The organism is Rhizobium sp. Root482, from assembly GCF_001426565.1.
Lineage (GTDB): Bacteria > Pseudomonadota > Alphaproteobacteria > Rhizobiales > Rhizobiaceae > Pararhizobium.
Genome location: NZ_LMFA01000021.1, coordinates 111,918 through 167,045, shown reverse-complemented (window position 1 = coordinate 167,045; position 55,128 = coordinate 111,918). Strand labels below are relative to the sequence as shown.

The following is a 55,128-nucleotide window of genomic DNA, read 5'->3' as shown; positions in this document are numbered from 1 at the left end:
CGCATCGAAAAGCCTCGGTGATTCGGTCTTTGTGCGTGATGTCTATCAGACCGGAGGTTAAGCGGCGATGACGTCGAGCGCGGAGGCGAACAGACCGCGCCCGTCGGACCCGCCATGGGCCGCCTCGATGAGATTTTCCGGATGCGGCATCATGCCAAGGACATTGCCCTTGGCGTTGACGATCCCGGCAATGTCGTTGACCGAGCCATTCGGATTGGTGCCGCCGGCATAGCGGAAGACCACCTGGCCATTGTCCTCGATGCGTGCCAGCGTTTCGCTGTCGGCAAAGAAATTGCCATCGTGATGGGCGACAGGGCTGCGAATGATCTGGCCCTTTTCATAGGCGCGGCTGAAATCGGTGTCGGCGTTGACCACTTCCAGAAGCACTTCCTTGCAGACGAATTTGAGCGAGGCATTGCGCATCAGCGCGCCCGGCAGGAGACCTGCCTCGACAAGAATCTGGAAGCCGTTGCAGACGCCGAGCACCTTGACGCCGGCCTCGGCCTTCGCCTTGATCGCCTGCATCACCGGCATGCGCGCGGCGATCGCACCGCAGCGCAGATAATCGCCATAGGAAAAGCCACCGGGAATGACGATCAGATCGACATCAGGAATTTCCGTTTCGGTCTGCCAGATGGTGACCGGCGCCGTGCCGGAAATCTTGGTGAGCGCCGTAATCATGTCGCGGTCGCGATTAAGGCCTGGAAGCTGGACGACGGCTGATTTCATGGGTGCAGTTCAAACCTGGATTGGGCCTCGGCAAGCTCGCGCAGTTCGAGGCGGTTTTCGATACGGTCGAGGCGCATTTCATGTCTCGCGAGAACGCCGTAGATATTGTGAATGTCCTGCTGCATCGAAACCATTGTTCCGCGCATCGCATTCAATTCCAAGCGGATTTCCCGTTGACCTTCCTTCAAGCCGGCAACGTCAGTGTGAACGCGCTTCAGCAATTCATACATCAGATCGCTTGTGACTTCGGCCATCCAGCACCTCTTTCAACCATCAGGCGAGTGAGATAGTGTAATTCTCAATCACCGTGTTTGCCAGAAGTTTCTCGCACATCGCCTTTACCTCGGCCTCGGCCTTGGCGCGGTCGGCGGTCTCGATCTGCAGATCGAAAACCTTGCCCTGGCGGACATGGCCGATGCCGTCGAAGCCGAGGGCGCCGAGCGCGCCCTCGATGGCCTTGCCCTGTGGGTCGAGAACGCCGTTCTTCAGCGTCACAGTTACGCGTGCGTTGATCACTGTCGCTCTTCCTGCCTATTTCACCAATACGGGGCCTGAGCCACGCGGCGGTTCGTTCTCGTTCATGATGCCAAGCCGGCGGGCCACTTCCTGGTAAGCCTCGACGAGGCCGCCCATGTCGCGGCGGAACCGGTCCTTATCCATCTTTTCCTTGGTCTCGACATCCCAGAGGCGGCAGCTGTCCGGCGAAATCTCGTCGGCCAGGATAATGCGCATCATGTCGCCCTCGAACAGGCGTCCGCACTCGATCTTGAAATCGACGAGCTGGATGCCGACGCCGAGGAACAGGCCGGTAAGGAAGTCGTTGATGCGGATGGCGAGCGCCATGATGTCATCGAGTTCCTGCGGGCTTGCCCAGCCGAAGGCGGTGATATGCTCTTCGGAGACCATCGGGTCGTCGAGCGCATCGGCCTTGTAGTAGAATTCGATGATCGAGCGCGGCAGTACCACGCCTTCGTCGATGCCGAGGCGCTTGGCAAGCGAGCCGGCGGCCACATTGCGCACGACGATCTCGAGCGGGATGATTTCCACTTCCTTGATCAGCTGCTCGCGCATGTTGAGGCGGCGGATGAAGTGCGTGGGAATACCGATCTTGTTCAGATGCGTGAAGATATATTCCGAAATCCGGTTGTTCAGCACGCCCTTGCCGTCGATGACGTCGTGTTTCTTCTTGTTGAAGGCGGTGGCATCGTCCTTGAAGAACTGGATCAGCGTGCCCGGCTCAGGACCTTCGTAAAGGATCTTGGCCTTGCCTTCGTAGATACGGCGGCGACGGTTCATGAATATCGTCTCTATGGTTGTCGGCGCGCTTGGGCAGCGCCAGGGGTATTTTCTAATCGGGTCCTTAGCCCAAAAGAATTCATTTCACAATCGGCCTGTCACTTGATCCGGTGAATTAGCGAAAAGCCAGGCACCTGAAGCGGCCGCGCGGAAACATCGCATTGCACTTTTCACCGGCTTTTGGTTTAAGCGCGGCCAAGCCATTTAGAACTCCGTTTCAGGAGAGAGAGAGGATGACGACCAATATGCAGGACCGTGAAAAGGCGTTTGAAGCGAAGTTTGCGCTGGACGAGGAGCTGAAATTCAAGGCCGAGGCGCGGCGCAACAAGCTGCTCGGCCTGTGGGCCGCCGAACTTCTGGGCAAGAGCGATCCGGCCGCCTATGCGGCAGATGTCATTGCGGCCGATTTCGAGGAAGCCGGGCATGAGGACGTGGTGCGCAAGATCCGCGCCGACTTCGACGCGGCCGGCATCGCCCAGACCGACGAACAGATTCGCACGAAGATGCTTGAACTTCTCTCTGAGGCCGTCACTCAGGTCCAGAACGGCTGATTTGACGATGACTGCCCAAACCGCCCGCCCGCCGGGCGGTTTTTCTATGCCTTGAAGTCTCGCTTGATGAGATCGCGCAGTCTTTCCGCCGGCATTTCGGCAGGCAGCCAGCTGCGCGCGCGGATGAAGGCTTCCAGTTCCGGTTTCGGCATGGGCCTGGCGAAGGCATAGCCCTGCAGGATGTCGCAGCCGAGATCACGCAGCATATCGGCATGGAGGCGGGTTTCCACCCCTTCCGCCACCACGTCGATATTCAGCGAATGGCCGATATCGATGATCGACCCCACCAGCTTTCGTTGTTCGGGAGATTCGGTGATCGGCTTGATCAGGGCGCGGTCGATTTTCAGGCGGCTTGGATTAAGCTTCATCAGGCCGATGATCGACGCATGCCCCGTTCCGAAATCATCGATTTCGATCTCGATGCCGAGGGCTTTCAGGTCCGCAAGCGTTCTTGACGCAGCCTCGTCGAGATCATCGAGAAAAATCGATTCCAGCAGTTCGAACGAGAGTTTCCCGGAGGGTATGCGCAACTGCTCCAGGCTTTCGATCAGGCCTGCCTCGCGCAGCCGGGGCGAGGAGACGTTGACCGAAATGCGCGGAATGGACAGGCCCTGCGCTTCCCAATCGGCGAAATGTCGCAGCGCCAACTCAGCGATGTGGCGGTCGATGATCGTCAGCGCATTGATATCCTCGGCGATCTTCAGGAAATAATCCGGTGCAAGCAGGCCATTTCTCGGATGCATCCAGCGGGCAAGCGTCTCGACGCCCGCGATCTCCAGCGTGCGGGCATTGAATTGCGGCTGGTAGAACGGAACGAATTCGCCGTCTTCAAGCCCCTTGATGATGTCGTCCGCGGTGCGCTTGGCATGATGGATCTGCGTCTGTAGCTGCTTGGTGAAGAATTCGTACCTGTTGCGGCCGAGACTCTTTGCACGGTACAGGGCGATATCGGCATTCATCAGCATCTGTTTCGCATCGACCGCAACGTCCGGCGCCCAGGCAATGCCGACGCTGGCGCCGAAGCGGCAGAGATGCCCGTCATAGGGAACGGGCTGGCGCAGGGCGTCGATGATCCGATCGGTCAAGGCGATCACATCCTCGCGCGAATGCCGCGCATCGCACAGGATCAGGAACTCGTCGCCGCCGATGCGCGCGACGAAATCACAATTTCCGACGATAGAGGATAGCTTGCCTGCGGTATGCGCCAGCATGGCGTCGCCGGCCAAATGTCCCAGCGTGTCGTTGATCTGCTTGAAGCGATCGAGATCGATATGAAGAATGGCGCAATAGGCGACTTCGCCGGCAATCCAAGTGTCGATCTGCTGTTCGAGGTAGCGCCGGTTGGGCAAGCCGGTCAGGTGGTCGTGGAGTGCATTATACTCGATGCGAGTGCGGGCGGCTTCCAGCTCGTGATTGCGGGCTTCGGCCAATTGCATTGCCTGCTCGAGCTCCTGGCGCAGCAATACGTCCTCGGTGATGTCCCAATTGGCACCGATCAGTTTGCGTGCGCCTTCGGCGTCGATGAAGGTCACGGAACGCGATTGTACATAGCGGACCTCGCCGTCGGGGCGAACGATCCGGAAGGCGTTGGCGAAAGGTTCCTGGGAAGCAATTCCAAATTCTACCCTTGCAAGCGCCTGGGCACGATCGTCCGGATGGAGCCTCTCACTGAAAACTGTTTCCTGCGGTGTCGGGTTGGCAGGATCGAGGCCGTAGATGCGCAGCAGTCTGTCGTCCCGCACGACCGTGTCCGTATCGAGATTGGCTTCGAAGACGCCGACCTTCGAGACATCGAGGGCCAGACGGAGGCGGCGGGAAATTTCCTCGAGGCGTGCCTCCGCCTTCTTACGCTCGGTGATGTCGGTGTCGGTGCCAATGATGCGGGTCGGATTGCCGTCGCTGCCCCATTCGATGGAAGCGCCTCGGCTTTCGATCCAGACCCAGTGGCCATCGGCATGCCGCTCGCGATACTGGAACAGATTGAAGGAGGCATCGCCTTCTTCCTGATGGCGAATATGCTCGAGAACATGCTCTCTGTCGGCCGGATGGACATTTTTGATCCATGCCTCGAGGGAGCCGTCGACCGGCTGGTCGGCGGGCAGGCCGCGAAGTCGCTTCCAATGATCGGAATAGAACAGCTCATTGGTCTGGAAGTCGTGGTCCCAGACGCCCTGATGGGCGCTTTCCAGTGCGCATTTCCAGCGCCACTCGCTTTTTCGCAGCGCTTCCAGGACCCGCTTCGTTTCGTCCACCGGCTGGATCTGGACGGCGACCCACAAGGGCGCGCCCGGCAGGGCGGAGAGGGAGACCTTGGCCCATGAGGCCCGGTTGTCGGATTGCGTCAGGCGTATCTCGCAGGAAGAAGGTGCTGCCGCGTTCTCAAGCAGGGCGGTCAGCGCCTGACTGAACAGGTTTACATCGTCCCGAAGCACGAAATTGGAAAAGCTCGCGCCGGGCAGCGCGTCGGGCGGTTGTGACAGGACCCTTGCAAAGGCGGCATTGACCTGACCGATGCGGCCTTGGCGGTCGATGAGACAGAAGCCGACGGGCGAGGCGGCAAGAATCACATCGGCAACCGGAAGAGGGGCGGATGCGGCAGCCGGGATCAGCACATCTCTGGTTTTTCTCGTCGCTGTCACGTGGCTGTCATTCTCAAGTGATTTTGAGGCATGATGCCGAAGGACAGTGAAAGCCGTCTTAATGCCAAGATGCTAAAAAACAGGATGGTATCAGGGCCGCAGACGGTTGAGGAACTGGGCAAAGACCATAGTGCCTTCCGGCCAGGGACCATGGCCCGATTCGCTGTTGATATGGCCTGATTCGCCGGCATCGACCAGCAGGGAGCCCCAGGCATTGGCCATGTCGCCGGCATGCTCATAGGCACCGAAGGGATCGTTGCGACTCGCCACCACCAGGCTTGGAAAGGGAAGCGGCTCGCGCGGATAGGGGCCAAAGGTCATCAGGTGTTTCGGGCGGATTTTCGGGTTCGTCACCTCCGGCGGAGCAACGAGAAAGGCGCCGGCGATCTTCTTCTCCGCATGCGGGATCGCGTGGATGGCCGTGGCGACACCCAGTGAATGCGCCACGATGACAACCGGTCGGCTGGCCGAGTTGATGTCCTCGATCATGCGCTTGACCCAATCGTCACGAACAGGCTTTGCCCATTCGGTCTGCTCGACCCGGCGCGCCGAGGCGAGCTTGTTCTGCCAGCGGGTCTGCCAGTGATCCGGTCCCGAATTGGTATAGCCGGGAACGATGAGGATATCTGCTTCCGATGCTTTCATGGTAACGGCGATGTGAGGTCCGGCCGGTCCGAAGTCAAGTGAAAGAAAAGCAAATCCGGTATATGCTGTGCGCAGGGCTCCCTGAATCGAGCCGCTCCGCACCCTGCAGGATGGGCGCGGAAAAGCAGGTTCCACCAAAATGCGGGACCGCGCGCAGACCAGATTGAACTGTTCCCGAATGACCTGACAAGCGTGATTCCAGGAGGAGAATTGGTCATGACAGCATTCCATGTAATGGCAGGAGCCCATTCCGAGCTCGCGCGTCCCGCCATCGCCAGGATCGGCGTTGCGGAGGTTCTTGACGCGTTGCGTCTTGGTTGGGAGGATTTTCGCGCCAAGCCGTCGCACTATGTCTTTCTCGGCTTGATCTATCCGATCGCGGGCGTGGTGCTTGCGGCATGGAGTTCAGGCGCAAACATGCTGCCGCTGCTCTACCCGCTCGCCGCCGGCTTTGCGCTTCTCGGACCGGTGGCGGCCATCGGCCTCTACGAGATCAGCAGGAGACGGGAAGCCGGAATGAACGCATCGTGGCGGCATGCCTTCGATGTGCGTCGCTCGCCGGCTCTTGCCTCGATCATCGGTCTTGGATTGGCGCTGCTGGCCGTCTTCGTCACATGGCTGCTGGTCGCGCAGTTCCTCTACGTCCAGTTGCTCGGCGAGGCGCCGCCAGCATCACTGTCGGCCTTCCTTTCAGAAATTCTGGGGACTGAGGCGGGCTGGAGCCTGATCATCATCGGCAACGCCGTCGGCTTCGTTTTTGCCGCCGTCGTGTTGTCGTCGGTGGTGATCTCATTTCCGCTTCTGCTCGACAGGGATATCGGTGCGGTCGCCGCAATTCAGACCTCCATGCGCGCGACATTGGCCAATCCGGTTCCGGTCGCCCTCTGGGGTCTGATCGTCGCTGCCGGGCTGGTCGCCGGCTGCTTGACCGTCTTCGTCGGCCTTGCCGTCATCATGCCGATCCTCGGTCATGCGACCTGGCATCTCTACCGCAAGCTGGTGGTCGATCCGCAAGCGGGATGAGGCGGACAGCGGAAAAACGCCGCCGGCGATCGGTGGCGTTTTTGTAAAGAGATTCGTTTAACGGAAATATTTGAAATAGGAGGAAATCTGCGCGGCGGTCTTCGAGGACATATCCAGCCGGATGCCGATCTTGTCACCGCGATACCATTGCACTACGCCGGTGAGGTGGCCGAATTCATTGCTGTTGATCGTGACCTCTTGCCCGGTCCTGGCATTGATGTCGAAATAGAGCTGGAAACAAATTCCGGCTGCCGAGAGGTCCTTAACGATGCCGCGGCTCGTCCCGCCCTTGCAGGTGACCTCTCCGGTGAACTTTGTCGTCGTCCTTACGGCCTTGCGCTCGATCGTCTGCTGGTAGTGCATGTTTCACCAACTCCGCCTCTTTATTTCCCGCAATTTCGCAGAAAAGATCGACGGAAGTCTTGCGGGATTTCCTCAAAATTGAGCGAGATGGGCCGAAATCGGTCATTTGGCAGGGACGGACGAAAAGGGGAGCCGAGAGGCTCCCCGAAAGACGATCAACCGAAAACGCGGTTGAAGATCGTATCCACATGTTTGGTGTGATAGCCGAGATCGAATTTCTCGCGGATTTCGGCCTCGGGCAGGAAAGCCCTGACTTCGTCATCGGCCAGCAATTCCTCGAGGAAATCCTTGCCCTGTTCCCAAACCTTCATGGCATTGCGCTGGACAAGGCGATAGGCATCCTCGCGCGATGCGCCGGCCTGGGTCAGGGCAAGCAGCACGCGCTGCGAGTGAACAAGCCCGCGGAACTTGTTCATGTTCTTCATCATCGTCTCGGGATAGACGAGCAGCTTGTCGATGACGCCGGTCAGGCGGGCCAGCGCGAAATCGAGCGTCACCGTCGCATCGGGGCCGATCATGCGCTCGACCGAGGAGTGCGAAATATCCCGTTCATGCCAGAGAGCGACGTTTTCCATCGCCGGCAGGGCAAAGGCGCGCACCATGCGCGACAGGCCGGTCAGGTTTTCCGTCAGGACCGGATTGCGTTTGTGCGGCATGGCCGACGAACCCTTCTGGCCCGGCGAGAAATATTCCTCTGCTTCCAGGACTTCCGTGCGCTGCAGATGCCGGACTTCGGTCGCCAGGCGCTCGACGCAGGATGCGATGACGCCAAGGGTCGCGAAATACATGGCGTGACGGTCGCGCGGGATGACCTGGGTGGAGACCGGCTCGGCGGCCAGGCCCATTGCCTTGGCGACATGTTCCTCAACATAAGGGTCGATATTGGCAAAGGTGCCGACCGCGCCGGAGATGGCGCAGGTGGCAATTTCCTCGCGCGCGGCGATCAGGCGCTTCTTGCAGCGCTCGAATTCGGCATAGGCGAGCGCCAGCTTGATCCCGAAGGTGGTCGGCTCGGCGTGGATGCCGTGTGAACGGCCGATGGTGACGGTGTCCTTGTGCTCGAAGGCGCGGCGCTTCAAAGCCTCAAGCAGCTTGTCGAGATCGGCAAGCAGAAGATCGCTTGCCTTGACAAGTTGCACGTTGAAGCAGGTGTCGAGCACGTCCGACGAGGTCATGCCCTGATGGACGAAACGGGCGTCGGGGCCGACGATTTCGGCGAGATGGGTCAGGAAGGCGATGACGTCGTGCTTGGTGACGGCTTCGATCTCGTCGATCCGGGCGACGTCGAAACTGGCGGCTCCGCCTTTTTCCCAGATGGTTTTTGCTGCTTCCTTGGGGATGACCCCGAGTTCGGCGAGCGCGTCGCAGGCATGCGCCTCGATCTCGAACCAGATGCGGAATTTGGTCTCGGGCGACCAGATGGCCACCATTTCCTGCCGGGAATAACGGGGGATCATGGGATTTCAGCTTTCGTCACGAATGAGGGAGTTTGAGCGTCTAGCAAAGATGGCCGGCAATCTCAACGTCAGTAATCTCAACGCCAGTAAACTCAACGGTGATGATCGGCCATCCGGTTCGCCAGCCACAGGCTGGTCAGGCCGAGTGCCACGAAGCCGAGCGGTAGATAGAGCCGCAATCCCATGACGAGGAATTGGTAGACGGCGCCTGCGAGCGTGAAGACGAATTGGTAGGCCCATATGCGCGAGCCGAAAGGCGCGTGCCAGCGCGCATAGAAGAGCCGGTAGTCCAGGGCGAACAGAAAGGCGGTGGCGGCGATGGTAAAGACTGTGAGGCACAGGAAGAACGCCGCAAAGCGGGTTTCCCGGCGTCGGCCGAGCGCGCAGAACCGCCCAAGGAGCAGCGCGCAAGGCCAGGCGATAAGACCGCCGCAAAAGAATAGGAGAAGGATGCTGTGTAGATGCGCCGTCTCGGCGCCATTGCGCAGGATCAGCGCCACCAGCGACGAAAGCGCCATCACGAACCCCCAGAGCGGTGAGCCGAGCAGGATTTCTTGCAGGCTCGGTAGCGAGGCGGCGAGCCGGAGGCGGAGGTTGCGCATCCGCCCGCGGGCCGGTGCGCCGGCACTCTCGGATGGCATCACGGCGTTACGGGAGCGGGCACTGCGATCCAGTGGCCATCCCGTCCTTCGAAGCCGAAGCTCAACACCTGCACGAGGACGACATGGACCGGATCCTTGCCATCGGGATGATGAACCATGACCCCGCCGAGCCGGTAGCCGGTCGGACAATTGCGGCTTTCGGGAATCTTCTGGTCCGCGTGGAGAAGGCGCTGCGACGGTTGGCCATCCTCCATCTCGAAGGAAAGCCGAAAACCGATGGATTGCGGCGTGACATCCTTGCAAAGGGCGGATGGCGGCAGTGCGATCTCTTCCAGCGCCAGCGCGAACTTTCCGCCGACCGGTGGATCCATCGCATATTGCCGATAGGTCAGGCTATGGTCCGGGCTTTCGGTTTCCGTGACCGGATTGAAGGCGGCCATCAGCCCGGGGGCTGCGTCCATTGCGAATTTCTGGACAAGAGGGGCCGCTTGTGCGGCGGCTTTTGCGCGGGCGCTCGAAAGTCCGGCATTTTCATTGTTCATCCGGACGCGGATCGGCGTATCGGGAAGAAACGCATCCTTGCGGGTGTCGATGAAGAAGATGGAGGAATAGGGAAATCCGGACCCGTCCTGGATTCCATATTCCTCGAAGGCGAAGATGCCGCCATCGGGCGAAAAGCCGATCGGCCGGAAGGAGGCTATGTCACCGGCATTTGCAGCGCCCGCAATCAGGAGCGACGCAAATGCGGCGGCAGCGATCCGGCCCGGAAATCTCACCTTAGTCCCCCTTCGGCGTTGGTGCGCAGAGTGTCGATGGTTTTGCGATAGGCGTCAACATGGCCGCCGCCGAAGATCGCCGAGCCCGCGACGAAGACATTGGCGCCGGCCGAGGCCGGGAGTGCGATGGTCTCGAGCGCGATGCCGCCATCGACCTGCAGCTCGATCGGCCGGTCGCCGATCATCGCCTTGATGCGGCGGATTTTCTCTTCCATCGCCGGAATGAATTTCTGGCCGCCGAAACCGGGATTGACCGTCATCACCAGGATCAGGTCGAGCTTGTCGAGCAGATAGTCGAGTACGCTTTCCGGCGTTGCCGGATTGATCGAGACACCGGCTTTCTTCCCCAGTGCCCTGATTGCCTGGATGGAGCGGTCGAGGTGGGGGCCGGCTTCGGCATGGACGGTGATGCCGTCGCAACCGGCCTTGGCGAAGGCTTCCAGATAGGGGTCGGCGGGCGCGATCATCAGATGGCAGTCGAAAAACGCATCCGTATGCGGCCGCAGGGATTTGATCAGGTCGGGGCCAAACGAGATATTGGGAACGAAATGGCCGTCCATGATGTCGAGATGGATCCAGTCGGCGCCGGCGGAAACGACATCGCGCACCTCCTGACCGAGCTTGGCATAATCGGCGGCGAGGATGGAGGGGGCAATCCGGATCGGCAGGGGCATGAGAAGAGGCTCCATATGGTTTTCGCGGCAATAGCACCGCTTCTCGTCGCAAACAATATTCACCGCCGCGCTTTGAAGACCGTCCCAGGCTTATCGCAGTGAGGCCCAGGCGGGAAGAAGATCGTTTTCGGCGGGCGCCGCGTCATGCACGCCGCGGGCAATGGCGCGCGCCATCGTCGATGCCGCCACGGCGCCAAGGTCGATGAAATCGGCGAGATCGACGGTCTTTCCGCTCGTGCCCGTCGCCAGCGCGAAAACGAGATCGCCGTCGAGCGGCGTGTGGGTCGGCCAGAGGGCACGCGAGAAACCGTCATGGGCCGCGATTGCCAGGCGCTTCGCCTCGCTTTTGGTCAGCACCGCATCGGTGGCGATCACCGCGATCGTGGTATTCTGCGTTTCCCGGGCGCCGTCGCGCAGTTTCGTGCGGATGTCGCGGGCATCGCTTGGAAACGGGTGGGGCATTCCCAAGCCGCCGAATTCGGCGTCTTCCTCGAAGGGAGAAGCCCAGAAATGCCTGCTGGTGCCGATCGTCGCCGACCCCAGCGCATTGACCGCCACCAGTGCGCCGATGGTAATGCCGCTGTCGAGGCGCATGGATGCGGTGCCCAGACCGCCCTTGAGGCCGGCCGTCAAAGCGCCCGTGCCGGCGCCCGCCGTGCCGGTGGTAAAGTCGAGCGCAGCGGCTCTTGTCGCCTTGTAGCCAAGCTCGCGATAGGGCGGATAAAGCCCCCAATCCTTGTCGCCGCCATTGATCAGGTCGAAGAGGATGGCCGCCGGCACGATCGGGATTCGCATTTCGCCGACCGGAAAGCCACGGCCGATTTCGCGCAATGCCGCCTGGACGCCGGAGGCAGCATCGAGGCCGAAGGCGGAGCCGCCCGACAGTACCACCGCATCGACCGTCTGGACCGTATTGTGCGGCGCAAGCAGGTCGGTTTCGCGCGTTCCGGGCGCCCCGCCGAGAACCTGAACGGCCGCCACAGCCGGCTGATCGCAGAGAACGACAGAAACTCCGGATTTCAGACCGTCATCGCCCGCATTGCCGACCCTAAGCCCGCCGACATCGGTAATCGCGTTGCGCGGACCGGGGTGCATCATTCCGCTTCCAGCATTGCGGGGGCCGGCACGAAGCGGTCGTTCCGCCATTGCAGCAGCCGGTAGGGATTGGCGGCGAGTTCATGGTTCTGGCCGAAACCGACAGAACCGATCGCCGTCTGGTAGGGACCTTTCAAAAAAGCCTCAGCCAGCGAAATATTGTCGGCGCCCGCCTTGTCCTTTGCCTGCTCGACAAGCGACACGGCGGAAAATGCCGGCAAGACATAGCCTTCCGGCACCAGCTTTGCCGCGGTCATTGCATCGGCGACCGCCTTCGCCTCCGGCAATGCGGCATAGTCGGGCAGGGAGACGGCAAGGACGCCGTCGGCAAGCGCAACCGGCTGATCGGCCGCATCCAGCGCTTCACCGCCCATCAAGGTCAGCGCTATGCCTTCCGAGGCCGCGTCGCGCGCGATGATTGCCGTATCCGCCCGGTCGCCGCCGGTGAAGACATGCGTTGCGCCGCTCTTGGCCAGGCGGCGCACAAGGCTCACCTGTTGTTCCTGCGACGGGCGATAAGTGTCGGTAAAGACCGGCGTGAGGCCTGATTCGGCAAGCCGCGCCCGCACGGTTTCCACCAGTTCACGCCCGTGGATCGTCCCGTCCTCGATCAGTGCCAGCGGCTCGGCCTTCCAGCGCGACAGGATGATGTCGGTGACTGTCTCGGCCTCCATCCGGGCGCTTGGCACCAGCCGGAAGAACGGCCATTTCTTCTTCAGGGCATCTTCCATCAGGATATCCGAGCGCACGCTGAGCGTCAGCGCCGGGATCTGGGCTTGCGCAAGTGCGGGCAATGCCGCCTCCAGGCTTTCGGTGCACAGGAAGCCGATCACAGCCTCCGCGCCGCTCGCCAGAAGCGCCTTCGTCAGCGCTTCGCCATCCTTTTCCTCGCAGGTTTCGGGAATGGCGATGATCTGTGAACCTCTTTCCTCCGCCTGGAAACGTGCCCCCTCGACTATCTGCTGCCCGAGAAGCGCGAAAGGACCCTCAGCCGGCGCGACGACGGCAATTTTGGCGCCGGCCGCAAGGAGTGGCGAGGCCTGCAGCGATCCGGCGATGAAAAGAGTTGCGGCAAGGAGACGGAACATGGCTGCTTCCAGGAAAAACAAAGCGCATGTTTTAAGGATGTGCCGGCAAGCGTCAAAGGAAAAGATACACATCTCTGCGATCATGCGGTGTCTTTGCCGTGCTGGGCCAAGAAAAGCCGGCTGGCGGGTTTTAAATTTCGCGCCACCCTTTATGTGTAGCTGCGAACACCGATCTGGAGAATGCCGTGTTGGACAAGTCCCAACTCGACCCGAAATCCTACCGCGATGCCATGGCCCGGCTGGCCGGCCATGTCCACATCGTCACCGCCGCCCATGAGGGCGAGCGGCGCGGCGTGACGATTACCGCCGCCTGCTCGGTGTCGGATGCGCCGGCGACGCTGCTCGTCTGCCTCAACGGCACCAATCCGCGCAACGCCATCTTTTCACGCAGCGGCAGTTTCGCTCTCAATATGCTCGGAGCGGGCCAGATGGCGCTTGCCGACGTGTTTTCCGGCAGGAACCAGGTAGACCCCGAATTGCGGTTTGCGCATGGGACGTGGAAAAAATTGAAGACGGGAGCGCCTGTTCTTGCCGAGGCCGTCGCCGTGTTCGATTGCCGCTTGATCGATATCAAGACCGTGGCGACGCATGTGGTCCTGTTCGGCGAGGTCGTCGCCGTCTCGCTCGGCAAGCAGGCGCCGGCGCTCGTCTATCTGGACCGGGACTATCGCACGTTGTAGAATTTTTTCCGGAGGAGGGAGCAGGCATGACGGGATATGCGAACGGTGCATTGCCAACCTCCATCGCCGATACGGCGCAGATGCTGGAAACGGGCGACTACCTTGCCGGGACGGCACTGTCGACCGTGCTTTTCCTCGCCCTGAGGATGAAGCGGCCGCTGTTCCTGGAGGGCGAGGCGGGCGTCGGCAAGACCGAGATCGCCAAGGTGCTGGCGAGGGCGCTCGACCGGCCGCTGATCCGCCTGCAATGCTATGAGGGGCTGGACATCTCGTCCGCGGTCTATGAGTGGAACTATCCGGCGCAGATGCTGGAAATCCGGCTTTCCGAGGCTTCCGGCATCGCCGACCGCCAGAAGATCGAAGGCAATATCTTCTCCGAGAAATATCTGATCCGCCGCCCGGTCCTGCAGGCCATTTCGGCCGAGGCCGGTAAGGCGCCGGTCTTCCTGATCGACGAACTCGACCGCACCGACGAGGCCTTCGAGGCCTTTCTGCTCGAGGTCCTTTCGGATTTCCAGGTGACCATTCCCGAACTGGGCACGATCCACGCCAAGGAACCGCCGATCGTCATCATCACCACCAACCGCACACGCGAGATTCACGACGCGCTGAAGCGGCGCTGCCTCTATCACTGGGTCGATTATCCGCAGGCGGCGCAGGAACTGGAGATCATTCGGCGCAAGGTGCCGGGCTGCAATGAGCGTCTTTCGCGCGAGATCGTCGCCTATGTGCAGAGATTGCGCACAATCGACCTCTTCAAGAATCCGGGCGTTGCCGAAACGATCGACTGGGCGACGGCGCTGACCGAGCTCGACCGGCTAGCGCTCGATCCGCAGACCATTTCGGACACGCTCGGCACCTTGCTCAAATATCAGGACGACATCGCCCGGATCGAAGGCGGCGAGGGCCGCAGGGTCCTGGACGAGGTCAAGGCCGAACTCCTGGCGGTGGGCTGATCATGGCAACGGCTCTCCCGGGGGATGGCGCCGTGCTTCCGCCGCTTGCTCCGGGCGACGGCCGGCTGGCCGACAATATCGTCTTTTTCGCCCGCACCCTTCGCAAGGCAGGCCTGAAGATCGGACCCGGTGCCGTCGCCGATGCGATCGAGGCCGCGGCGCTGATCGGCATCGGTGCCAGGGAGGAATTCAAGGCGGCGCTGCAATCGGTCTTCGTCAAGCGCCGCGAGGATCAGGCCCTGTTCGACGAGGCTTTCCGGATTTTCTGGCGGTCGCGCGACCTGATCGGCAAGATGATCGCGATGCTTTCGCCGGTGGCACCTGACAATCGCGAGAAGCAGCCCCCGCGGGCAGCGGCAACGCGTGTCGGCGATGCGCTGTTTGCCGAGCGTGACCGGCCGAGCCCCGTCCGCGACAGGCCGGATATCGAGGTGGACGCCCGCTTCACCGCCTCGCAGCGTGAAATCCTGCGCCGCACGGATTTTGCCCAGATGTCGGCGGCCGAACTTGCCGAAGCAAGGAAGGCGCTTTCGGCATTGGTGCTTCCGATGGACCGGACACGAAGCCGGCGGTTCCGCTCCTCGCACCGGCCGCGACACATCGATCCGCGCGCCACCATGCGCGATGCGATGAGAACCGGCGGAGACCTGATCCTGCCGCGCTTTCGCGAGCACAGGACCATCCATCCGCCGCTGGTCGTGCTCGCGGACATTTCCGGTTCGATGAGCCAATATACCCGCATCTTCCTGCATTTCCTGCATGCGCTCACGGAAAAGCGCCGGCGCGTCCATGTCTTCCTTTTCGGCACGCGGTTGAGCAATGTCACACGGCAGATGAAGAACCGCGATCCAGACGAAGCGGTCAGTCAATGTCTGCGGATCGTCGACGACTGGTCGGGCGGTACCCGGATCGGCGAGGCGCTGGGGGATTTCAACCGCCTCTGGTCACGCCGGGTGCTGGGGCAGGGCGCCGTCGTGCTCCTGATCACCGACGGGCTGGAGCGGGACGACACGAGCGTGCTGGAAACGGCGATGGACCGCCTGCACCGGTCCTGTCGGCGGTTGATCTGGCTTAATCCGCTCCTGCGCTTCGAAGGGTTCGAGGCACGGGCGCGCGGCGTCCGGGCCATGTTGGCGCATGTTGACGAATTGCGCGCCGTGCATAATCTTGAGGCCGTAGCGGATCTGGCCGCGGCTTTGTCCGGTCGGGCCGTCGATGGCGGCGATCCGCGCCGCTTCCTCGGTGGCCGTTAGACCCCTGGAGAGCCTGTCATGTCCAGCCAACCGAATTTCACCGATCCGCTGACGACGGCCGAACACTGGTTGCGCGAGGGCCGCAGCGTCGCGATCGCCACGGTCGTCGAGACCTGGGGCTCGGCGCCAAGGCCGGCCGGCAGTCATCTGGTCATCGATGCCGATGGCAACTTCGAAGGTTCGGTCTCGGGCGGCTGCGTCGAGGGCGCGGTTGTGGGGGAAGCGGCCGAGGTCATCGCGACGGGCGCGCCGCGCCTGCTCGAATTCGGCGTTGCCGACGAGACCGCCTGGCGCGTCGGTCTTTCCTGCGGCGGCCGCATCCGCGTCTATGTCGAAAGGCTCGGATAGATCATGCTGCCTGAACAACTCTACAGGATCAATGTAGCACGCCAGGCGCGGCGTGCTGTCGCCACGGTGACCGAACTGGAGACCGGCCGGACCGAGGTCTTCATCGAGGGCGAAGCGATCACCGGCAGCGCCGCCGTTGCCGTCGAGGCCGCGTTTCGCAGCGGCAAGCCGGGGATACTGCAGGGCGGAGAGCAGCCGGTCTTCATCAACGTCTATCTTCCGCCGCCGCGTATCGTCGTCATCGGCGCGGTCCATATTTCCCAGGCGCTTGCCGGCCTGGCGCCGATCGCCGGGCTCGACCTGACGATTATCGATCCCCGCTCCGCCTTTGCGACGCCGGAGCGGTTCGGGCACACGAAATTGCTGGCGGAATGGCCGGACGAGGCGCTGGCCCACGTGCCGCTGGATGCTCATACGGCGCTGGTGGCGGTCACCCATGACCCGAAAATCGACGATGTCCCGTTGAAGGCGGCGCTGGATGCCGGCTGTTTCTATGTCGGCGCGTTGGGGAGCCGAAAAACCCATGCCGGTCGGGTGGAACGACTGTCCGCGCTTGGCGTCGATCAGGAGGCCATTGCCCGTATCCGCGCGCCGATCGGTCTCGATATCGGCGCGTCGAGCCCGGCCGAAATCGCCGTCGCCATTCTGGCCGAAATCATTCAGGCGCTGCGTCGGCGGGATGTGGCCGGCGATCGAAGGGGCGCGGCATGAAGTTTGGGCCGGTCGCAGTAGCCGAGGCAGAAGGCACGGTGCTCGCCCATGCGGCAAAGCTTGCCAGCGGACGCCTGCCGAAGGGCCGTCTCCTTACGTTGGAGGATATTGCCGCCCTGCAGACGGCTGGAATTACCGAAATCATCGTTGCCCGCCTGGAACCTGGCGACGTGCTGGAGGACGAGGCCGCAGCCCGCATTGCCGGCGCGATCGGGCGCGACCATTTGACATTTTCGCCGGCGAGCACCGGGCGGGTCAATATCTTCGCGGAAGCGGACGGGCTTTTCGTCGCGAACAGGTCGGTGGTCGATCGGCTCAACGGCGTCGATCCGGCCATCACGCTTGCCTGCCTTGCCGATCATGTGCCGGTGCGCTCCGGCGATATGGTGGCGACGATCAAGATCATACCGCTCGCCGTCGCTGAAAAATCCGTCGAGCGCGCCGTCGGCCTGCTCGGCGAAACCGCGGCTTTTGCCGTCAAACCCTTTGCGTCGCGCCGTATCGGTCTGATCGCGACGCTTTTGCCTTCCCTGAAGCCGAGCGTGCTCGACAAGACCCGTCGGAATCTGGAACAGCGACTGTCCCTGTCGCAAAGCCGGGTCGAGCATGAGGAGCGGATTGACCACGACGCTGAGGCCGTCGCTGCAGCGATCAGGAAGATGCGGCCGCTCTGCGATATGATTGTCATTTTCGGCGCCTCGGCTGTGGCAGACGAGGACGACGTGGTGCCGGCCGGCATCCGTCGGGCAGGGGGGGAGGTCGAGCATCTGGGCATGCCGGTCGATCCCGGCAATCTCCTGGTTCTCGGGCGGATCGGCGATCACCCGGTGATCGGCGCGCCGGGTTGCGCCCGCAGCCCGAAGGAAAACGGCTTCGACTGGGTCCTAAACCGGATTCTTGCCGGCGAATGGCCGACATCCCGGGACATAGCCGGCCTTGGCGTCGGCGGCCTGCTGATGGAGATACCGACCCGCCCTTCGCCGCGCGCACTGGCTGGCCAGCAGGCCCGGGAAACCTCCGTCGCAATCCTGCTGCTTGCGGCCGGTAAGGCGAGCCGCATGGGGCCGTCCGGGCATCACAAGCTGCTTGCCGAATTCGGGGGCGTCCCGATGATCCGTAGCAGCGCCGAAGCGGCACTTGGCGCGGGCGCTGACAGTGTCATTACCGTGACAGGTCACAGGAAGGCGGAGATTCGCACCGCTCTCGACGGGCTCGATATCGCTTTTGCCGACAATGACGACCATGCGTCCGGCATGGCTTCGTCGCTGATCGCCGGACTGGATGCCATCGGCCCGGCGGTCGACGGCGTTCTCGTCATGCTGGCGGACATGCCCTTCGTGACAACAGGCGAGCTCGCCGCGATGATATCCGCGTTCAGGACGCAAGGCGGGGCGGCCGTCATTCGCGCAGTCTCGAACGGCCGGCGCGGCAATCCGGTCATACTGCCACGCGCGGTCTTTTCCGAGGTCCGCAAGCTTGAGGGGGATGTCGGCGCCCGCCATATCATCGAAACCTGCGGATTGCCGGTGATCGACGTCGAAATCGGGCCCGCCGCCCATCTGGACCTCGACACGCCGGAGGCAATTCTTGCCGCGGGCGGCATATTGAAAGGCTGACACTGATGGACAATGCGGCGATCGAGGACATGTTTTCAGCGCTCGGCCCGGTGAAGGTCAAGCGCATGTTCGGCGGCAAGGGCATTTATTTTGACGGCCGCATCCTCGCCCTGGAGGTGGGCGGCGATATTCTGCTGAAGGCCGATGCGCAGACCGCGCCGCAATTCGAGGCGGCCGGCGCCACCCAATGGGCCTATGACGGAAAGGGGAAATCCGTGAAAATGCCGTATTGGTCGATCCCCGATCAGGCCTTCGACGATCCGGACGAGATGGCGGATTGGGTGCGGCTTGCCTGGCAGGCGGCGCTCAGGGCCAAGCCATAGCCTGCTGGCGCAGGGCATGGACCGCATCCATGGCGAAGCGTGACAGCGGTTGCGGCAAGTCGTCGAGCGAATACCAGCCGATGTCGGAAAGCTTGTCCGGCTCGGTCAACCATGGTTCGCCGGAAAAATCGTCGCTCACATAGATCAGCGACACCCAATGCTGACGGTCGGCATCGATCAATTGTTCGCTGAGACAAAGGAAGCGGGCCGAATGGATCGCCAGGCCGCTTTCTTCCTCGGCCTCGCGGCGAGCGGCATCGGCGGCGGGTTCCATATGATCCACCTTGCCGCCGACGATGTTCCAATGTCCTGATTCGGGCGCCTTCAGGCGCTTGCAAAGCAAAAGCTTGCCGTCTTTCACGACGGCAAGCCCGCAACCCACACCGGGGAAATCAACGCCTGGACGAGCCATGGCAGCCCTCGCGCCCGGCTCGGAGATCAGGCCTTGCCGGCAATCAGCATGAAGGCGGGAATATCCTCGCCAAAACCGATCGGCGTCGGGCCGTCGTCATGGTCGCGGCGATAGCGGTTACGACGATCACGATTGTCGTCATTGGCCGGATAAGGCTGAGGCGCAGGGCGGTTGCTGTTACGACCGGCGTTCTGCGGCTTCGTTTCTGCCTTGCGTTCTGCTCTCACAGGGTCTGCCTTTGCAATGATTGGTTCCGGTTGCGCTACTGTATCGTCTGATTTGATGTCCGATTTGTGACTGGACACCGGGCGGGGCGCGTGGTCACGATCCCGCTCATTACGCCGTCCGCCGCGTTTGCCGTCGCGTCCGCCACGTTCCGGCTTGCTGCTCTCATGGCTTTCCATGGGCGCGGGCAGGGCGGAAAGATCGCCGTTCTGCCATTCGATCTGCTTGTCGATCAGCTTTTCGATCGCATCGAGGAATTTCGTGTCGCGCTTGGAAACCAGCGTGAAGGCAGCGCCGGAACGGCCGGCACGACCGGTGCGGCCGATGCGGTGGACATAATCCTCCGCATGGATCGGCACGTCGAAATTGAACACGTGGCTGACATCGGGGATGTCGAGGCCGCGGGCGGCGACGTCAGAGGCGACCAGCAACTGGATCTGGCCGTCCTTGAAGCTCGCCAGCGTCTTGGTGCGCGAACTCTGATCCATGTCGCCATGCAGCGCGCCAACCGAAAAACCATGGCGGCTGAGCGAACGGAACAGGTCGGCCACGTCAAGCTTGCGATTGCAGAAGATGATGGCGTTCTTCAGTTCTTCCTGCTTCTGGATCAGGTCGCGCAGTACGGCGCGCTTCTCATAGTCCTTGCCATGGGTCGCAACCAGGCGCTGCGTCACCGTCAGGGCGGTGGAGGAGCGTACGGAAACCTCGACACGCTCCGGATTCTGCAGGAAGCGGTCAGCCAGCTTCTGAATTTCCGGCGGCATGGTGGCCGAGAAGAACAGGGTCTGGCGGGTGAACGGAATGAGCTTGGCGATGCGCTCGATATCCGGAATGAAGCCCATGTCGAGCATCCGGTCGGCTTCGTCGATGACGAGGATCTCGACGCCGGTCATCAGAAGCTTGCCGCGTTCGCAATGATCGAGCAGGCGGCCGGGCGTGCAGATCAGCACGTCGGCGCCGCGCTCCAGCTTGCGGTCCTGCTCGTCGAAGGACACGCCGCCGATCAGAAGCGCGATATTGAGCTTGTGGTTCTTGCCGTATTTCTCGAAATTCTCGGCGACCTGGGCTGCCAGTTCGCGGGTCGGCTCCAGGATCAGCGTGCGCGGCATACGCGCGCGGGCGCGGCCCTTTTCAAGAAGGGTCAGCATCGGCAGCACGAAGGAGGCCGTCTTGCCGGTCCCGGTCTGGGCGATGCCCAGAATGTCACGCCGCTGCAGGGCTGGCGGAATGGCGCCGGCCTGGATCGGGGTCGGGATGGTGTAGCCCGCGTCCGTGACAGCGGAAAGAACTTTTTGGCTCAGGCCAAGGTCTGAAAAAGTGGTCAAAGGGAAATCTGTTTCCGTTCCGGTTCGATCGAACACTGGTCAATCGGCACATGCTTTGAGCGCCGTCGCAGGGCTCTTAGTCCCATAGACGGACAAAGTCAAGAAAACCGGCAATCGGAGCGGCGAAGAGCACCAAAAATGGCCGAACGACAATGGGATAGCGCAAATCTCCGCCCGTAACGAATGTCAATTGATGTAATTGTCGAGCTTCCGGCCTGCGGTCAAAAAGCGCATGGGATCGACGGCCTTGCCGTTCAGCCGAACCTCATAATGCAGGTGCGGCCCGGTCGAACGACCGGTGCTCCCGGAGCGGGCAACGGCGTCACCCTTCTCGACCCGGTCGCCGGTATTGACGAGAATGCTCGACAGATGGGCATAGCGGGTGGTGATGCTGTTGCCATGATCGATCTCGACCATATTGCCGTATCCGCCGGATTTTCCTGCTGTGATGACCGTTCCGGGAGCTGTGGCGACGACCCGGGTTCCCGTCGGTGCGCGAAAATCGATGCCGGCGTGCAGCGCGAGACGGCCGATGAAGGGGTCGAGCCGGTTTCCGAAATGGCTGGTGATATCGCTGGCCGACGAGGGATTGCTGAACGGAAGTTTGCTCGCCTGGCTGCGGATCTGTTCGAGCCGGCCAAGGGCGCTGTCGAGCGCGACCAGGGAATTGTCGAAGGCTTCGGCGGCTTCGGGTTCCACGAAGGGTCCGCCGACCGGCGCTTCCGCAGCCGATGCCGGGACACTCGCAACAAGGTCTTCATTCTCGACTTTGACGCCGGTTCGCGTCAAAATGTTTCGTATGGCCTCGGTTGTCTCGTCGGCGCCCGCGGTCAGGCTGTCGATACGCGTCCTCTGCTCCTGCTCTATGTTTTTCAGCGACAGGGTAACCTTGGAAAACAGCCTGTCGGCCCGATCAGAGATGGTTTCGCGCAGGCCCGTCACTGCCGGCGGCGCATAGGCAAGCGCCGTGCGCTGCTCCGCCTGGCTGCCGGTGATCCCCATCAGCCGCTCGATCGCGCGCAGGCCACCGGATGCATCGGCTTGCTTTCCGTCCTCTTGAGGCATGATCGCGATCGGCTGCGGCGCTTCACCGGCGATCCCCGATTCCTCGGCGCGCTCGAGCAGCGAGCCCAGCCTGCCATGGCGTGACGACAGTGCCATCTGCTGCTGAAGCAGTTTCTCGACCTTGTCTTCAACGACCTGCTGGTCGAGGAGCTGGCGGCTCGTCACGCGATCGACCTGGGCGCGCAAAGCTGCGATCCGGTCCTCATATTCATGCTGCATGCGCGCCTGCCGTGCCATCGTGCCGCCGATCAGATCGTCGCGCAGTACCAGGTAGGAGGTCGCGGCAAGGTAGCCGATGGAGAATACCGATATGAAGCAGACCGAAAGCGCTGCCATCCAAGGCTGGACGGTCATGTGGCGGACCTTGTCGCCGCTGGCCAGGATGAGGATGTGCTTTTCCGCGCGTTTGCCGAAGACTCGGCTTTCCGTAGACATCAACTCACCCCCGCCGCCTGCGTTCCGCGCATTTGATGGGGAGGATTAGATACTGTTAAGGTTAACAAAGCCTTGCCCGAGCCAGCCGGGAGGTGCCTTCCCGGCCTAGATATTCACCGATGCGGTCATCGAGCGGTAGAAGGAAGGCGTCAGGCCGGCTTCGGCCCGGGCAATGTCGTTGAACGGCGCCTTGAGCGGCCCGCGGAAATTCGCCCGTACCAGCGCCTGGAAGGCGATGGCCGGGTTTTTCTTCTGGCGGGCGCAGAGAAAGCGAAACCATTTCGCGCCTACTGCAACATGGCCCTTTTCGTCCTCGTAGATCACGTCGAGCACCGCGGCACTTTCCAGATCGCCGGCCTCGCGCATCTTCGCCTGCAGCGCCGGGGTGACATCGAGCCCGCGGGCCTCGAGGATGAGCGGAACGACCGCAAGCCGGGCGGTAAGATCGTTCCTCGTATCGTGCGCCGCCTGCCAGAGACCGTCATGGGCGGGCAGGTCGCCATAATCGGCGCCCAGCTGCCGCAGCCGGTCGCGCACCAGGCGAAAATGCTTGGCCTCCTCGAACGCCACTCGCATCCAGCCATCGAAAAAGGAATTGGGAACGGGCTCGCCGGCAAAACGCGCGACGATATCGAGTGCGAGATCGACGGCATTGAGTTCGATATGAGCGATGGCATGGAGCAGGGCTACTCGGCCCTTTTGCGTGGTCAGAGACCGCTTCGGAACCTGCCTCGGTGCAATGAGATCCGGTTTTTCCGGTCGGCCGGGACGCTCCGGTGCCAGCATGTCCAGTGGTGATCGCAGCGATAGGCTGCGCTCGTTCCAGCGCCGCGCCGCCTCCTGCGTCAGCAATGTCTTGACGTCGAGATCGGCCGCGCGGATGGCGCGTGCGGCGCCGTCACGCAGACTGTGGATCGACGGCAGGCCCGTCATTCCCTTTCGCCTTGCGCAAGTGCCCTTGCTGCCGCCAGAACCTCTTCGGCGTGTCCCGGGACTTTCACTTTTTCCCAGATCTTTCGCACGCGGCCGTCTGGCCCGATCAGGACCGTGGTGCGCTCGACGCCCATATATTTGCGGCCGTACATGCTCTTTTCCACCCAAACGCCATAGGCATTCAGAACGGCCTTCTCCTCGTCGGCTGCGAGAATCACCGACAGTTCGTATTTCTTGGCAAATTTGTCGTGTTTTTTCACCGAGTCCGGCGACAGGCCGATGACCACGGCGCCAACTCCGGCAAACGCATCCTTGAGAGCCGTAAAGGCGATCGATTCGGCCGTGCAGCCGCTGGTATCGTCCTTCGGGTAGAAGAACAGCACGACCGTCTTGCCGCGAAACTCTTCGAGAGAAACCGTTCCGCCGCCGTTGCGGGGAAGGATGAAATCAGGCGCGAGGGCACCTTCCGCTATGTTTGCCATGGTTATTCCTTTTTTTTGGATCATGTGCTGCGGTTTGTCGCCCATGGCTTAGCCAATCCGGACCGGTGGCGTCCAGTACGGAGTGATCAGACATGCGAACAGAGGCGATGGAGCGGCGCGTGGCTTCCACTCTGTCCGCAAGGCCTGTGGACCACCTGCAAATGTGCACCTCCGTTTCGTCGTGACGGTGGCATTCATGGCCGAAAAGCTGCAAGAATCAGCCCGGCGCAACGCCAGCAGACTATGCACCATGGAGAATGAGACGTTGAACGCTGCGGCCGAGACCGCGGCAAACGGGAAAGACGGCATGATTCGATTGACCATTGCTGAGGTAACCGGGCGCCGATGAACGATATTCGCGGCGAAAAAGTATCGTTTCGCAAGCAGGACATTGTGGCTTTGCATTCGCTGCCGTCGGCGCAGGCACATGATCCCTGTATCGTGCATGCGCCGCACGGCCGTGGCCGCGCCAACCGGTTGCTTGCCGCACTGGCCGGCCTCACGGCCGTTCTCCTTCTCCTCGGCGTGGCGGTTTTGGCGACGATTGAGAGCGGCATGCTGGACGGCCCTCTCAATGCGCGGGCCAAGGCTGCGCTGAATGTCGCGCTTGGCGACGGTTACCATGCCGAAGTCGGCAGCACCGTGGTACGGGTGACCTCGAACGGCGCGCTTGCCTTGAAGGCGCGCGACGTCACGCTGGTCGAAAACGCTTCCGGCAAGCGCCTTGTCTCCACCAAATCGGTCTTCATCGAACTCAGCCCGCTTGCCCTGATGACCGGCAGGGTCGCGGTCACCAGGCTTGAGGCGGAGGGGGCAACGCTTGATCCCTCACTCCTGCCGCAGGGCAAGCCGATCGACCTGACGGCGATTCGCGTCGGTCACATCGCCGATGGCCTGGAGCGTGTCTTTGCCCGGATCGACGGTATTTCCCAACTGATCGGTCGCAGCAATACCAAAACAGTGCGGATCGCCGACCTCAGCCTGTCCATCGCCGGGCCGCGAAAACAGGTGGTGGCAGTGGTCGTGGATGCCATCGACTTCAAGCGCAGCGACGATGGGTCCATGCAGATCGATGGAGCCTTCACCGTCGATGGTCAGGATGCCGAGTTGCATCTTCGCGCCGAACGCCGCGATGGCCGGATGGCGAGTATGGCCGGCGCTGTGAGTGGGCTGCCACTGTCCTCTCTCCTCTATCGCGAGGAAACGCCGACCGAGGAGGCCTTCGGCATCAAGGCCGCCGCCGATCTCGCCATCAAGGCGACGCGCGGCGACGATGCGGTCGCGCCGACGCTGGAATTGAGCGGCAAATCGAGGGAAGGGCTTTTCGAGGCGGGCGGATTCAACTCGCAACTCCTGCCGTCCGAACTCGTTGTCACCTATGATTTTAGCCGGAAACGGATCGAGGTTTTGCCCTCGACCATGCGGGTCGGTCGATCGACCTTCCCGTTCACTGGCGCGATCGCCGATCTCGAACGTGCCGGCGAGACCGGCGAGGCCGGATTTTCAATCGATCTCCTGGCCCAGGGCGCGCGCTCGGCGCCGGTCGATGTGACAGCGACGCCCTTGGTTTTCGACGCCAAGGCGCGAGGCCGGTTCCTGTCCCAAAGCCACAAGCTGGTCTTCGACGAACTGACGGTGGCAAGCGGGCTCGGCACGGCGGCGGGATCGCTCGCCATGACATTTGGAGACACGTCGCCGCAGATCGGTTTCGCGCTTGTCTCCGACCAATTGCAGGCGGCTGCCGTCAAGCAGCTCTGGCCGTGGTGGATCGGCAAAAAGGCGCGTCGCTGGGTCATCGCCAATATTTTCGGCGGCACGGTTACCGATGGCAAGATCGAGATATTCGTGCCGATGGGTCGGATTTCACAGACGGTCGGCCCAATCGATCTCAATGCCGATGAATTGAGCCTCCAGTTCAAGGTCGCCGATGCGCGGGTCAATATCACCGGCGATATCCCGCCACTGCGCGATGCCGCCGGCGCGATCAAGCTTAAGGGAGAGCATCTCGGCATCGAGATCGAGCAGGGGACCGCCTATTTTCCCTCCGGTCGTTCCGTCACGCTGAAAGGCGGCGATTTCATCATTCCCAACACCTATGAGAAGCCGCTGATCGCCGAGATGAAGCTGGATGTCGGCGGAGAGGCCGATGCGATCGCGGAACTCGTCAGTTACAGGCCGATCCTTGCCCTGCAGCGAACGCCGTTCAAGCCGGAAGATTTTTCCGGGCCGATGACGGCACAGGTCGGGGCGCGATTCGGTCTGGTGGACGAGCAGGACCCGCCGCCGCCGCTCTGGCAGGCGCAGATGCTGCTTGACGGCGTCACCGTCAACAAGCCGATCTCCGGACGCGACATTTCGGCGATCGAGGGAACCTTCAGGATCGATTCGCAGCAGGCGGTCCTGGAGGCGACGGCCGACATAGACGGCATGCCGATGGACATCTCGTTGATCGAGCCGGTCGACAGGTCGAACCCGGTTCCACGGAAGCGGGAAATTTCGGGAACACTGAAGGACGGAGCCCTTGCGAAGCTGGCGCCGGGTCTTGCCGGCCTCATCGCCGGACCGGTCTCGGTCGATATCTCGATAGACGAACAGGATCGGCAGAACATTATCGCCGACTTGGGCAAGGCATCGGTCTCCCTCCCGTGGATCGGCTGGGAAAAAGGCGCCGGCATCGGCGCGAAGGCACGTTTTTCAGCAATTTCGGACGAGGGAGTGACGCATATCGACGATCTGGTGCTCGACGGCGATGGTTTCGGTGCCAGCGGCAAGCTTGTTATCGACAAGGCCGGCTTGAGTTCCGGACGTTTTTCTTCGGTGCAGCTTGCCAAGGGCGACGATTATGCCGTCACGATCCAGCGCCAGAAGAACGGCTTTGCCGTCGCTGTCGATGGTCGCTCGGCCGATCTGCGACCCGTCATCGAAAACCTGCGAAAACCCTCCGGCGACACTGCGGAAAGCAGCGGGAGGGTCGCCATCGCTGCGCGGCTGGAGAGCGTCAGCGGATTCCATGGCGAAACGCTGTCGAATTTCAATCTTAATTATGCCGCCAGGGGCCAGCTGATCGATACGGTCGATCTGTCCGCCGTTACCGGCGGCGGCCAGGCACTGGTGGCCGGATTGAAGAAGAATGGCGCCGACAACATACTGGAACTGACCAGCAGCGACGCTGGCGCCCTGGCACGTTTCGCCAATATCTACAGCAATATGCGCGGCGGGCTGGTCAATCTGAAATTGCGCGATCGTGGCGGCGGATCCTGGCGGGGGAGCGTGGATATCCGCAAATTCTCCCTGGTCAATGAGACCCGACTGAAATCCATCGTTTCGACGCCGGCGGGAGCCGACGGGCGAAGCCTGAACGAGGCGGTCAAGAAGGACATCAATGTCAATTCGGCCCGTTTCGAGCGCGGCTTTGCCAATCTGATGCTCGACAATGGCGCCATCGCTGTCGAACGCGGGGTGGTGCGGGGCGTGGATGTCGGTGCGACCTTCCAGGGAACGGTGCGCGACCGCAACGGCAATATGGACATGACCGGCACCTTCATGCCGGCCTATGGGCTGAACCGGTTGTTCAGCGAATTGCCGCTGATCGGCGCGCTTCTCGGCAATGGCCGCGACCGTGGCCTGCTCGGGATCACCTTCAAGCTGGTGGGGCCGTTCAGCAAGCCGGAACTGACGATCAACCCGCTGTCGCTCATCGCGCCGGGCGTCTTCCGCAACATCTTCGAATTCCAATAAAAAACCGGCGGGAAACCCGCCGGTTGGTTTGGCATGCTCGAGCGCTGGCCGATCAGGCCGGGCGAACGAGAATATGCTTCTTCTTGCCGAGCGACAGCTTGATGACATTGTCGGAGGTAATCTCGCCGGTGCCGATCAACTGCCGGTCATCGGTGACCACGGCGTCATTGACGCGCACCGCGCCGTCTTTCAGGAATTGCCGGACCTTGCCGTTGGATTCCGCCAGCCCGGCATGCACGAAGAGCGCGAGAACGCCGATGCCGGCCTCCAATTCCGCGGCCGGAATGTCGATCGACGGCAGGTTGGCAGCAAGCGTGCCTTCTTCGAAGGTCTTGCGGGCGGTTTCGGCGGCTTCCTCGGCTGCGGCCCGACCGTGCAGGATTGCGGTGACCTCGGTCGCGAGGATCTTTTTCACCTCGTTCAGTTCCGCGCCGTCGATCGCCGACAGCCGGGCGATTTCCGTCATGGGCAGGGTGGTGAACAGTTTGAGGAAACGGCCGACATCGGCGTCTTCCGTGTTGCGCCAATATTGCCAGAAATCATAGGCCGAGAGCAGGTCGGCGTTGAGCCAGACCGCGCCGGAGGCGGATTTACCCATCTTTGCCCCGGACGAGGTGGTGAGCAGCGGCGAGGTCAGCGCATAGAGCTGCGGCGTTCCCATGCGATGGCCGAGATCGATGCCGTTGATGATGTTGCCCCACTGGTCCGAGCCGCCCATCTGCAACCGGCAGCCGGTGCGTTTGTGGAGCTCGACGAAATCGTAGGCCTGCAGGATCATGTAGTTGAATTCGAGAAACGAGAGCGACTGTTCGCGGTCGAGCCGCGTCTTGACGCTGTCGAAGGCGAGCATGCGGTTGACCGAGAAATGACGACCGACATCGCGCAGGAACTCGAGATAGTTGATGCCGAGCAGCCAGTCGGCATTGTTGATCATCAGCGCCTCTTTCGGACCGTCTCCATAGGTGAGGTAGTTGGAGAAGACCGACTTGATGCTGGCAATGTTCGACGCGATCGTCTGCGGCGTCATCAACTGCCGTGCCTCATCCTTGAAAGAGGGATCGCCGACCATGCCGGTGCCGCCGCCCATCAGCGAGATCGGCCGATGGCCGGTGGCCTGCAGCCAATGCAGCATCATGATCTGGATCAGCCCGCCCGCATGCAGGCTGGGTGCGGTCGGATCGAAGCCGATATAGGCCGTCACGATTTCCTTGTTGAAGAGCGCATCCAGCCCGGCATCGTCGGATGTCTGGTGGATGAAACCGCGTTCTTGGAGCGTATGCAGGAAATCGGACTTGAACCCGGGCATGGCTGTCTCTTTCGGTGGACTGTCTGGAGGTGATTTAACGCTTGTTGGATATTTGCGCGGCGTTTAGCACTGTTTCTTCAAAAGTGCACCTGTTTGCGTGGGAATGTTTGGGAGATCTGTTCGGCATGGCGGAAATGAGGACGGCGATCGGGCTGATGAGCGGCACCAGCATGGACGGCATCGATGTCGCGCTTTTGCGCACCGATGGCCGCGATCGGGTCGAGCGCGGCCCGGCACTCGGTCTTCCCTACGAGCCGGTTTTCCGTGACCGCCTGAAGACGGCGCTGGAGGACGCAAAGGGCATCATGGCGCGCAACGAGCGTCCAGGCAGCCTTGCCAGGATCGAAACCGAGCTGACGCTGCGTCATGCGCGTGCGGTCGAGACATTCCTTAACCGAAACAACATGAAAGCCGGCGATATTGATGTGATCGGCTTCCACGGCCAGACCGTACTGCATCGTCCCGACGCTGGCCTGACCGTCCAACTGGGCGATGGTGCACTGCTTGCGAAGGAGACCGGAATTGCCGTCGTTCATGACATGCGCGCCAACGACATGGTGCATGGCGGGCAGGGCGCGCCGCTCATTCCGGTGTACCATGCCGCTCTTGCCGCCGGCCTGCCGGCTGCGCTGCGTGCGGATCGAGCCGTCGTCTTCGTCAATATCGGTGGTATTTCCAATCTGACCTTCGTCGGCAAGGAAGGGCTGGTTATTGCCTTCGACAGCGGCCCGGGAAATACGCTGATCGATCAATGGGTAGAGGCCCATGCGGGCATTCCCTACGACCAGGGCGGCATGATCGCCAGCGAAGGCCGCGTCATCGAAGGGCTGGCCCGGCGCTATCTTGAGCATCCGTTCTTCAGTGCCGAAAAGCGCCGCTCGCTTGACCGTAACGATTTCCAGCCGCCGGCCGGCAACGAGGCGAGCCTCGAGGACGGCGCCCGCACGCTTGCCCATGTGACGGCCGCCGCCATCTTCGCATCGGCGGCGCATCTGCCGGAAAAGCCGGGAACCTATGTGATCTCGGGTGGCGGCCGGTTGAACCGGGTGACCATGGGCGATCTTGGCGAACTTGCCCGGGCGGCGGAGGCGACGGTGGTGACGGCCGACGAGGCGGGCTTTGACGGCGATGCGATGGAGGCGGAGGCCTGGGCCTATCTCGCGGTGCGCTCACTTGAAAAACTGCCACTGACATTTCCCGGCACGACGGGTGTCTCGACGCCGGTGACGGGCGGCATCCTGAATGCGCCCGGATCCGGGTCGCAAGCCGGGGATTAACCCTTTCTTTTCCCTCGCAGGATATAAATCAACCATATTTGCGACCTCCATCTTCTCCTCGTTCGCAACGTTGAGAAATCCGGGGCGCGGGCCATGCCCGAACGGACAGAGAGATGAACGGCGCGCTTTTTCTTCTGACGGTCAACTTCCTGATTGCGCAGCTCTTCTGCGTCTTCTTCCTGATCATCACCAAGCGAAGCCGCATCCCTGCCGCGGGGCGCTGGTTTGCCGCCGCCTTCGCCGTGGCATCGCTGGCGGCGCCGTTCGAAGTGGCGATCCGCTATGCTGATTTCGACCGGTTTGCCAGTTTCGGCGCTTTTTCCACCTTGCTCTGCGCGCTCCTGATGATCCGCGCCGGGCTCGGGCGGCTCTATGCCGTTCCATCCAATATTACCGTCACCGCCTGCGTTATCGGCGTTTCCATGGCGCTCAACCTGTTGATCTACGACCTGCCGCGAGGCACGTTCGCCCACTCGCTCGGCTATCAGCTGCCGTTCATCATCGCCGAACTGTTGGCAGCGGCCGTCATCTATCGGTCCGGACGGCGATCGGCGGCGGATATCACGCTGATGGCGTTCCTGCTTCTGACCGCCGCTCATTTTGCCAGCAAGATCTATTTCGCCGTGCGCTTTTCCGGCGGCAGCGATGCCCAGTCCTATCTCGCCAGCACCTATGCGCTGGTCTCGCAAAGCCTCGGCGCCGTGCTCGTGGTTTCCACCGGCCTGGCGCTGCTTGCCGTTATCGTCGTCGAGATCATGGACGAGGCCAAGGCCAATTCGCTGATCGATCCGCTGTCCGGTCTTTTCAACCGCCGCGGTTTCGACGAGCGGGTCACGCAGATCCTGGCGCGCCCGATTTCTGCCTATCCGCATTGCGTCGTTCTCTGCGATCTTGATCATTTCAAGTCGGTGAACGACACCTATGGCCATGCGGCCGGCGATCGGGTCATCGTCGCATTCAGCGAGATGATCCGCCAGCAAGCGCCGCCCGAGGCGGTCTGCGCCCGGTTCGGCGGCGAGGAATTTGCGGTGTTTCTGCCTTCGACTGGGGAGCCGACGGGATATCTGTTCGCTCAGGGCCTGCGGAACGGTTTCTCTTCGCTCGCCTTTGCCGGCCTTCCGCAGGCCGTTCGCCTCTCCGCCAGCTTCGGACTGTGCGAGATGACCGGGATAGACGACGCCCTCGGCGAGACGATCGATCGGGCCGACGCGGCGCTCTATTGTGCCAAGAAGAGCGGGCGAAACCGGGTGAACCGGGCTGAGTCCAACAGTGCGACCAAGACCGCGGAACTGCAGGCGCAGGCCTGACGGGGCGACATGAAAAAGGCCGGAATATCCTGTCGATATTCCGGCCTCTCAATTTACAAAGCCGGGTTTCGGCCGTTCTGTCAGCGAATGCGTTTTGCCGCCGGTTCCGGCGTCAGTTCGCCATTCAGGCGGCGATCCAGATAATCCTCGCATTCCCCCATCAGCGTATCGACCTGACCGTTGAAGAAGTGGTTGGCGCCGGGGACGATCTTGTGCGTGATCAGGATGCCCTTCTGGGTCTTCAGCTTGTCGACGAGATTGTTAACGTCCTTTTCCGGCGCCACCCTGTCGAGATCGCCATTGATGATCAGGCCGGACGAGGGGCAAGGGGCGAGGAACGAGAAATCATAGGTATTGGGCTGCGGCGCGATCGACATGAAACCCTCGATTTCCGGACGGCGCATCAGGAGCTGCATGCCGATCCAGGCGCCAAAGGAATAGCCGGCCACCCAGCAGCTCTTGGAATCCGGATGCATGCTCTGCACCCAGTCGAGCGCCGAGGCCGCATCCGAAAGCTCGCCGGCGCCGTGATCGAATTCGCCCTGGCTGCGGCCGATCGAGCGGAAATTGAACCGGAGCGTCGTGAAGCCGCGCTTCTGGAACATGTAGAACAACTGGTAGACGATCTGGTTGTTCATCGTGCCGCCGAACTGCGGATGCGGATGCAGGACGATGGCGATCGGCGCGTTCTTCTGCTTGGACGGCTGGTAACGGCCTTCGAGGCGACCGGCAGGTCCGTTGAAGATGATTTCGGGCATTGGCTCTCCGGGCATGTTATGGCACTAAAAACCGATTCCGCCGCCGAGTAGTCTTGACTAAATAACTCAGCTTTTTTAGAACACAGTTTAGAACCATTCAAAACTTCACACGGTCTTTCCGTGGCGAGTGTCGTCTCTTACGGCAAGCGAAGCGAAAATTTCAAGGAAAATAGACCGGCTGCCTGCCTTAACATGGCAAGAGGCCGTTCTTTGGCAAGGGATCGATGAGCAAGGCGCGCATCTATATGGACTGGAATGCCACGGCACCGCTTCTGGAAGCGGCGCGCGAGGCATGCCTGTCGGCGCTTGGCCTGATCGGCAATCCCTCGTCCGTCCACGGCGAGGGTCGCAAGATCCGCGCCCTGATCGAGAGCGCCCGGCGCGATGTCGCGGCGCTCTGTGGGGCGGCTCCCGCCAATCTCGTCTTCACCAGCGGCGCGACGGAAGCGGCCAACCTTGTGCTGACGCCGGATTTTCGCATGGGCAAGACGCCGATCTCGATCGGTCGTCTCTATGTGTCCGCCATCGAGCATCCGGCGATCCGCGAAGGTGGACGTTTTCCAGCCGACCGGGTGAGTGAAATTCCGGTGACGCAGCAGGGGATCGTCGATCTGGTAGCCCTTGAAAGCGCGCTTGAGGCCCATGATCGTCAAACGGGCCTGCCGATGGTCGCGGTCATGCTTGCCAATAATGAAACCGGCATCGTCCAGCCGATCGCCGAGGTCTCGCGTCTCGTCAAGGCGGCGGGCGGCGTCCTGGTCGTCGATGCGGTACAGGCCGCCGGGCGCATGACTCTGTCAATCGAGGAGCTAGGGGCGGATTTCCTGATTGTTTCGTCCCATAAGATCGGTGGCCCCAAAGGTGCCGGCGCTCTTCTGGCGCGCGGCGAAATCCTCATGCCGACGGCGTTGATCCGCGGCGGCGGTCAGGAAAAGGGGCATCGGTCAGGCACCGAAAATCCCGCCGCGATTGCCGGTTTTGGCGCCGCTGCGCGGGTTGCCGTCGAAAATCTGGAAGAACGGATGGTTCCAGTTTTGGCGATGCGCGACAGGCTGGAGCAGGCAATGGTGGCGCTAGCGCCCGATGTCGTCATTCACGGCAGGGATGGCCACCGCCTTGCCAATACCTCCTTCTTCACTCTGCCGGGCCTGAAGGCGGAAACGGGGCAGATCGCCTTCGATCTCGAAGGTGTCGCCCTTTCGGCGGGGTCGGCTTGCTCGTCCGGCAAGGTCGGGCAGAGCTATGTTCTGGCCGCGATGGGGCACGATCCGGGGCAGGGCGCCCTGCGTATTTCGATCGGTCCTTCGACCAGCGAAGCAGAGATCGACGGAGTTATTGCCGCCTTCGGCAAGATCGCGGCGCGGCGCAGGCTTTCGGGTGCCGCCGCCTGAGCAAAACAAAATTGCGGAAATGCAAATTTCCGCTTGGCAAACGGGGTGAAAATCGCCCTTTAGCCATTACATAAGCGATGCAACGAAACTTGCATCGTATTGACAAGCTGCCGGACCTTGGATCCGGCAAGATTGGAGAACGACATGGCAGCCGTCCAGGAAACAATCGATCAGGTCGCTCTGATCGATGTGGACCAGTACAAATATGGGTTTGAGACCACGATCGAGATGGACAAGGCGCCCAAGGGCCTGTCCGAGGACATCATCCGCTTCATTTCGGCTAAGAAGGACGAGCCCGAATGGATGCTGGAATGGCGCCTTGACGCCTATCGGCGCTGGCTGACTCTGGAAGAGCCGACCTGGGCGCGTGTCAATTACCCGAAGATCGACTTCAACGACATTCATTATTACGCCGCACCGAAAAGCACGCCCGGGCCGACATCCATCGATGATGTCGATCCGGAGCTTTTGAAGGTTTACGAGAAGCTGGGCATTCCGCTCCGCGAGCAGGAGATCCTTGCCGGCGTCGAGAAGCCGCGGATCGCCGTCGATGCCGTGTTCGATTCGGTTTCCGTCGTCACCACCTTCAAGGAAGAGCTGAAGAAGGCCGGCGTGATCTTCATGTCGATCTCCGAAGCCATTCGCGAGCATCCGGAACTGGTGAAGAAATATCTCGGTACCGTCGTGCCGACGACCGACAATTATTATGCGACGCTGAATTCGGCCGTCTTTACCGATGGCTCCTTCGTCTTCGTGCCGAAGGGCGTTCGCTGCCCGATGGAGCTGTCGACTTATTTCCGTATCAACGAAAAGGGCACCGGCCAGTTCGAGCGTACGCTGATCATCGCCGAAGACGGGGCCTATGTCTCCTATCTGGAAGGCTGCACGGCGCCGCAGCGTGACGAAAACCAGCTGCATGCGGCCGTCGTCGAACTGGTTGCCCTCGATGATGCGGAAATCAAGTATTCCACCGTCCAGAACTGGTATCCGGGCGACAAGGAAGGCAAGGGCGGCATCTACAATTTCGTCACCAAGCGGGGCGATTGCCGTGGCAAGAACTCGAAGATTTCCTGGACGCAGGTCGAAACCGGCTCGGCGATCACCTGGAAATATCCGTCCTGCATCCTGCGCGGCGACGGATCGCGCGGCGAATTCTATTCGATCGCCGTCTCGAACGGCCATCAGCAGATCGACAGCGGCACGAAGATGATCCATCTCGGCAAGAACACGTCGAGCCGCATCGTCTCCAAGGGCATCGCCGCCGGCGTCAGCCAGAATACCTATCGCGGCCAGGTCTCGACCCACCGCAAGGCGGAGAACGCCCGCAATTTCACCCAGTGCGACAGTCTGCTGATCGGCGACAAATGCGGCGCTCATACCGTGCCCTATATCGAGGCGCGCAATTCCTCGGCCCAGTTCGAGCATGAGGCGACGACGTCGAAGATTTCCGAGGACCAGCTGTTCTACTGCCTGCAGCGAGGCATTCCGACGGAGGCCGCCATCGCCCTGATAGTCAACGGCTTCGTCAAGGAAGTCATCCAGGAACTGCCGATGGAATTCGCCGTGGAAGCGCAGAAGCTGATCGGGATTTCGCTGGAAGGCTCGGTGGGCTAAGGCCCGCCACCCATTCGAACCTACCGCACGCGCCGCCGCGTGCACCTCTATTCGTTCCCAAGGGAAGAACAAAATGCTTGAAATCAGAAACCTCCATGCCCGCATCGCCGAAGATGGCACCGAGATCATCCGTGGCCTGAACCTGACCGTAAAGGCCGGTGAAGTCGCTGCCATCATGGGACCGAACGGCTCCGGCAAGTCGACGCTGTCCTACATCCTGTCGGGCCGCGAAGACTATGAAGTGACCGAAGGCGATATTCTCTACAATGGCGAGAGCATTCTGGAGCTCGATCCCTCCGAGCGCGCTGCCAAGGGCATTTTCCTTGCCTTCCAGTATCCGGTTGAAATCCCGGGCGTGGCTACCATGCAGTTCCTCAAGGTGGCGATGAACGAGCAACGCAAGTTCCGCGGCGAGGCCGAACTGACGACCCCGGATTTCATCCGCCGCGTCAAGGAAGCATCCGCCCGGCTGCACATCAATCCAGACATGCTGAAGCGGCCGCTCAATGTCGGCTTCTCCGGCGGCGAGAAGAAGCGTGCGGAAATCCTGCAGATGGCGCTCCTGGAGCCGAAGCTCTGCGTGCTCGATGAGACCGACTCTGGCCTCGATATCGATGCCCTGAAGATCGTCGCCGACGGCGTCAATGCGCTGCGCTCGCCGGATCGGGCGGTCATCGTCATTACCCATTACCAGCGCCTGCTCGAATATATCGTGCCGGATACGGTCCATGTTCTCTACAAGGGCCAGGTCATCAAGTCCGGCGACAAGTCGCTGGCGCTCGATCTCGAAGCCAATGGCTACGCCGACATCATCGGCGCGGCAGCCTGAGGAGAGCCATCATGAACATGCAAACGGCAATCACGATGACGGCCGCCGAAACGGCCCTTGTCGATGCCTATACGGCCATGATCGGCGAATTGCCGGGCGAGGGCGCCGTGTTGTCCGCCCGCGATGCGCTGCTTGCCGACCTGAAGAGGCAGGGCCTACCGACACGCCGTGTGGAAGCCTGGCATTATACGGACCTGCGCGCGCTTTTGCGGGCCGTGCCTGCCCATGATCCCTCGGCCTTCGCGCAGAGGGTCGAGCCACTCGTCGCGGGTTCCTCGGTCCTTTCGGTCCTGAACGGCAAGGCTGACGTCAAGACCGCGCCGGCCGGTATAAATCTGCGCTCCTATGCCGAAAGCCTGGTCGAAGGTGTTGCCGCCGCCGATCTGATCGAGCGCGACACCGACGATGCCATCGGCCGCATCAACGGTAGCTTCGTACGCGATGGCTTCGAGATCGAGGTGCCGGAAGGCACCGTGCTGGAACAGCCGCTGGAACTTCAGCTGGTACAGAGCGCCGGCCAGAGCCATTCGCGGTTTCCGGTCACCTTCGGCGCCAATTCCAGGGCCACCGTCATCGAACGCCACCTTTCGGTGGGCGACGCGGCAAGCCTCGTCACAGTCGTCAGCGATCTCATCCTCGACGACAGCGCCGAGATCACCTGGATCATCCTGCAGCAGCAGGGTGCGAGCGACAGCCATCTGGCCCAGGTGAATTTCGATCTCGGCGCCAATGCCAAGCTTCGCCTCTTCATCATCAATGCCGGCGGCAAGCTGGTGCGCCAGGAAATCCATGGCGTCACCACCGGCGAGGGCGCCGATTTCCAGCTGCGCGGCATCAATTTGCTCGGCGGAGACACCCATACCGACGTGACCTTCACGCTCGGTCATGACGTGCCGAACACGACATCGAAGGAGGTCATCCGCAATGTCCTGTTCGACCGCGCCAAGGGGGTCTTCCAGGGCCAGATCCGGGTTGCTCCCGATGCGCAGAAGACCGATGCCAAAATGGCCTGCAACACGCTGCTTCTCTCCGATGACGCGGATTTCTCCGCCAAGCCGGAATTGGAGATCTTTGCCGATGACGTTCAGTGCGGTCATGGCGCCACGGTAATCGATATCAACCCGACGCATCTCTACTATCTGCGGGCGCGGGGCATTCCGGAAAACAAGGCGCGGGCCATGCTGGTCAATGCGTTCGTCGATGAGATCGTCGAGGAACTCGAGGATGAGGGGCTGATCGAGACTCTGGAAACGATCATTTCCGCCTGGCTCGAAAAACACGCGTGAGCCGGGCCGACCGGCGCAAACCCGTCTGAGACTGGACGTTTGACATGGAACATTCGCTACCGAAACCCGCCTACGACGTCGAGGCGATCCGTCGGGATTTTCCGATCCTGTCGCGGAGCGTCTACGGCAAGCCGCTCGTCTATCTCGACAACGGCGCCTCGGCACAGAAACCGCAGGCAGTGATCGATGCGGTCGCCCATGCCTATGCGAATGAATATGCCAATGTCCATCGCGGCCTGCATTTCCTCTCCAATGCGGCGACGGATGCCTATGAGGGCGCGCGCGAAAAGGTGCGCCGCTTCCTGAACGCGCCTTCGGTCGATAATATCGTCTTCACCAAATCGTCGACCGAGGCGATCAATACGGTTGCCTATGGCTATGGCATGCCGAAGATCGGCGAAGGCGACGAGATCGTCCTGTCGATCATGGAACATCACTCCAATATCGTACCATGGCATCTGATCCGCGAACGGCAGGGCGCAAAACTTGTCTGGGTGCCGGTCGATGACGAAGGCGCGCTCCATGTCGATGATTTCGCCAAGCGCCTGACGGACAACACAAAGCTCGTCGCCATCACCCATATGTCGAATGCGCTCGGCACCGTCGTCCCGGTCAAGGAAATCTGCCGCATCGCCCATGAGCGCGGCATTCCGGTACTGGTCGATGGCAGCCAGGGCGCCGTGCACATGCCGGTCGATGTTCAGGATATCGATTGCGATTGGTATGTGATGACCGGCCACAAGCTTTACGGCCCGTCAGGCATCGGCGTTCTCTACGGCAAGACGGACCGGCTGAAGGAGATGCGGCCCTTCATGGGCGGCGGTGAAATGATTGTCGAGGTGACCGAGGATACCGTCACCTACAATGATCCGCCGCACCGTTTCGAAGCGGGCACGCCGCCGATCGTCCAGGCGATCGGGCTCGGCCACGCGCTCGACTATATGGAAAAGATCGGCCGCTCTGCCATCGCCGCTCATGAAGCTGACCTGGCAGCCTATGCCCAGGAGCGGCTGTCTTCTGTCAATTCGCTGCGCATCATCGGCACGGCGCCGGGCAAGGGCGGCATCTTCTCCTTCGAACTGAACGGCATCCATGCCCATGACGTCTCGATGGTCATCGACCGGGCAGGGGTTGCGGTGCGGGCGGGCACCCATTGCGCCCAGCCGCTTTTGAGGCGCTTCGGCGTGACCTCGACCTGCCGCGCATCCTTCGGCCTCTACAATACCCGGGCGGAAGTGGACGTCCTCGTCGATGCGCTGGACCAAGCCCGCAAATTCTTCGCGTAAGGAATGGACTGATGAGCCAGGAAATGACTGAAGACAAGATCGACGCCCGCGAGGGGATTGTTCAATCCACTATCCCCGCGGATGAACTTGCCCGTCTCAGCGACGACGTCATTGCCGCCCTGAAGACGGTCTATGATCCGGAAATTCCGGCCGACATCTTCGAACTCGGATTGATCTACAAGATCGACATCGAGGACGATCGCATGGTCAAGATCGCCATGACGCTGACGGCCCCCGGCTGCCCTGTCGCCGGGGAAATGCCCGGCTGGGTCGAGAATGCCGTTGGCGCCGTCGAGGGCATTTCCGGCGTCGAAGTGTCGATGACCTTCGATCCGCCATGGACGCCGGATCGCATGTCGGAAGAGGCGCAGGTTGCCGTCGGCTGGTATTGAGGCTTGTATTGAACCCTTAACCGCGCCGCATTACATTCAATCCGGATAACGTCGGGCCTTGAACCCGATGTCACAGGGAGACCGCCGATGGGCTTTGCAATCATGACTTTGACCGATGCGGCCGCAGGCCGCGTCAAGGCGATCGTCGAGAATGCCGGCGGCGAGGCACGGGGCATCCGCGTCGGGATCAAGAAGGGTGGCTGTGCCGGCATGGAATATGCCGTCGATCTCGTGATCGAACCCAATCCCAAGGACGATCTTGTCGAACATCAGGGTGCCCAGGTCTGGGTGGCGCCCGAAGCGGTTCTCTATCTTCTCGGCACCCGCATGGATTTCGAAGTCTCGACGCTACGCGCGGGCTTCACGTTCACCAATCCGAACCAGACATCGGCCTGCGGCTGCGGCGAATCGGTCGAGCTGAAGCCCGCGGATCTGGCGGCATTGGCGGCCAAGGGCGATGCGGTTGTCCGTGCCAGCTGAAAATAATCCACGTATGAGCGCTGGGTAATGCTATGAAAAGAGACTGGTTTTGCCGGTCTCTCTTCGTTTGGAGCCGGAAATTTTTGAACGGCCAGGCATGGATCGGGTAACGCGATGCCGATTGCGCAGAAACATTTCATTACGGCGCTCTACGACAGTTTTCCCGATCCTGTCGTGATCTTCGACGCCGCGAAGGTCGTTATCGGCATCAACGATGCGGCCATTCGACAGTTCGGCTATGCGGGCGGTGACATGACCGGCCTTCAGGCACGCGTGCTCTTTGAATCCGACATGGAGTATCGCGACTGTCTGGAGAAGGACTGGCCGACGATCCGTGACCCGGGTTTTTCCTCGTCCGTCTATTGCATGAAGCGGGCCGATGGCACGGTTTTCGATGCCCGCTTGCGCGTGACCGAGGTTGCTGGCGAAGACGAGCGCGCACAGGGCTTCATCGGCGTCATCGACGATATTTCCGATCTGCTCGAACTGGATGCGCAAAGGCGCAAGGCCGCCGAAACCCTCGATACGGCGTTGCAGGCGATACCGGAAGGATTTGCGATCTTCGACAAGGACGAGCGCCTCCTCGTCTACAACGACGCCTATCGGCGGATTTGCGGGGCCGCGGGCGAGCATCTTCATGTCGGCATGACTGCCGAGGCCATCATGCAGGCCGCCCATCTGGCAGGAAATTATCCAACCGTACCGAAAGCCCCCTCGGAAGCGGCGGAGTGGATCGGTTCGAGGCTGCGCGATTTCCGCAATCCCACCAGCCGGACGCAGGTTTTCCCCTATGGCGACGGCCGCTGGATGCGGGCGGAGAATCTGCCGACGCGGGACGGCAACACGGTGGTGCTGCGCATCGATGTGACCGAACTGAAGGAAGCCGAACTGGCCCGCGACCGGCAAAGGCTTGAATATTTTTCCCTCGTGCAGAGCATTCCTGATTTCATCGTCCGCATCTCAAGGGAGAAGCGCTGCACCTTCGTCAACGACCGCTATGCCCAATTCATCGGTTTGCCGGCGACAGAGTTGATCGGCGAGCCATTGATGAAATTCGTGCCGGAACCGGATCGGGCGCGATTGGGCGCCTTGCTGGACGATCTCTCCCCCGAGCAGCCGACCGTCATGCGCGAGCAGCGTCGTCTGCGGCCGGATGGCCAGGAATTCTGGGTTCTCTGGTGCAACATCGCCATCTTCGATGCAGGCAATCTCGTCGAATATGTCACGGTCGGCCGTGACATTACCGAATTGAAGCAGCAGCAGACGCGAATTGCCCAGCAACATGCCGAACTCCAGCGGAAGAACGAGGCGTTGCACCAGTTCACCGGCACCGTTTCGCATGACCTGAAGGCACCCTTGCGGCATATGGCGATGTTTTCTGAAATGATCGAGGAAGGGCTTGCCGCTGGCAAATTTGAGGAGCTTCCGACCTATGCCCGGCATCTGCGCCAGAGTGCCAGGCGCATGAACCAACTGGTCGACAGTCTTCTCGACTACGCCCAGATCGCCGACCAGATCGGCAACTGGCAGACCGTCTCCATGGGCGAGGTGATCGCCGACGCAATCCTCAATCTCAACAGCTTCATTCAAGAGGCCGGTGCCGGCTTCGAGTTCTCCAATCTGCCGAAGGTCCAGGGCGACCCCGAACTGCTCAAGCGGCTCTGCCAGAACCTGATCGGCAACGCCATCAAATATCGCAGGGAAGGAGTGCCGCCGCTTATCCGGATTTCTTGCGAGAAGGAGGACGGCATGCTGCGCATTTCGTTCGAGGACAACGGCATAGGCGTCGATCCGCGATTCGCGAAAAAGATCTTCGACGTGTTCCAGCGCCTTCACCGGGATGAAAGCGTCTACCAGGGCACCGGCATAGGCCTGGCCCTGGCAAAAAGAATTGCCGAGAGCCATAACGGCAGCTTGTCGCTTGACACGACATTCGCGCTGGGCGCACGTTTCGTCCTGCTTCTACCAGACATGACATAGCCGCGCAGAAAGCCAGACTTTTGCAAAACCGGACCAAAAAGCTGCTTGTCGTCGATGACGATCCGATCGACGCGCAGTTCGTCATCCGGGCGTTTTCCGACGTCACCGAGGATCTGGAAGTTACGCATATCGCCGATGGCGACGCGGCGGCGAGGTGCCTCTCGGGGGAATTGTTCGATTATGTGCTGCTGGATATCAACATGCCGGGCACCGATGGCATGGAACTGCTGAAGCGCATTCGCACCGACAAGAAGACGGCGGTCCTTCCCGTCATCGTTCTGACATCCTCAATGAATCCGGCCGATGTCCACCTGTCCTATGCGCAAGGCGCCAATGCCTACGCGCTAAAACCTTCTTCGCTCGGCGGCTATCGACGGTTTGCCGAGGGATTCGCCCGTTTCTGGATCGATGTCGCCTTCCATCCCTATACGCCGACGCCTCGCTGACCTGTGAAGCTTGGGCAGTGGCTCAGGAGAGATCGATCTTCTTGTGCGAACGGCCGGCGAGATCCTGGATGAACTGCCAGGCGACGCGTCCGGAGCGGGCGCCTCGCGTCGTGCTCCATTCGAGCGCTTCGGCATGCATCTGCGCCCGGTCGGTTCCCAACCCGAAATGGGCGGCATAGCCGTCGATCATCGCCAGGTAATCGTCCTGGCTGCATTTGTAGAAACCGAGCCAGAGCCCGAAACGGTCCGAAAGCGACACCTTCTCCTCGACGGCTTCGGAAGGATTGATGGCCGTCGACTGTTCGTTTTCCATCATGTGGCGCGGCAGGAGATGTCGGCGATTGGATGTCGCATAGAGCAGGACATTGGCCGGCCGACCTTCAATCCCGCCATCGAGAACCGCCTTCAGCGACTTATAGGACGTATCGTCATGATCGAAGGAGAGATCGTCGCAGAAGACGATGATCGGTACCGGCGCGCTCTTGAGGATTTCCATCAGCGTCGGCAGCGTGGCGATATCCTCGCGGTGCACCTCGACGAGCTTCAGGGGTGTCTGCCGGTCGCGAGTGACGCTTGCATGTACAGCCTTTACGAGGGAGGATTTCCCCATGCCCCGCGCGCCCCAGAGAAGGACGTTGTTTGCCGGAAAGCCCTGCGCGAAACGCAACGTATTGTCGAACAGGATGTCCCGGACATGGTCCACCGCCTGGATCAAATCCAGTTCGACCCGGTTCGGCTTGGCGACCGGCTGCAGATGCAGGCGCTGGGGCGACCAGACGAAACACTCCGCGGCATTCCAGTCGTTGACGGCGGGGGCCGGACCGGCAATCCGCTCGATGGCTTCGGAAAGCTTGCGCATTTCGGCGATCAGAACGTCGATTTTCGTATCCTGCATGTATATCCTCCAAGCCGTCGTGGCTGTCCTTCGTCATCTCCGCAGGTCCGTCCGGTAGCATGGGCCGGAGAACGGTAAAAGAGGCGAAATCCGGCAGAAAGTGCTTCGCCTTCAGGCAATTTGCTGTAAGAGGCTGAACGAGAGCGGGTTGGTCTGTTATTGCATTCATATCAGCCTTTCCTATATTTCGGCGGTCTTGACAGGGGCATTGTCCGCCCGAGCCGCATCCCAAGGAGTGATAGATGTTCATTACCGAAGCATTCGCCCAGACAGTACCCGGCGCAGGCGCCGGCGGCGCCGATATTCTCATGTCGATCCTGCCGTTTCTGCTGATCTTCGTGGTAATGTATTTTCTCATCATTCGCCCGCAGCGCGCCAACATGAAGCGTCGCGAGGAGCTTTTGAAGAACATCCGGCGTGGCGATCAGGTCGTGACCGGCGGCGGTATTCTTGGCAAGGTGACCAAGGTCGTCGATGACAGCGAACTCGAAGTCGAGATCGCCGACGGTATCAAGATCCGCGTGCTGCGCAGCGGTGTGAGCGAAGTTCGCGTGAAGGGCGAACCGCTCAAGGAATAGGCAGCAAGCGCGGCCATTGCCGGCCGGCTTTGAAGAGACAGGTCCGAGAGCCTCATGCCGTATGTTTCCCGTTGGAAAACCTTCATCGTCTGGCTCGTGGTGCTTGTCAGCATCCTGGTCGCGCTACCGAATGCATTGCCGGGCAGCATTCTTGATGGTTTGCCCGGCTGGCTCACAAAAAACCGGCTGAGGCTGGGGCTCGATCTTCAGGGCGGATCGCAGATCACGCTGAGGATCGAGCGCGAGGATGTGGTCGAGGCCAGGCTAGAAGCCCTCGTCGAGGCTGTCGGCTCGCGATTGCGGGCAGCGGATATCGGCTATTTTGATCTGACGGGCACCGGCCAATCCGTTGACCTTCGCCTGCGCGATCCGGCACAAATGCAGGCCGCGCAGGTGGCCCTTCAACCCCTGACCGCTTCGCAGGCCGAGGCCGCCGAAGATAAAGCCGCCGAGGTCATCCTCAAAAGTGCGGCCGATGGTGTCCTTCATCTCGAAATGACGGACAAGGGCATCGAGCGGCGCATGACGGCGGCCCTCGATGACGCTGTCCCCATCCTTCACCGTCGCCTCGCCGGGCTTGACGCGCTTCACCCGGAAATCCGCAAGCGTGGCGCTGACCGCATCACCGTGCAATTGCCGGGGCGCGCCGATCCGGAACAATTGAAATATATCCTCAGCCAGGCCGCTGCGTTGTCCTTTCGCACCATCGATATGTCGATGCCGGTCGAGGATGCGGTTTCCAGCCAACCGCCGGCGGGTTCGGAAATTCTCTATTCGGCCGACGATCCGCCGATCGGCTATCTTGTCCGCCGGCAACCGATCGTCGCCAGCGCCGATATCATCGAGGCGAGGGCGGCCATCAACGCGCAGTCGGGAGATCCCGTCGTCAATTTGCGCTTTTCGCCGCAAGCTGCGGCGCGGTTTGCGGATGCCACGGCCAATAGTGCCGGCGTTACCCTGGCGGTGGTCCTCGACGGCGCCGTCATCGCGACACCGCTGGTGCGCAAGGCGATCACCGACGGGACCGTTCAGCTTGCGGCACCCATGAGCGTCGAGGGTGCCGAGGATCTGGCGCTGATGCTGCGCGCCGGCGCCTTGCCGACGCCGCTGACCGTCGTCGAGGAACGATCGATCGGAGCCGGTCGCGGCGCGGATTCAATTCACTCCACCCTGGTTGCCGGTGCCATCGGCGCCGGGCTTGTCATCCTGTTCATGCTCGGCTTCTACGGATTTTTCGGTTTGATCGCCAGCCTGGCGGTCGCGCTCAATGTGGTGATGATCATCGCCGTTCTCTCGGCGATGGGCCTGGTGCTCACCCTGCCGGGCATTGCCGGCATCGTGCTGACGATCGGCATGGCTGTCGATTCCAATGTGCTGATCTATGAGCGTATCCGCGAGGAGGCCCGCCACGGCCGCTCGGTCCGCGATGCAATGGAGTTCGGCTTTTCCCGCGCATTCGCCGCCATCGTCGATGCCAATATCACCACGCTGATCGCCGCCATCGTCCTTCTGTTCCTCGGCACCGGGCCGGTGCGCGGCTTTGCCGTCACGCTTGCCATCGGTATCGTCACGACGCTCTTTACCGCCTTTACGCTCACGCGCGTCATGCTGGACGTATGGCTGCAACGCCGCCGGCCGACCCATCTGCCGGAGGGGATCCGCACCGGGCTGTTCGACGGCACCGGGTTCCGGTTCATGGCCATCCGCAATTACGTGTTCTCGCTGACGGCCGTGCTCTCTGTTCTGAGCATGCTGCTGTTCGGCGCCGTCGGTCTCAATCTCGGCATCGATTTCTCCGGCGGCTCCGTGATCGAGCTGAAGGCGCGCCAGGGGAATGCCGATATCGGCGATATCACCGCGCGGCTGGACGAGCTCAATCTTGGCGAGATCACGGTAAAGCCGTTCGGGTCGCCTCGCGATGTCGTGGTGCGCGTGCATGCGCGCGATGGCGGCGAGAATGCCGAGCAGACCTCGGTGGTCCTCATCAGGGGCGAACTGGAGGATGCCTATGAATTCCGCCGTGTCGAGGTCGTCGGTCCCACAATATCCGGCGATCTGACAGCGGCGGCGACGCTTGGGGTCATGGCCTCGCTGGCCGCGATCCTTCTCTATATCTGGTTCCGGTTCGAATGGCAGTTTGCCGCCGGTGCCATCGTTGCCACATTGCACGACGTGCTTTTGACCCTCGGTCTTTTCGTCGTTACCGGCATGGAGTTCAATCTCACCAGCATCGCCGCCCTGTTGACGATCGTCGGCTACTCGCTGAACGACACGGTGGTGGTCTATGACCGGGTGCGCGAAAATCTCAGGCTCTTCCCGCGAATGCCTCTGCCGATCCTGATCGACACCTCGATCAACCAGACACTGTCGCGAACGGTGCTGACCGGCGCGACGACCATGCTGGCGCTTGCAGCGCTTTCCCTTTTCGCGGGCGAGGCGATCCAGGCCTTCGCCTTCGTCATGCTGTTCGGTGTTGCCGTCGGGACCTTCTCGTCTATCTATGTCGCAGGCCCGGTTCTGATCCTCTTCAAGCTGCGGCACGCGGCGCCGGGAAGCAATGCAGGCAAACCCGAAGGCGCGGATGCGAGCAAGGGAGCCTGATCGATATGCGCAAGCCGATAAAGATCCGCAATGCACATTTCCCCGGCCGGGCGCCGATCGACAGCTACGGCAATGGCGGATTTCGGTTTGCCGATATGTCGCATCGCGGCTCCTTGCTCATGCTGCCGTCCGGCATTTACGGCTGGGACATGGAGGAGGGCGATCCGCTGACCGTCGCCAACTTCCAGCGCGTCTTCAGCGAGGCAGCGGAGATCGAGGTGCTGCTGGTGGGAACGGGCAAGGATATCCGGCCCTTGCCGGCGGAGTTGAAGGCGCAGTTGCGGCAGCACGGGGTTTCGTCCGATCCGATGAGCACCGGGGCGGCGGTGCGTACCTATAATATCATGCTGGCCGAATCCCGCGCCGTGGCTGCCGCATTCATAGCCGTTTGAACCATGACCATTCCCGAAAATCTTCCCGCATCCGGCAAGGCGGACTACGACCAGTCTCTTGGTGCATTGCGCATCAGCGATCGCGACCGTTATCTCGCCTGTCTTCTGTCGCCGCCGGACAAGCGCGGCCCCTTGTCGGCACTCTATGCGTTCCACGCGGAGATTGCCCGCATACGCGATATCGTGCGCGAACCGCTGCCCGGTGAAATCCGCCTGCAATGGTGGCGCGACGTGCTCTACGATAAAACCGGCGCCGGCGCCAACGGGCATCCTCTCGCCGAAGCGTTGCTTGTCGCCATCGAGGCGCACGATCTGCCCATCCCGGTCCTCCAGGACATGATCGATGCCCGCATCTTCGATCTTTACGACGACCCGATGGAAAGCCGTTCGTCGCTTGAGGGATATGCCGGCGAAACCGCGTCCGCGCTTATCCAGCTCGCCAGCCTTGTTCTTGATCCGGCAGGCGCGCCACAATCGGCGGTCGCTGCCGGCCATGCCGGCGTTGCCCAGACGGTTGCGGGCCTGCTTTTGCTGCTGCCGCAGCATCGCCGTCGCGGCCAGGTCTATTTCCCCGCCGACCTGCTTGCCGCAACGGGCCTTACCCGGGAAACTTTCCTTTCGGGCGAGGACAAGGATGCGATCGGCCTTGCCATTCGCGCCTTCGCCGGGCTTGGCCGCGAGCACCTCGCCAAGGCGCGCGCCGATGCGGCAAGGATCTCGGCTGCCAACCGCCATGCCTTTACCGCACTGGCACTGGCCGAGCCCGTGTTCGATCGCGCCGAACGGGCGGGCGCCGGACTTTTCGAGCGCTCGATCCTGCCTGCACAATGGCGCCGTCAGTGGTGGATGTGGAGAACCGCGCGCACAGGCAGATGGTAGGGTTGGAACAGGGAGGCGCTCGACTCTACCGCGGGGGCGGGACATTGGCGCAAGTTTGGCTCTATAAAGTCGCGGCTCTATAGTCTGGGAACGGCGTGAAAGGAACCGGCGCCATGATCTGGCCGATCGTCATCATCTGCATTCTGCTCGCAGGCTTCTTCTACCTGCGCATGAGGACACGCGCCGAGAATGACCGGCAGGACCCGGACACCGGACTGGCGATTCTCGATTTCGGGCGTGCCTTTCCGGAAGAAGCGATCAGAGCCATCCATGCAACGGCCGATGAACAGGCCTATTTCGTCCGTCTCTACGACGGCAAGGCCGGTTTCATGATCTCCCAGGGGCATCACTATGCCTGCCATGTGATCGAGGCGGGCAAGGTCAATGTGAAAGACGCACCGAGCGGCCAGGGGCTTGCAGTCCATTTTATCGATTTCCCGCAGCTGGACGGCACGTATGAATTCCGCACGGCCCAGATCACGGCCGAAGTCTCGCTCTGGCTGCTCGACAGTTTTCAGCCGCAACTGGACCTGAAAGCAGACCCTTCGGCCTAGATTCCCTTCAGCCAGGTGGCGCAGTCGGCAAGGGCGCGTTCGGCGAGAAGCTGCCTTTTCATCACGGTCTTGTCCTTGCCACGAAAGCGCTTGACGCCCTCCGGCTTGACGATAGCGCCCGGCTCCAGCGGCGGAAACAGCCCAAAATTGATGTTCATCGGCTGGAACGAGCGCTTGCCCGGTTCGTCGTCGGAGGTGATGTGGCCGCCGGTGATATGGTGAAGCAGCGATCCGAAGGCGGTGGTCGCCGGCGGCGCCACGATCGCTTGCCCCTTGCGCTCTGCGGCGGCGAATCGGCCGGCAAGCAGGCCGATGCTGGCGCTTTCGACATAGCCTTCGCAGCCGGTGATCTGGCCGGCAAACCGCAGTCCCGGACGGCTCTTCAATGTCAGCGATTGATCGAGCAGGATCGGCGAATTGATATAGGTGTTGCGGTGCAGGCCGCCGAGCCGGGCGAATTCCGCCTTTTCGAGACCGGGAATCATCCGGATGATCTCGGCCTGGGCGCCATATTTCAGCTTGGTCTGGAAACCGACCATATTATAGAGCGTGCCAAGCGCATTGTCCTGGCGCAACTGCACCACCGCATAGGCCTTGACGGTCGGATTATGGGCATTGGTCAGCCCCATCGGCTTCATCGGCCCGTGCCGCAGCGTCTCCCGGCCGCGCTCGGCCATCACCTCGACCGGCAGGCAGCCGTCGAAATAGGGCGTGCCTTCCCATTCCTTGAACCCGGTCCTGTCGCCGGCGACCAGCGCATCCACGAAGGCATTGTACTGCGCCTCGTCCATCGGACAGTTGATATAGTCCTTGCCGGTGCCGCCGGGACCCACCTTGTCGTAGCGCGACTGGAACCAGCAGATGTCCATGTCGATGCTCTCGGTATGGACGATCGGCGCGATCGCGTCGAAAAAGGCCAGGGCGTCGGCGCCTGTCTCGGCCTGGATGGCGCTCGCAAGCGAGGGCGCCGTCAGCGGGCCGGTGGCAACGATGGCGAGGTCCCATTCCTTCGGCGGCAGGCCGGTCATCTCTTCGCGCCGGACGGTGATCAGCGGATGGCTCTCGATCGCTGCGGTCACAGCCTGCGAAAATCCCTCGCGGTCGACGGCAAGCGCCCCGCCTGCCGGGACCTGATGCCTGTCGGCCGCCGACATGATCAGCGAGCCGGCAAGCCGCATCTCCGCATGAAGGACGCCCACGGCGTTGCTGGTGGCATCATCCGAGCGGAAGGAATTGGAGCAGACCAGTTCCGCAAGTCCATCCGTCTTGTGGGCATCTGTTCCGCGCACGCCACGCATCTCGTGCAGGATGACCGGGATGCGGGCCTCTGCAATCTGCCAGGCCGCTTCCGAGCCGGCCAGACCGCCGCCGATGATGTGAATGGGGGAATGGGAAGATCTATCTGTCATGGGCCGCTTATTAGAGCATGGCGACCGGGAAGGAAACCGGGCAATCGCTATCCGCCATGAACAGGGGCCGCCATGAGCAGGGAGCTGGAATCAAAACGGCACCATGTGGTGCCGTTTTCAGTCTCTCGACACTCCGGTTCCGATTAACGGTAGGAGCGCGATGCGATGTTGCGGATGTCGAAACGGGTGATACCGATATCCGACAGGGCGTGGTTGGACAGGTTGCCCAGTTCGGCAACGGTGCGGCGGTAGTTGATCCAGTTTTTTGCGACACGAATCGGGTTCATGGTCTTTTCCTCAAGAACATCGAGCCGACAGCCATCTGTCTGCCTCGTTGCTAGTCTTATACCCCTATGACGGGAAAAAATGGAGTGCAAAGAAGCGGCATCTGCTATGCATTTGTGCAGTGCTCAGCTCGTTTTTTGTTCAGGACTAACGCCATGAACCAAGGCGGGGTGTTGCCGTAATCCTGCCCTGAAAAAGCCGAGAATAAAGGTGTTTCGCCGCAATTTCCAAATGATCGCTTATTGCCGGATTGAAATGGACGCGAAGACTGAACAGAGGCGGTCGCCACCTGTGGCCTGATGCCCGATTGGCAAACCATGCTGCGTTGCGGCAAAACTAACGCTCGCAGGTAATGGTTGAATTGGTGAAAGCCGCCATGACTTATGGCGGTGAGAGGCATCCCGCAAAGAAAAACGCCCTCCGACGGAAGCCGGAGGGCGTTTGGCAGTTTCGCATCGGCCGGTCGCCCGGCCCATGCCTGATTACTTGACGGCCTGGCGGGCGACGTACTGAATGTCGCCACGGCCGATGCCGAGATCGCTGAGTTCGCGGTCGCTCATGCGGCCGAGTTCGTTGCAGGTCTGACGGTATTTGCGCCAATTGTTGAACGAGCGAGCAATGTTCATGATGCTGGTCCTTTCCAAGGTTTTGCCAGCACCCTTGCCGGCCTCATCTGATGGCTGGGATATAGTCTTTCACGGCTGGAATTTACAGAGATAATGGTGCATCGCACCCATGCAGCGCTTGCAGACCTCGGTAGGAGGATTGACGCGTTTTGACCAAAATATGGGCGATCGCGGCCTGTGCCGTCTATTCCAAATCGTCAAAGCGTGAGAGGTGCAAAACGCAAAACAACGCCCGTCGGGGGAGGAGATCCGACGGGCGTTGCCTGTTCTGATCGGCAACCGGGAGGAGGAGTGTTGCCGATCCCATCAAGGCGCGCTGGGAGGAGGAGTGCGCTGCCTCGAAGTTGAGTTGACTTTAGATCACCCGGGCAGGACAGGATAGAGACAATAGCGAATGGCACCAATGCCGCCATTGCATGGCTGGCTTTCCACCGCTCCGGCGTACGCTGGCGACCTGCGCCAGTATTTTGAAATAAAAGGAAAATTCTTACAGGGAAGAATCAATAACGCCCGCTGGGGGAGGAGATCCAGCGGGCGTCATTTATGGTGACAGGCAACTGGGAGGAGGAGTGTTGCCCGTCGGATCGAAATGACGCTGGGAGGAGGAGTGCGTCACTTCGAATTCTATGAAGCGTGCCTTTCGGCACGCCGACCTTCTCCGCACTTGCGCGGAAGCGGCTGGTCTCGCCGCGGACGGCCCCGATCGCTTGCGCTGATCTCGTTCCGTCTTGTTGATTTCAATATAGGCCCGGCGGCGAAATTTGTGCAGTGCAATATTATCATAGATGCCATGCGATCTGTGCATGGGTGTTTTGCGACGGCCGTGCCTGCTGTTTATTCGAGGATTGCATGAAAGTCTTCATATTACGTTAACGATGATCGCGTGGCGGCTACGGCGGCTGCCGTCTAGGAATTGCGGTTGGCTATGCTATGTTTTGCGCAGCACGCGGCTGGAGGGATCGGTCATGTACCGGGGGCGTATCGAGAAGGACTTCAGGCACTGGGTGTCCATGGGCATGCTCGATGCTCGGGCGGCGGACGCCATGCTGGCGGAATATGATGCGCGGCCATCCGTTTTCAGCGCCGGCCGGGTTTTGCTGATTCTGGCGGCGGTGCTTCTGGGCTCGGCCATTCTCCTTCTGGTGGCGGCGAACTGGGAAGCCATTCCACGGCTGGCCCGCATTGTCGGCATCGTTGCGCTGATCTGGACCTTCTATCTGTCCGCTGCCCTTTGTTTCGCTCGCGGTTTCTCGGCCATCGGCGCCGCGTTGCTGGTGCTGGCGACCATGTGTTTTGGCGGCGCCATCGCGCTTGTCGGGCAGATGTATCATCTTTCGGGTGATGCGGCCGACGCTTTGCTTGCCTGGTTTGCGGCGGCCTGCCTGGTGGCATTCCTGTTCCGGTCGGCGGCGGTCACCGTGTTGTGCGGCCTTCTCGCCTGGGCGCTGTTCGGTCAGTTGATCTTCGATAACGACGCCTATTTCGGCGGGAACGGCTCACTCTATTTCATTCCGGCACTGGTCGTGATCGTGATTGCGCTGGTGCGCTATACGCAGGCCGGCGTGGCGCGGCATCTGGCCTATCTGCTCGCCCTCGCATGGCTCGGCTGGCTGCAACTCGAGATCAGTGGCGGCTGGCTGGCCTTCGCCCTGTTCGCGCTTGGCCTCGTGGCCTTTCTGCTGGCAAGCCTTACCGCATCGCCCCTCCATCGTCTTGCCCGGGAGACGGGCGCGGCCCCGGCTTTCTACAGTTTCGCCCTTGCGGTGATGGGTCTGGCGGTCCTCCACGGCGAGGTCAACGGGTTGGCACAGGAGATTGCCATCGGCGCGACGACGCTTGCCGTGGCGCTCGGCGGCATCGTCCTTGCCGGCCGGGTGAACGGCGCCGTGCGGTTTCTCGGTTATGCGGTTTTTTCCGTCGAAACCCTCTATCTGGCCTCCGAGACGCTTGGCAGCATCCTCGGCACGTCCGGCTTCTTCCTGATTTCCGGCCTGGTCGTCGGGCTGATCGCCTGGTTGGTGATCCGGCTGGAGAAGCGGCTTTCGGCAAAACCCGCCTTGAAGGAAGCCTGAGATGAGCAACAATCGGCTGATCCGCCCGCTTTTTGCCGCCCTGCTCGTGGCCCTGCTGCAGACCGTCTTTCTCGGCTATATGATCGAAAGCCGCGCCTCGATCCTGCGCAATGGCAGCGAAGTGGTCCTTAAGAGCGTACCGGTCGATCCGCGCGACCTGCTGCGCGGCGATTATGTGATCCTTTCCTACGACGTCTCCAGTATTCCCTCATCCAAGGTGAGCGGCGGCTTTCCCGCCGATCCCGTAACCGCGCAGCTTTCCGTGCGGCTCGAAAAGCAGCCGGACGGCTTCTGGGCGGTGTCGGAAGCGGCATTTGATCCCTTGCCGCCGAAACAGGGATCGGTCGTCATGCTCAGCGCGCCATTCAATTTCTATCCGTCCACCGATCCACCGGCATTCCTGAATGTCGATTATGGGATCGAACGCTATTATGTGCCGGAAGGGCAGGGAAAGCCGCTGGAAGAGGCGCGCGACAGCCACACCCTGTCGGTGACGGTGCGCGTCGATGACAGGGGTACAGCGCAGATCCGCGAGATCGCCATCGAGGGAAACCCGCTCTACCAGGAGCCTCTTTACTAGTTCGATTCGCTCTTATGTCGGCCAAATGACGGGAACCCGGCCTTCTTCCGCATTTTTCCTTTGATCCACCGGAAACGGGTGATATAGAGACGCCGCGCTCGGGAACGCCCTGGACCCGGCGCAGGATGAGCGTTTGCGCGATCGCGCTGCCTTTATCCTGTGCCGATGCGATCAGGCGCTGCGGTTTTCTGAACGCGGGTATGGTGAAATTGGTAGACACGCCAGATTTAGGTTCTGGTGCCGCAAGGCGTGGGAGTTCAAGTCTCTCTACCCGCACCAGAATGAAGGGACGTTCGGGCTTGTCCTGGCGTCGATCGAGAAGACGGCGCCATTTTGCTTGCAAAACGGTGACTGATTTGCGTAAAGCCACTCCCGGCAAATGGATCGGCTCGAATGCTCGTGTACAAGACACCGACAGAGCCCTGTCAACGTGAAATGAAGGTTTGAACATGCAGGTTATCGAAACGCTCGCTGAAGGGCTGAAGCGCGAACTCAAGGTCGTCATTCCGGCCAAGGACATGGAAGCTCGGATGAACGAGCGTCTTGAGGATGCCAAGGGCAAGGTCAAGATCAACGGCTTTCGTCCCGGCAAGGTGCCCGTCGCCCATCTGAAGAAGATGCATGGCAAATCCATCATGGCGGAAATCGTCAACGAACTCGTTCGCGACAAGCCGACCGAGATCCTGTCGGAGCGCGGCGAAAAGTCAGCGACCCAGCCGGAAATCGCGATGACCGAGAACGAGGCGGAAGCCGACAAGATTCTCAGCGCCGAAGCCGATTTCGAATTCACGCTGGCCTATGAGATCATTCCTGCGATCGAACTCAAGGACATCAGCGGCGTCAAGGTGACGCGCGAGATCGTCGAGATCGACGAAGCCGAAGTCACCGAGCAGATCCTCAAGATCGCCGAGAACGCCCGCACCTACGAGACCAAGAAGGGCAAGGCCGCAAACGGCGACCGCGTCACCATCGATTATCTCGGCAAGGTCGACGGCGAAGCCTTTGACGGCGGCAAGGATGAGGACGCCGAACTCGTTCTCGGTTCCAACCGTTTCATTCCCGGTTTTGAAGAGCAGCTGGTCGGCCTGAAGGCTGGCGATGAAAAGGTGATCACCGTTACCTTCCCGGCTGAATATCCGGCAGCAAATCTCGCCGGCAAGGAAGCGACCTTCGACATCAAAGTCAAGGACGTGGCCGCCGCCGCTGCCGTTGAAATCAACGACGATCTTGCCACCAAGCTCGGCCTCGAATCGGCTGACAAGCTGAAGGAAGTCGTTCGCGGCCAGATCGAAAGCCAGTACGGCTCGATGACCCGCCAGAAGGTCAAGCGCCAGATTCTTGACCAGCTGGACGAACTCTACCAGTTCGACACGCCGCAGCGCCTCGTCGACGCCGAGTTTGAGAACATCTGGCGCCAGATCAACACCGATCTGGAACAGGCCGGCAAGACCTTCGCCGACGAAGACACGACGGAAGAGGAAGCCCGCGCCGAATATCGCAAGCTTGCCGAGCGCCGCGTCCGCCTTGGTCTCGTTCTTTCGGAAATCGGCGAGAAGGCCGGCGTCCAGGTCAGCGACGACGAAATGCAGCGTTCGCTGTTCGAGCAGTTGCGCCAGTTCCCGGGCCAGGAAAAGCAGATCATCGACTATTTCCAGAAGACCCCGGGTGCCGCCGCTTCGCTGCGCGCGCCGATCTTCGAAGAAAAGGTCGTCGATCACCTCCTGTCCGAAGTGAAGGTCACCGACAAGACCGTCAGCAAGGAAGAGCTGATGGCCGATGACGAGGACGACGCTTCCGACACGAAAAAGAAGGCTGCGCCGAAGAAGAAGGCTGCCAAGGCTGACGCCGCTGAAGGCGAAGAAGCCGCCGCTCCGAAGAAGAAGGCTGCGCCGAAGAAAAAGGCCGCCGACGACAGCGCCGAATAATTCGGTCTTTACGGACAGATTTAAAAAGGCCGTCCCGCAAGGGGCGGCCTTTTTGCCGTCTTCAGAAAAGCGGGATGGCGCCGGGCACAGATGAAGCCCTTGACCGCGGCGGCTCGAACGCAGCAACGCGATTGGTGAGGAGAGGGCCGTTTAAAGGCAGTTTCCGCCAGATAGTAAATGCCGTCGCCTATGGCTTCTGAACTTCGCCCATCCGGTTGCCGGCGTCGAGGCCGGCGATCTTGTAGGCTTCGGCAAGCGTCGGATAGTTGAAGGTATTTTCGACGAAATATTCCACCGTGCCCTTCAGGTTCAGCACGGCCTGGCCGATATGGACGAGTTCGGTCGCCCCTTCGCCGACGATATGGACGCCGAGCAGGCGACGGGTCTTCAGCGAGAAGATCATTTTCAGAAGGCCTGAATCGAGCCCCATGATATGGCCGCGCGAGGTTTCGCGAAAACGGGCGATGCCGCATTCATAGGGAATGCCGCGCTCCTTGACCTCTTCTTCGGTCAGGCCGCAGGTGGAGATTTCCGGCACGG

The 55,128-nt window shown here is 61.3% G+C and carries 56 protein-coding genes and 1 tRNA gene (2 of these 57 running past the window's edge); 31 read left to right on the top strand and 26 right to left on the bottom strand.

What is annotated here, in order from left to right; translation table 11 throughout:
* The 5 genes in view from ASD31_RS14970 to purC are tightly spaced (at most 52 nt apart) and all read right to left on the bottom strand, a layout consistent with a single transcriptional unit that may run on beyond the window.
* Positions 1-5: the 5' end (the start) of a hypothetical protein gene (locus ASD31_RS14970; RefSeq protein WP_056335211.1), read on the bottom strand. The gene continues 400 nt to the left of window position 1, outside the view; the window shows 5 of its 405 coding nt (coding positions 1-5); it begins with the start codon at positions 3-5; its stop codon lies off the left edge, out of view.
* Positions 6-57: 52 nt separating this feature from the next.
* A complete protein-coding gene (gene purQ, locus ASD31_RS14965; protein ID WP_056335208.1) occupies positions 58-729 on the bottom strand; it encodes a phosphoribosylformylglycinamidine synthase subunit PurQ in 672 nt (223 codons plus the stop codon).
* Positions 726-983 (bottom strand): hypothetical protein, encoded by a 258-nt coding sequence (locus ASD31_RS14960; protein WP_056335206.1) that lies wholly within the window; start codon positions 981-983, stop codon positions 726-728. Before ASD31_RS14960 ends, purQ begins: the two co-directional genes overlap by 4 nt.
* A gap of 19 nt (positions 984-1,002) precedes the next feature.
* On the bottom strand, positions 1,003-1,245 hold the full coding sequence (purS, locus tag ASD31_RS14955; RefSeq protein WP_056335201.1) for a phosphoribosylformylglycinamidine synthase subunit PurS: 243 nt from the start codon (positions 1,243-1,245) through the stop codon (positions 1,003-1,005).
* A 15-nt stretch (positions 1,246-1,260) separates the two neighbouring features.
* Positions 1,261-2,025 carry a phosphoribosylaminoimidazolesuccinocarboxamide synthase gene (gene purC, locus ASD31_RS14950; RefSeq protein ID WP_056335198.1) on the bottom strand — a complete coding sequence of 255 codons (765 nt, stop codon included), beginning with the start codon at positions 2,023-2,025 and terminating at the stop codon, positions 1,261-1,263.
* 233 nt (positions 2,026-2,258) lie between these two features.
* On the opposite strand from purC, the gene ASD31_RS14945 reads away from it, so the two are divergent.
* Positions 2,259-2,576, top strand: a complete 318-nt coding sequence (locus ASD31_RS14945) for a DUF1476 domain-containing protein (protein ID WP_056335195.1) — start codon at positions 2,259-2,261, stop codon at positions 2,574-2,576.
* A 44-nt stretch (positions 2,577-2,620) separates the two neighbouring features.
* Here the strand turns inward: ASD31_RS14945 and ASD31_RS14940 are convergent, their stop codons facing one another.
* Complete coding sequence (locus ASD31_RS14940; RefSeq protein ID WP_156392677.1) at positions 2,621-5,215, bottom strand: EAL domain-containing protein; 2,595 nt, start codon at positions 5,213-5,215, stop codon at positions 2,621-2,623.
* A 90-nt stretch (positions 5,216-5,305) separates the two neighbouring features.
* A complete protein-coding gene (locus ASD31_RS14935) occupies positions 5,306-5,860 on the bottom strand; it encodes an RBBP9/YdeN family alpha/beta hydrolase (protein WP_056335193.1) in 555 nt (184 codons plus the stop codon).
* A 216-nt stretch (positions 5,861-6,076) separates the two neighbouring features.
* Here ASD31_RS14935 and ASD31_RS14930 point away from each other — a divergent pair, with 216 nt between their 5' ends.
* Positions 6,077-6,883 carry a DUF2189 domain-containing protein gene (locus ASD31_RS14930; protein WP_056335190.1) on the top strand — a complete coding sequence of 269 codons (807 nt, stop codon included), beginning with the start codon at positions 6,077-6,079 and terminating at the stop codon, positions 6,881-6,883.
* A 57-nt stretch (positions 6,884-6,940) separates the two neighbouring features.
* Here ASD31_RS14930 and ASD31_RS14925 read toward each other — a convergent pair whose 3' ends face one another.
* The 7 genes from ASD31_RS14925 to ASD31_RS14895 form a co-directional block, all read right to left on the bottom strand.
* Complete coding sequence (locus ASD31_RS14925) at positions 6,941-7,246, bottom strand: PilZ domain-containing protein (protein WP_056335188.1); 306 nt, start codon at positions 7,244-7,246, stop codon at positions 6,941-6,943.
* Between the two features lie 155 nt (positions 7,247-7,401).
* The gene (purB, locus tag ASD31_RS14920) at positions 7,402-8,703 is read right to left on the bottom strand and encodes an adenylosuccinate lyase (protein WP_056335183.1); all 1,302 of its coding nucleotides are present in this window, start codon (positions 8,701-8,703) and stop codon (positions 7,402-7,404) included.
* Between the two features lie 92 nt (positions 8,704-8,795).
* Positions 8,796-9,305 (bottom strand): hypothetical protein, encoded by a 510-nt coding sequence (locus tag ASD31_RS14915; RefSeq protein WP_056335814.1) that lies wholly within the window; start codon positions 9,303-9,305, stop codon positions 8,796-8,798.
* A 38-nt stretch (positions 9,306-9,343) separates the two neighbouring features.
* Positions 9,344-10,081: a DUF2259 domain-containing protein gene (locus tag ASD31_RS14910; protein ID WP_056335182.1), complete on the bottom strand. Its 738-nt coding sequence runs from the start codon at positions 10,079-10,081 to the stop codon at positions 9,344-9,346.
* Positions 10,078-10,755, bottom strand: coding sequence for a ribulose-phosphate 3-epimerase (gene rpe / locus ASD31_RS14905; RefSeq protein ID WP_056335811.1), 678 nt, complete (start codon positions 10,753-10,755; stop codon positions 10,078-10,080). The genes ASD31_RS14910 and rpe overlap by 4 nt, the downstream gene beginning before the upstream one ends.
* Before the next feature lie 90 nt (positions 10,756-10,845).
* On the bottom strand, positions 10,846-11,853 hold the full coding sequence (locus ASD31_RS14900; protein WP_056335179.1) for a P1 family peptidase: 1,008 nt from the start codon (positions 11,851-11,853) through the stop codon (positions 10,846-10,848).
* Positions 11,850-12,938: a branched-chain amino acid ABC transporter substrate-binding protein gene (locus tag ASD31_RS14895; protein ID WP_056335175.1), complete on the bottom strand. Its 1,089-nt coding sequence runs from the start codon at positions 12,936-12,938 to the stop codon at positions 11,850-11,852. Before ASD31_RS14895 ends, ASD31_RS14900 begins: the two co-directional genes overlap by 4 nt.
* 230 nt (positions 12,939-13,168) lie before the next feature.
* On the opposite strand from ASD31_RS14895, the gene ASD31_RS14890 reads away from it, so the two are divergent.
* The 7 genes from ASD31_RS14890 to ASD31_RS14860 are packed head-to-tail and all read left to right on the top strand — an operon-like array spanning position 13,169 to position 18,825.
* Positions 13,169-13,618 carry a flavin reductase family protein gene (locus ASD31_RS14890; protein WP_082520594.1) on the top strand — a complete coding sequence of 150 codons (450 nt, stop codon included), beginning with the start codon at positions 13,169-13,171 and terminating at the stop codon, positions 13,616-13,618.
* A 26-nt stretch (positions 13,619-13,644) separates the two neighbouring features.
* Positions 13,645-14,574, top strand: a complete 930-nt coding sequence (locus tag ASD31_RS14885) for an AAA family ATPase (RefSeq protein WP_056335169.1) — start codon at positions 13,645-13,647, stop codon at positions 14,572-14,574.
* A 2-nt stretch (positions 14,575-14,576) separates the two neighbouring features.
* The gene (locus tag ASD31_RS14880) at positions 14,577-15,827 is read left to right on the top strand and encodes a vWA domain-containing protein (protein ID WP_056335166.1); all 1,251 of its coding nucleotides are present in this window, start codon (positions 14,577-14,579) and stop codon (positions 15,825-15,827) included.
* Positions 15,828-15,845: 18 nt separating this feature from the next.
* Positions 15,846-16,175 (top strand): XdhC family protein, encoded by a 330-nt coding sequence (locus ASD31_RS14875; protein WP_056335163.1) that lies wholly within the window; start codon positions 15,846-15,848, stop codon positions 16,173-16,175.
* A gap of 3 nt (positions 16,176-16,178) precedes the next feature.
* Positions 16,179-16,886, top strand: coding sequence for an XdhC family protein (locus ASD31_RS14870; protein ID WP_056335160.1), 708 nt, complete (start codon positions 16,179-16,181; stop codon positions 16,884-16,886).
* Entirely contained in the window at positions 16,883-18,502 is a 1,620-nt protein-coding gene (locus tag ASD31_RS14865) for an NTP transferase domain-containing protein (protein ID WP_056335157.1), read from the top strand. The genes ASD31_RS14870 and ASD31_RS14865 overlap by 4 nt, the downstream gene beginning before the upstream one ends.
* Positions 18,503-18,507: 5 nt before the next feature.
* A complete protein-coding gene (locus ASD31_RS14860; RefSeq protein WP_056335154.1) occupies positions 18,508-18,825 on the top strand; it encodes a TfoX/Sxy family protein in 318 nt (105 codons plus the stop codon).
* On the opposite strand, the gene ASD31_RS14855 is transcribed toward ASD31_RS14860, so the two are convergent.
* The 5 genes from ASD31_RS14855 to ASD31_RS14835 all read right to left on the bottom strand — a co-directional run bounded on the left by ASD31_RS14855 (position 18,809) and on the right by ASD31_RS14835 (position 23,702).
* On the bottom strand, positions 18,809-19,237 hold the full coding sequence (locus tag ASD31_RS14855; protein WP_056335151.1) for an NUDIX domain-containing protein: 429 nt from the start codon (positions 19,235-19,237) through the stop codon (positions 18,809-18,811). The genes ASD31_RS14860 and ASD31_RS14855 overlap by 17 nt on opposite strands.
* 26 nt (positions 19,238-19,263) lie before the next feature.
* Entirely contained in the window at positions 19,264-20,787 is a 1,524-nt protein-coding gene (locus tag ASD31_RS14850; RefSeq protein WP_056335148.1) for a DEAD/DEAH box helicase, read from the bottom strand.
* A 186-nt stretch (positions 20,788-20,973) separates the two neighbouring features.
* Positions 20,974-22,287, bottom strand: a complete 1,314-nt coding sequence (locus tag ASD31_RS14845) for a M23 family metallopeptidase (RefSeq protein WP_056335143.1) — start codon at positions 22,285-22,287, stop codon at positions 20,974-20,976.
* 105 nt (positions 22,288-22,392) lie between these two features.
* On the bottom strand, positions 22,393-23,220 hold the full coding sequence (locus tag ASD31_RS14840) for a ferritin-like domain-containing protein (RefSeq protein WP_056335140.1): 828 nt from the start codon (positions 23,218-23,220) through the stop codon (positions 22,393-22,395).
* On the bottom strand, positions 23,217-23,702 hold the full coding sequence (locus tag ASD31_RS14835; RefSeq protein WP_056335808.1) for a peroxiredoxin: 486 nt from the start codon (positions 23,700-23,702) through the stop codon (positions 23,217-23,219). The genes ASD31_RS14840 and ASD31_RS14835 overlap by 4 nt, the downstream gene beginning before the upstream one ends.
* Positions 23,703-23,898: 196 nt before the next feature.
* Between ASD31_RS14835 and ASD31_RS26515 the strand changes: the two genes are divergently transcribed.
* Together ASD31_RS26515 and ASD31_RS14825 are read left to right on the top strand one after the other, a co-directional pair.
* On the top strand, positions 23,899-24,051 hold the full coding sequence (locus ASD31_RS26515) for a hypothetical protein (protein WP_156392676.1): 153 nt from the start codon (positions 23,899-23,901) through the stop codon (positions 24,049-24,051).
* Positions 24,048-27,440: a DUF3971 domain-containing protein gene (locus tag ASD31_RS14825; RefSeq protein WP_056335133.1), complete on the top strand. Its 3,393-nt coding sequence runs from the start codon at positions 24,048-24,050 to the stop codon at positions 27,438-27,440. The genes ASD31_RS26515 and ASD31_RS14825 overlap by 4 nt, the downstream gene beginning before the upstream one ends.
* Positions 27,441-27,492: 52 nt before the next feature.
* On the opposite strand, the gene tyrS is transcribed toward ASD31_RS14825, so the two are convergent.
* A complete protein-coding gene (tyrS, locus tag ASD31_RS14820) occupies positions 27,493-28,746 on the bottom strand; it encodes a tyrosine--tRNA ligase (protein WP_056335130.1) in 1,254 nt (417 codons plus the stop codon).
* 125 nt (positions 28,747-28,871) lie between these two features.
* Between tyrS and ASD31_RS14815 the strand changes: the two genes are divergently transcribed.
* Positions 28,872-30,023, top strand: a complete 1,152-nt coding sequence (locus tag ASD31_RS14815; RefSeq protein WP_056335127.1) for an anhydro-N-acetylmuramic acid kinase — start codon at positions 28,872-28,874, stop codon at positions 30,021-30,023.
* A 113-nt stretch (positions 30,024-30,136) separates the two neighbouring features.
* The gene (locus ASD31_RS14810; protein ID WP_056335124.1) at positions 30,137-31,330 is read left to right on the top strand and encodes a GGDEF domain-containing protein; all 1,194 of its coding nucleotides are present in this window, start codon (positions 30,137-30,139) and stop codon (positions 31,328-31,330) included.
* 80 nt (positions 31,331-31,410) lie between these two features.
* Here ASD31_RS14810 and ASD31_RS14805 read toward each other — a convergent pair whose 3' ends face one another.
* The gene (locus tag ASD31_RS14805) at positions 31,411-32,088 is read right to left on the bottom strand and encodes an alpha/beta hydrolase (protein ID WP_056335121.1); all 678 of its coding nucleotides are present in this window, start codon (positions 32,086-32,088) and stop codon (positions 31,411-31,413) included.
* A gap of 224 nt (positions 32,089-32,312) precedes the next feature.
* Between ASD31_RS14805 and ASD31_RS14800 the strand changes: the two genes are divergently transcribed.
* The 9 genes from ASD31_RS14800 to ASD31_RS14760 all read left to right on the top strand — a co-directional run bounded on the left by ASD31_RS14800 (position 32,313) and on the right by ASD31_RS14760 (position 41,792).
* Complete coding sequence (locus tag ASD31_RS14800; protein ID WP_056335119.1) at positions 32,313-33,479, top strand: cysteine desulfurase family protein; 1,167 nt, start codon at positions 32,313-32,315, stop codon at positions 33,477-33,479.
* A 144-nt stretch (positions 33,480-33,623) separates the two neighbouring features.
* Positions 33,624-35,093, top strand: coding sequence for a Fe-S cluster assembly protein SufB (gene sufB, locus ASD31_RS14795; RefSeq protein WP_056335116.1), 1,470 nt, complete (start codon positions 33,624-33,626; stop codon positions 35,091-35,093).
* A 73-nt stretch (positions 35,094-35,166) separates the two neighbouring features.
* A complete protein-coding gene (sufC, locus tag ASD31_RS14790) occupies positions 35,167-35,922 on the top strand; it encodes a Fe-S cluster assembly ATPase SufC (RefSeq protein WP_056335114.1) in 756 nt (251 codons plus the stop codon).
* 11 nt (positions 35,923-35,933) lie between these two features.
* A complete protein-coding gene (sufD, locus tag ASD31_RS14785; protein ID WP_056335112.1) occupies positions 35,934-37,208 on the top strand; it encodes a Fe-S cluster assembly protein SufD in 1,275 nt (424 codons plus the stop codon).
* A 44-nt stretch (positions 37,209-37,252) separates the two neighbouring features.
* The gene (locus ASD31_RS14780; RefSeq protein WP_056335110.1) at positions 37,253-38,494 is read left to right on the top strand and encodes a cysteine desulfurase; all 1,242 of its coding nucleotides are present in this window, start codon (positions 37,253-37,255) and stop codon (positions 38,492-38,494) included.
* An 11-nt stretch (positions 38,495-38,505) separates the two neighbouring features.
* Positions 38,506-38,886: an SUF system Fe-S cluster assembly protein gene (locus ASD31_RS14775; protein ID WP_056335109.1), complete on the top strand. Its 381-nt coding sequence runs from the start codon at positions 38,506-38,508 to the stop codon at positions 38,884-38,886.
* A gap of 87 nt (positions 38,887-38,973) precedes the next feature.
* Complete coding sequence (gene sufA / locus ASD31_RS14770) at positions 38,974-39,366, top strand: Fe-S cluster assembly scaffold SufA (protein ID WP_056335106.1); 393 nt, start codon at positions 38,974-38,976, stop codon at positions 39,364-39,366.
* 114 nt (positions 39,367-39,480) lie between these two features.
* Entirely contained in the window at positions 39,481-41,346 is a 1,866-nt protein-coding gene (locus tag ASD31_RS14765) for a PAS domain-containing sensor histidine kinase (RefSeq protein WP_056335103.1), read from the top strand.
* A 20-nt stretch (positions 41,347-41,366) separates the two neighbouring features.
* A complete protein-coding gene (locus ASD31_RS14760; protein WP_056335101.1) occupies positions 41,367-41,792 on the top strand; it encodes a response regulator in 426 nt (141 codons plus the stop codon).
* 22 nt (positions 41,793-41,814) lie between these two features.
* On the opposite strand, the gene ASD31_RS14755 is transcribed toward ASD31_RS14760, so the two are convergent.
* The gene (locus ASD31_RS14755) at positions 41,815-42,687 is read right to left on the bottom strand and encodes an ATP-binding protein (protein WP_056335098.1); all 873 of its coding nucleotides are present in this window, start codon (positions 42,685-42,687) and stop codon (positions 41,815-41,817) included.
* 242 nt (positions 42,688-42,929) lie between these two features.
* Between ASD31_RS14755 and yajC the strand changes: the two genes are divergently transcribed.
* From yajC to ASD31_RS14730, 5 genes are all read left to right on the top strand, one after another.
* Positions 42,930-43,265, top strand: coding sequence for a preprotein translocase subunit YajC (gene yajC, locus ASD31_RS14750; protein ID WP_056335095.1), 336 nt, complete (start codon positions 42,930-42,932; stop codon positions 43,263-43,265).
* Positions 43,266-43,319: 54 nt separating this feature from the next.
* Entirely contained in the window at positions 43,320-45,866 is a 2,547-nt protein-coding gene (secDF, locus tag ASD31_RS14745) for a protein translocase subunit SecDF (protein WP_056335092.1), read from the top strand.
* A 5-nt stretch (positions 45,867-45,871) separates the two neighbouring features.
* Positions 45,872-46,258, top strand: a complete 387-nt coding sequence (locus ASD31_RS14740; protein ID WP_056335088.1) for an Mth938-like domain-containing protein — start codon at positions 45,872-45,874, stop codon at positions 46,256-46,258.
* A 3-nt stretch (positions 46,259-46,261) separates the two neighbouring features.
* On the top strand, positions 46,262-47,137 hold the full coding sequence (locus tag ASD31_RS14735) for a phytoene/squalene synthase family protein (protein ID WP_056335086.1): 876 nt from the start codon (positions 46,262-46,264) through the stop codon (positions 47,135-47,137).
* Between the two features lie 113 nt (positions 47,138-47,250).
* Positions 47,251-47,691: a hypothetical protein gene (locus ASD31_RS14730; RefSeq protein ID WP_056335082.1), complete on the top strand. Its 441-nt coding sequence runs from the start codon at positions 47,251-47,253 to the stop codon at positions 47,689-47,691.
* Here ASD31_RS14730 and trmFO read toward each other — a convergent pair.
* The 3 genes from trmFO to ASD31_RS25545 all read right to left on the bottom strand — a co-directional run bounded on the left by trmFO (position 47,688) and on the right by ASD31_RS25545 (position 50,011).
* Complete coding sequence (gene trmFO / locus ASD31_RS14725; protein ID WP_056335079.1) at positions 47,688-49,100, bottom strand: methylenetetrahydrofolate--tRNA-(uracil(54)-C(5))-methyltransferase (FADH(2)-oxidizing) TrmFO; 1,413 nt, start codon at positions 49,098-49,100, stop codon at positions 47,688-47,690. The two genes, ASD31_RS14730 and trmFO, sit on opposite strands and share 4 nt — an antisense overlap.
* 143 nt (positions 49,101-49,243) lie before the next feature.
* A complete protein-coding gene (locus ASD31_RS25550) occupies positions 49,244-49,387 on the bottom strand; it encodes a DUF1127 domain-containing protein (protein WP_082520578.1) in 144 nt (47 codons plus the stop codon).
* 480 nt (positions 49,388-49,867) lie between these two features.
* A complete protein-coding gene (locus ASD31_RS25545; RefSeq protein WP_082520577.1) occupies positions 49,868-50,011 on the bottom strand; it encodes a DUF1127 domain-containing protein in 144 nt (47 codons plus the stop codon).
* Between the two features lie 965 nt (positions 50,012-50,976).
* Here ASD31_RS25545 and ASD31_RS14720 point away from each other — a divergent pair.
* The 4 genes from ASD31_RS14720 to tig all read left to right on the top strand — a co-directional run bounded on the left by ASD31_RS14720 (position 50,977) and on the right by tig (position 54,588).
* The gene (locus ASD31_RS14720) at positions 50,977-52,083 is read left to right on the top strand and encodes a DUF2157 domain-containing protein (protein ID WP_056335075.1); all 1,107 of its coding nucleotides are present in this window, start codon (positions 50,977-50,979) and stop codon (positions 52,081-52,083) included.
* A gap of 1 nt (position 52,084) precedes the next feature.
* On the top strand, positions 52,085-52,663 hold the full coding sequence (locus tag ASD31_RS14715; protein WP_056335073.1) for a GDYXXLXY domain-containing protein: 579 nt from the start codon (positions 52,085-52,087) through the stop codon (positions 52,661-52,663).
* A gap of 194 nt (positions 52,664-52,857) precedes the next feature.
* A tRNA-Leu gene (locus ASD31_RS14710) sits at positions 52,858-52,942 on the top strand.
* Positions 52,943-53,112: 170 nt separating this feature from the next.
* Positions 53,113-54,588, top strand: coding sequence for a trigger factor (gene tig / locus ASD31_RS14705; RefSeq protein WP_056335070.1), 1,476 nt, complete (start codon positions 53,113-53,115; stop codon positions 54,586-54,588).
* A 187-nt stretch (positions 54,589-54,775) separates the two neighbouring features.
* Here the strand turns inward: tig and sthA are convergent, their stop codons facing one another.
* Positions 54,776-55,128 carry the final stretch of a Si-specific NAD(P)(+) transhydrogenase gene (gene sthA / locus ASD31_RS14700; protein WP_056335068.1) on the bottom strand. 1,051 nt of this gene lie beyond the right edge of the window, so only the last 353 of its 1,404 coding nucleotides appear in the window; the start codon falls outside the window, past its right edge; the stop codon is at positions 54,776-54,778.

What these genes read in the sequence shown, in the direction of transcription:
- purQ (WP_056335208.1), bottom strand. Translation starts at nt 729, where the DNA reads ATGAAATCAGCCGTCGTCCAGCTTCCAGGCCTTAATCGCGACCGCGAC.
- ASD31_RS14960 (WP_056335206.1), bottom strand. Translation starts at nt 983, where the DNA reads ATGGCCGAAGTCACAAGCGATCTGATGTATGAATTGCTGAAGCGCGTT.
- purC (WP_056335198.1), bottom strand. Translation starts at nt 2,025, where the DNA reads ATGAACCGTCGCCGCCGTATCTACGAAGGCAAGGCCAAGATCCTTTAC.
- ASD31_RS14945 (WP_056335195.1), top strand. Translation starts at nt 2,259, where the DNA reads ATGACGACCAATATGCAGGACCGTGAAAAGGCGTTTGAAGCGAAGTTT.
- ASD31_RS14935 (WP_056335193.1), bottom strand. Translation starts at nt 5,860, where the DNA reads ATGAAAGCATCGGAAGCAGATATCCTCATCGTTCCCGGCTATACCAAT.
- ASD31_RS14930 (WP_056335190.1), top strand. Translation starts at nt 6,077, where the DNA reads ATGACAGCATTCCATGTAATGGCAGGAGCCCATTCCGAGCTCGCGCGT.
- ASD31_RS14925 (WP_056335188.1), bottom strand. Translation starts at nt 7,246, where the DNA reads ATGCACTACCAGCAGACGATCGAGCGCAAGGCCGTAAGGACGACGACA.
- purB (WP_056335183.1), bottom strand. Translation starts at nt 8,703, where the DNA reads ATGATCCCCCGTTATTCCCGGCAGGAAATGGTGGCCATCTGGTCGCCC.
- ASD31_RS14915 (WP_056335814.1), bottom strand. Translation starts at nt 9,305, where the DNA reads ATGCGCAACCTCCGCCTCCGGCTCGCCGCCTCGCTACCGAGCCTGCAA.
- rpe (WP_056335811.1), bottom strand. Translation starts at nt 10,755, where the DNA reads ATGCCCCTGCCGATCCGGATTGCCCCCTCCATCCTCGCCGCCGATTAT.
- ASD31_RS14900 (WP_056335179.1), bottom strand. Translation starts at nt 11,853, where the DNA reads ATGATGCACCCCGGTCCGCGCAACGCGATTACCGATGTCGGCGGGCTT.
- ASD31_RS14895 (WP_056335175.1), bottom strand. Translation starts at nt 12,938, where the DNA reads ATGTTCCGTCTCCTTGCCGCAACTCTTTTCATCGCCGGATCGCTGCAG.
- ASD31_RS14890 (WP_082520594.1), top strand. Translation starts at nt 13,169, where the DNA reads ATGGCCCGGCTGGCCGGCCATGTCCACATCGTCACCGCCGCCCATGAG.
- ASD31_RS14885 (WP_056335169.1), top strand. Translation starts at nt 13,645, where the DNA reads ATGACGGGATATGCGAACGGTGCATTGCCAACCTCCATCGCCGATACG.
- ASD31_RS14880 (WP_056335166.1), top strand. Translation starts at nt 14,577, where the DNA reads ATGGCAACGGCTCTCCCGGGGGATGGCGCCGTGCTTCCGCCGCTTGCT.
- ASD31_RS14875 (WP_056335163.1), top strand. Translation starts at nt 15,846, where the DNA reads ATGTCCAGCCAACCGAATTTCACCGATCCGCTGACGACGGCCGAACAC.
- ASD31_RS14870 (WP_056335160.1), top strand. Translation starts at nt 16,179, where the DNA reads ATGCTGCCTGAACAACTCTACAGGATCAATGTAGCACGCCAGGCGCGG.
- ASD31_RS14865 (WP_056335157.1), top strand. Translation starts at nt 16,883, where the DNA reads ATGAAGTTTGGGCCGGTCGCAGTAGCCGAGGCAGAAGGCACGGTGCTC.
- ASD31_RS14860 (WP_056335154.1), top strand. Translation starts at nt 18,508, where the DNA reads ATGGACAATGCGGCGATCGAGGACATGTTTTCAGCGCTCGGCCCGGTG.
- ASD31_RS14855 (WP_056335151.1), bottom strand. Translation starts at nt 19,237, where the DNA reads ATGGCTCGTCCAGGCGTTGATTTCCCCGGTGTGGGTTGCGGGCTTGCC.
- ASD31_RS14845 (WP_056335143.1), bottom strand. Translation starts at nt 22,287, where the DNA reads ATGTCTACGGAAAGCCGAGTCTTCGGCAAACGCGCGGAAAAGCACATC.
- ASD31_RS14840 (WP_056335140.1), bottom strand. Translation starts at nt 23,220, where the DNA reads ATGACGGGCCTGCCGTCGATCCACAGTCTGCGTGACGGCGCCGCACGC.
- ASD31_RS14835 (WP_056335808.1), bottom strand. Translation starts at nt 23,702, where the DNA reads ATGGCAAACATAGCGGAAGGTGCCCTCGCGCCTGATTTCATCCTTCCC.
- ASD31_RS26515 (WP_156392676.1), top strand. Translation starts at nt 23,899, where the DNA reads ATGGCCGAAAAGCTGCAAGAATCAGCCCGGCGCAACGCCAGCAGACTA.
- ASD31_RS14825 (WP_056335133.1), top strand. Translation starts at nt 24,048, where the DNA reads ATGAACGATATTCGCGGCGAAAAAGTATCGTTTCGCAAGCAGGACATT.
- tyrS (WP_056335130.1), bottom strand. Translation starts at nt 28,746, where the DNA reads ATGCCCGGGTTCAAGTCCGATTTCCTGCATACGCTCCAAGAACGCGGT.
- ASD31_RS14815 (WP_056335127.1), top strand. Translation starts at nt 28,872, where the DNA reads ATGGCGGAAATGAGGACGGCGATCGGGCTGATGAGCGGCACCAGCATG.
- ASD31_RS14810 (WP_056335124.1), top strand. Translation starts at nt 30,137, where the DNA reads ATGAACGGCGCGCTTTTTCTTCTGACGGTCAACTTCCTGATTGCGCAG.
- ASD31_RS14805 (WP_056335121.1), bottom strand. Translation starts at nt 32,088, where the DNA reads ATGCCCGAAATCATCTTCAACGGACCTGCCGGTCGCCTCGAAGGCCGT.
- ASD31_RS14800 (WP_056335119.1), top strand. Translation starts at nt 32,313, where the DNA reads ATGAGCAAGGCGCGCATCTATATGGACTGGAATGCCACGGCACCGCTT.
- sufB (WP_056335116.1), top strand. Translation starts at nt 33,624, where the DNA reads ATGGCAGCCGTCCAGGAAACAATCGATCAGGTCGCTCTGATCGATGTG.
- sufC (WP_056335114.1), top strand. Translation starts at nt 35,167, where the DNA reads ATGCTTGAAATCAGAAACCTCCATGCCCGCATCGCCGAAGATGGCACC.
- sufD (WP_056335112.1), top strand. Translation starts at nt 35,934, where the DNA reads ATGAACATGCAAACGGCAATCACGATGACGGCCGCCGAAACGGCCCTT.
- ASD31_RS14780 (WP_056335110.1), top strand. Translation starts at nt 37,253, where the DNA reads ATGGAACATTCGCTACCGAAACCCGCCTACGACGTCGAGGCGATCCGT.
- ASD31_RS14775 (WP_056335109.1), top strand. Translation starts at nt 38,506, where the DNA reads ATGAGCCAGGAAATGACTGAAGACAAGATCGACGCCCGCGAGGGGATT.
- sufA (WP_056335106.1), top strand. Translation starts at nt 38,974, where the DNA reads ATGGGCTTTGCAATCATGACTTTGACCGATGCGGCCGCAGGCCGCGTC.
- ASD31_RS14765 (WP_056335103.1), top strand. Translation starts at nt 39,481, where the DNA reads ATGCCGATTGCGCAGAAACATTTCATTACGGCGCTCTACGACAGTTTT.
- ASD31_RS14755 (WP_056335098.1), bottom strand. Translation starts at nt 42,687, where the DNA reads ATGCAGGATACGAAAATCGACGTTCTGATCGCCGAAATGCGCAAGCTT.
- yajC (WP_056335095.1), top strand. Translation starts at nt 42,930, where the DNA reads ATGTTCATTACCGAAGCATTCGCCCAGACAGTACCCGGCGCAGGCGCC.
- secDF (WP_056335092.1), top strand. Translation starts at nt 43,320, where the DNA reads ATGCCGTATGTTTCCCGTTGGAAAACCTTCATCGTCTGGCTCGTGGTG.
- ASD31_RS14740 (WP_056335088.1), top strand. Translation starts at nt 45,872, where the DNA reads ATGCGCAAGCCGATAAAGATCCGCAATGCACATTTCCCCGGCCGGGCG.
- ASD31_RS14735 (WP_056335086.1), top strand. Translation starts at nt 46,262, where the DNA reads ATGACCATTCCCGAAAATCTTCCCGCATCCGGCAAGGCGGACTACGAC.
- ASD31_RS14730 (WP_056335082.1), top strand. Translation starts at nt 47,251, where the DNA reads ATGATCTGGCCGATCGTCATCATCTGCATTCTGCTCGCAGGCTTCTTC.
- trmFO (WP_056335079.1), bottom strand. Translation starts at nt 49,100, where the DNA reads ATGACAGATAGATCTTCCCATTCCCCCATTCACATCATCGGCGGCGGT.
- ASD31_RS25550 (WP_082520578.1), bottom strand. Translation starts at nt 49,387, where the DNA reads ATGAACCCGATTCGTGTCGCAAAAAACTGGATCAACTACCGCCGCACC.
- ASD31_RS25545 (WP_082520577.1), bottom strand. Translation starts at nt 50,011, where the DNA reads ATGAACATTGCTCGCTCGTTCAACAATTGGCGCAAATACCGTCAGACC.
- ASD31_RS14720 (WP_056335075.1), top strand. Translation starts at nt 50,977, where the DNA reads ATGTACCGGGGGCGTATCGAGAAGGACTTCAGGCACTGGGTGTCCATG.
- ASD31_RS14715 (WP_056335073.1), top strand. Translation starts at nt 52,085, where the DNA reads ATGAGCAACAATCGGCTGATCCGCCCGCTTTTTGCCGCCCTGCTCGTG.
- tig (WP_056335070.1), top strand. Translation starts at nt 53,113, where the DNA reads ATGCAGGTTATCGAAACGCTCGCTGAAGGGCTGAAGCGCGAACTCAAG.